Source organism: Gordonia sp. N1V (assembly GCF_029269935.1).
Classification (GTDB): domain Bacteria; phylum Actinomycetota; class Actinomycetes; order Mycobacteriales; family Mycobacteriaceae; genus Gordonia; species Gordonia polyisoprenivorans.
In genome coordinates this window covers 1-57,671 of the sequence record NZ_JARJDD010000013.1, presented here as the reverse complement: position 1 = coordinate 57,671, position 57,671 = coordinate 1, and the positions used below count along the sequence as shown (strand labels likewise).

The window sequence follows — 57,671 nt, the reverse complement described above, 5'->3', positions numbered from 1 at the left end:
GGCGCTCGCAGGTCTGGAGGGTCTCGGCCTGACCGACGTGGTGCGCACCCGGTGGCCGTCCGAACGCGTCTTCAGTTATTGGGACTACCGTGCCGGAATGTTCCACAAGGATCTCGGCATGCGGATCGATCTGATCCTCGCCGGCGCCGACACCGCACCCCGGGTGGCCGCGGCGTGGGTGGACCGCGCCGCGCGCAAGGGGTCCAAGCCGAGCGATCACGCACCGGTCATCGTCGACCTCGACGACGCCCCCGACGGCGACATCGGACCGATGGTTCCGCCGCCGTCCAATCCGGCGCGCCGCGGATCGTCGAAGGTGTCGTTGCCGCAGGCCAAGGACGTCGGCCCGGGCCGGGCCTCCTCGTGAACGACGCCGGGACGGGCGCCGCCGCCAACGATGCCCGTCGGCACCCACAGTGGTACGGCGTCCTCACCGCGCGCCGCGGCGGACCGCTGCCGCCCGCTCGGGCGGCCTCACGGCTCTCTGCGTACGTCTACGGCAACCTGCTGGTGTTGGCGGCGATCGTCCTCGCCTCGGCCGGCGACATCTACGAGGGACATGCGGTGCTGATCGTGCTCGGCACCGGGCTGACCACCTACATCGCGCACATCTTCGCGGATCTGCTCGCGTGGGCCAACATCCCGGAGGCGCACGAGAGCACGAGCGGTAATCGCGCCGCCGACGGGGTGGATGAGGGCGCCGAGGTGAACGACGGCGAAGTCGAACGCCCCGACCTGCGCCGCGAAATCCTCGACGAGCTGCGCGACGCCGTGCCCGTCATGTCGTCGGCGATCTGGCCCGCCATCATCCTGGCCCTCGGGTACCACGACCTCATCCCGACGCAGGTCGCCCAGCTGGTGTCCGGCTGCGTCATCGTGATCCGGATCGCCTCGGTCCCTATCGTCACCGAGCGCGTCCGCGGCAATCGACTCGACATGCGCATGCTGATCGCCGGACTGATCGCCGCCGGGCTCGCCGCGGTCATCGTGATGCTCAAGACCTTTCTGGGACATTGAGCACCTCCGGAGCTGGGGCCCGACCGCCATCGGTGCACCCGCCGGCGTGCCCGATTTCCTCGCGCGGGAATGTTCGGGCAGGTCAGGTGGTTGACCAACCACGTCCGGTCATCTGCCGATCACCCCGGGTTGCGGTCGCGTTGGCCGTCTGGATCCGATTTTTGACCTGTGTGAACCCCATCGGTAGAGTGGACCGTCGGTGCCTGGCAACAGCCGGGCCAGTCCGCGTGCCCTGCCCACGCCGCCCGAGGTTTACGCCGACGGCGACGGAGGTAGACAGCTCGCATGGGAACTCCCGCCCGTGCGAGGGGTGGCCGGACTGACAAGCGATTCCGCTGTCGGGTGTTTGACACGCCCGACCTCGGGGTAGCAATAACTGTACTGACCAGGGTCTACGCCCTGGTGGGGCGAGTTGTGGAGGTCGCCGGAAGTCCGGTCCCGACCGATTCCGACGACCTGCCCGGAGCACAAACCACGACGACAACACCATCGAGCGCTCCACCTCGCGTGCGGGCGAACGTGCCGACAAAGGAAGAAATACTCAGTGCCAACGATCAATCAGCTGGTCCGCAAGGGCCGTCATGACAAGGCTGCGAAGAAGAAGACCGCAGCGCTCAAGGGAAGCCCGCAGCGTCGCGGCGTGTGCACCCGCGTCTACACCACCACCCCCAAGAAGCCGAACTCCGCGCTGCGCAAGGTCGCCCGTGTGCGCCTGACCAGTGCCGTCGAGGTCACCGCTTACATCCCGGGTGAGGGCCACAACCTGCAGGAGCACTCGATGGTGCTCGTGCGTGGTGGTCGTGTGAAGGACCTCCCCGGTGTGCGTTACCGGATCATCCGCGGCTCGCTCGACACCCAGGGTGTCAAGGACCGCAAGCAGGCCCGCAGCCGTTACGGCGCGAAGAAGGGGAGCTGATAAGCGATGCCACGTAAAGGACCCGCACCCAAGCGCCCGCTGATCAACGATCCCGTCTACGGTTCGCCGCTGGTCACCCAGCTGGTCAACAAGATCCTGCTGGACGGCAAGAAGTCGACCGCCGAGCGCATCGTTTACGGCGCACTCGAGCAGGCCCGCGAGAAGACCGGCACCGACCCGGTCGTCACCCTCAAGCGCGCCCTCGACAACGTCAAGCCGACCCTCGAGGTCAAGAGCCGCCGCGTCGGCGGTGCCACCTACCAGGTGCCGATCGAGGTCAAGCCGAACCGTGCCAACACCCTCGCCCTGCGTTGGCTGGTGACCTTCAGCCGGCAGCGTCGCGAGAAGACCATGGTCGAGCGTCTGGCCAACGAACTGCTCGACGCCTCCAACGGTCTGGGCGCGTCGGTGAAGCGTCGCGAGGACACCCACAAGATGGCCGAGGCCAACCGGGCGTTCGCGCACTACCGCTGGTAGAAGAACTCAACACCGGGCACTGGCCGCTCGGAGCGCAGCGACGACCGGCCAGTCCACCCGAGCCTGCGAGGGTGGGGGCGAGCGCAGCGAGCCCGGGCTGACAAATGAAGACAGCCTTTAGTCCGAAATCTTCCCGAAGGGAACTTGATGGCACAGGAAGTGCTCAGCGACCTCAACAAGGTTCGCAACATCGGCATCATGGCCCACATCGATGCCGGCAAGACCACCGCGACCGAGCGAATCCTTTTCTACACCGGTGTGAACTACAAGATCGGCGAGACCCACGACGGCGCCTCGACGACGGACTGGATGGAGCAGGAGAAGGAGCGGGGGATCACCATCACCTCCGCTGCGGTGACCTGTTTCTGGAACAAGAACCAGATCAACATCATCGACACCCCCGGCCACGTCGACTTCACCGTCGAGGTGGAGCGCAGCCTGCGCGTGCTCGACGGCGCGGTCGCGGTGTTCGACGGCAAGGAAGGCGTCGAGCCGCAGTCCGAGCAGGTCTGGCGACAGGCCGAGAAGTACGACGTGCCGCGTATCTGCTTCGTCAACAAGATGGACAAGCTCGGTGCGGACTTCTTCTTCACCGTGCGCACCATCGAGGAGCGTCTCGGTGCCAAGCCGCTCGTCCTGCAGCTGCCGATCGGTGCCGAGGACAACTTCGACGGCGTCGTCGACCTGATCACCCAGAAGGCGATCACCTGGCGCGGCACCGTCGAGATCGGTGCAGAGCCGACCTTCGAGGAGATCCCCGCCGATCTCGTCGATCAGGCCGCCGAGTACCGCGAGAAGCTGCTCGAGACCGTCGCCGAGAGCGACGAGGCGTTGCTGGAGAAGTACTTCGGTGGCGAGGAGCTCTCCGAGGACGAGATCAAGGGCGCGATCCGCAAGCTCACGATCGCCCGCGAGTACTACCCGGTGATCTGTGGTTCGGCGTTCAAGAACAAGGGCATCCAGCCGATGCTCGACGCCGTCATCGCGTACCTGCCGTCCCCGCTGGACGTGCCGAGCGTCGAGGGCCACGCGGTGGGCAACGAGGAGGAGATCCTCTCTCGCAAGCCCAGTGCCGACGAGCCGTTCTCGGCTCTGGCGTTCAAGATCGCCGCGCACCCGTTCTTCGGCAAGCTGACCTTCGTGCGGGTGTACTCCGGTCACATCAGTGCGGGTACCCAGGTGCTCAACGCCACCAAGGGCAAGAAAGAGCGCATCGGCAAGCTCTTCCAGATGCACGCCAACAAGGAGAACCCGGTCGACGAGGCCTGGGCCGGACACATCTACGCGATGATCGGGCTCAAGGACACCACCACCGGTGACACCCTGTGCGACCCGAGCGCGCCCATCGTGCTTGAGTCGATGAGCTTCCCGGACCCGGTCATCAACGTCTCCATCGAGCCGAAGACCAAGTCCGACCAGGAGAAGCTCGGCACCGCGATCCAGAAGCTCGCCGAAGAGGATCCGACGTTCTCGGTCCACCTCGACGAGGAGACCGGCCAGACCGTCATCGGCGGCATGGGCGAGCTCCACCTCGACATCCTCGTCGACCGCATGCGTCGCGAGTTCAAGGTCGAGGCGAACGTCGGTAAGCCGCAGGTGGCCTACCGCGAGACGATTCGCAAGACCGTCGAGAAGCACGAGTACACGCACAAGAAGCAGACCGGTGGTTCCGGCCAGTTCGCGAAGGTCATCATCAAGCTCGAGCCCCTGGTGGACGCCGAGGATGGTGCGACCTACGAATTCGAGAACGCCGTGACCGGTGGTCGTGTGCCGCGCGAGTACATCCCGTCGGTGGATGCCGGTGCGCAGGACGCGATGCAGTACGGCGTGCTCGCCGGTTATCCGTTGGTCAACTTGAAGGTCACCCTGCTCGACGGTCAGTACCACGACGTCGACTCCTCGGAAATGGCCTTCAAGATCGCCGGTGCACAGGCTCTCAAGGAGTCTGCGCGGATGGCGAGCCCGGTCATCCTGGAGCCGATCATGGCCGTCGAGGTCACGACTCCGGAGGACTACATGGGTGACGTGATCGGCGACCTGAACTCCCGCCGTGGCCAGATCCAGGCCATGGAGGAGCGCAGCGGCGCCCGTGTCGTCAAGGCACAGGTTCCGCTGTCGGAGATGTTCGGCTACATCGGCGACCTGCGGTCGCGGACCCAGGGCCGGGCTAACTACTCCATGGTGTTCGACTCGTACGCCGAGGTTCCGGCGAACGTGTCGAAGGAAATCATCGCGAAGGCCACCGGCGAGTAATTCACTCGCTGCGCGGTCTGTCGCGAAGCGCTCACGGCGACCGACGTCGTGGTGACACGGCGCGAACAACGTAAGAGAAAACCCCTGCTGGGATCCGCCCAGTAGAGCAACAAGTCCAGGAGGACAATCAAGTGGCGAAGGCGAAGTTCGAGCGGACCAAGCCGCACGTGAACATCGGCACCATCGGTCACGTCGACCACGGCAAGACCACCCTGACCGCGGCCATCACCAAGGTCCTGCACGACAAGTACCCGACCCTCAACAAGAGCTTCGCGTTCGATCAGATCGACAAGGCTCCTGAAGAGAAGGCTCGTGGTATCACGATCAACATCTCGCATGTCGAGTACGAGACCGAGAAGCGTCACTACGCCCACGTGGACGCCCCCGGTCACGCCGACTACATCAAGAACATGATCACCGGTGCGGCTCAGATGGACGGCGCGATCCTCGTGGTTGCCGCCACCGACGGTCCGATGCCGCAGACCCGTGAGCACGTGCTGCTGGCCCGCCAGGTCGGTGTGCCCTACATCCTGGTCGCCCTGAACAAGGCCGACATGGTCGACGACGAAGAGATCATCGAACTCGTCGAGATGGAGGTCCGCGAACTGCTGGCCGCCCAGGAGTTCGACGAGGAAGCCCCCGTCGTCAAGGTGTCGGCGCTCAAGGCCCTCGAGGGTGACCCGGAGTGGGTCAAGTCCGTCGAGGAGCTCATGGACGCGGTCGACGAGTCGATCCCGGATCCGGTTCGCGAGACCGACAAGCCGTTCCTGATGCCCGTCGAGGACGTCTTCACCATCACCGGCCGCGGCACCGTGGTCACCGGTCGTGTGGAGCGCGGCGAGGTCAACGTGAACGAGGAAGTCGAGATCGTCGGCATCCGCGAGAAGTCCACCAAGACCACCGTCACCGGTATCGAGATGTTCCACAAGCTCCTCGATTCGGCGCAGGCGGGCGACAACGCCGGTCTGCTGCTCCGCGGCCTCAAGCGTGAGGACGTCGAGCGTGGCCAGGTCATCGTGAAGCCGGGCACCACGACCCCGCACACCGAGTTCGAGGGCCAGGCCTACATCCTGTCCAAGGACGAGGGCGGCCGTCACACCCCGTTCTTCAACAACTACCGTCCGCAGTTCTACTTCCGTACCACCGACGTGACCGGCGTCGTGACCCTCCCCGAGGGCACCGAAATGGTCATGCCGGGCGACAACACCGAGATGAGCGTCAAGCTCATCCAGCCGGTCGCCATGGACGAGGGCCTGCGCTTCGCCATCCGCGAGGGTGGCCGCACCGTTGGTGCGGGTCGAGTCACGAAGATCGTCAAGTGACACTCTGACTCACTGAGTCACCGGCGCCCCAACCGCTTTCGCGGTTGGGGCGCCTTTCTCGTTATGTAGGCGATGCTGCGTCCAGATGGGCGGCGAATGACGCGGCATCGGCACACGATCCGCCCCGTTCCCGCCCGCGTGCCCACGCGCAGAACAACTCGGTGAACCTGCGCTCCCCGAGTTCTGCACTCAGCAGCGGCAGATGTCGGGCCGCCTCACCGGATCGCTTGCGCAACAAGGTATCTTCGACGGCGCGCAGCCGCGTCGGGTCGAAGCCCGCAGGCGTCGGCGCACCGGTGACGAGCGCGCGCACGAGGTCTTCTTGCCGTTGCGCTAGGCCGGTCACGACGCCGCCCACCAGCGGCTGCCGACGGTGATCCGGTCCATCCGCGCGGCGTCGGCGATCGCGTCGAGTTCACCGAGGAGCTCGGTCACCGGCGGATACCGGCCGTCGCGCTCGAGCATGAATGCCGGCGCGCGCCCGGTGGCGGCGAGCCGGGTGACGAGGTCGAGCACCGCGTCGGGAACGGGCGCGGTGTGGGTGTCGTGATAGAGCACCCCGTCGGATTCGCCGCCGGCGACGTGACAGTAGGCGATCGCCTCGAGCGGCATCCGGGAGAGTTCGACGGCCGGATCGACACCCGAGTTGCGGGCACACGCATACACATTCGCGACGTCCAGCAACAGCCGGACCCCGGTGCGCTCGACGATCTCGGCGAGGAACTCGCCCTCGGTGTACTCGTCGTCGGGCCAGGAGAACAATGCTGCGATGTTCTCCACCGCCAGCGGCACCGACAACCGGTCCTGGGTGCGAGTGATGTTGTCGCACAACACTGCCAGCGCTTCACGCGTCCGGGGAACGGGCAACAGATGCCCGGCCTCGACGCCGCCCGCCCGGACGAACGCGATGTGCTCACTGACCAGCGGCGACCGCAGGCGGCGAGCCGCACGTGCCAGAACGTCGATCCGGTCGTCGGTCACCGGCTCGGCACCACCCAGAGACAGGCCGACGCCATGCGGGATGACCGGCACCCCCAGCGCCGTAAGCGGTTCGACGTCGATGTGCGGCACCGACTCGGCGATGACCTCACAGAATCCGAGGCCGGGAAGGTCGTCGACGACGGCCGCGATCTCCGGGCGCCAGCCGATCCCGATACCGGCGATCTCCGGTGTGCTATGTGACCTGCTCATGAGGAACCCTTTCTCCGATGTGACCGCTTCGTGGGGATCTCGTTGTCCCGGGATGGTAGAACGCGGTGGTCGTACGCGGCGGTCGAGTACAGTGATCACCCGCCGCATCCGCCGCCACCGCCTCCACAGCTGGATCCGCCACTGCTGCAGCCACTCCAGCCCCCACCACAACTGTGTGACGAACCCCCGTGATGCGAGCCGCCGTCGCTGCCGCCGTAGAAGGCGGACCCGAACCACGATGCTCCGCCGCTGCCCGTGGCACGTCGTGAACGGGCCTTTCTCACGACAGGTGTTGTGGGGGTGGCGATCCCCGGATCGGGGGCCGTGGTCGTCGGGCGGAGCAGCGGGTCGGCGGCCAGGCGCGGATCGAGGAGTGCAAGTGCTTCGATGCCGTGCAGGGCTGCGGCGACGGCGGCGTGGTGTGCTCCGAGGGCGGCGAGCGCGGGCCGGTACTGCGGCGCGAGCAACCTGTGCCGCCGGCGCAGTTCGGCGAGTACCGCCTCGCCGCGCGCGGTCCGCTCACGAGGATGGACTGCGCACCAGATACACACCGCGGCAAGGCATATCACGATGACGACGAGATAGCCGACCGGCTTGCGGTGCGCGAGACCGGCCACGATCCGTGCGAGCCCGAGCACGAGTACCGGGATCAGGACGGCCACCCCGACCGCGCGTCGGCGTGCGTGGCGCAGGCCCACGTCAATGAGCTCCGAGTGCACCTGCCGCAACGGCACCGACACGTCACGCAAGGAACTCGTGCCGCGTCGCGCATAACGGTCACCGACCGCCCGGACAAACCGATCATTCTGTGCGGGTGCAGCTTTCAGTCGATTGGTCACACGTCCGCTCGAGTTGATATAGCCGGCTGCCCGGAGTTGGGCGACCGCTGCGAGGACCGCATTCTCCTCGGAGACCAGTGCCCCGATCTGTGTGGGAGTGAGGTCGGGGAGATCATCGACCCGCTGGTGGGCGGGACGTCGCCGCACGATGACGACGGCGAGAGCCGCCACCGAGATGACGGCATAGAGGGCGAGGAAGGTCGTGCTGGGGATACCCCAGGTGTCGGGTCCGTTCATGGTGTCACCGGCTTTCTCCCAGTGCGCACGTCTCGCCACGAGGCATGCGCGGAGGTGAACCCGCCCGATTGCGAGAGGCGGGGAAAGGCATCGTCGGCCGGCGCGACGTTGCGCAGGCCCGACATTCGTTGCGGCGGCGGCCGTTCGGTTACTGCTTCTCGGCCCGAGAGTCACTGCGTGTCAGGTGATCTCAGTATCTACGCTGCTTGCGAATGTGCCAGTGGTGAAGGCCTGCCGTGGCCGATTCGTGACCGATTCCATCGGATGCTCACAGATATCGATCCGGTGAGCTGGGGCGATGTGTCAGGGTTTGTTGGCCGGCCAGTTGTAGATGAAGTCCAGCAGACCCGTCCCCGGCCCCTTGGGTGTCTTCAGTGCCGTGCTGTTGATCAGGTAGTAGGTGCTCCCGATGCCGGTCCACACGACTCCGACGACCTGGTGTTCCATGCTCTCGGTCGCCGGGAGGACCTTCGCGAGTTCGGCGAACAGATTCGGCAGCGCCCCGGTGTACTTCACCACCCGGAACCAGGCGGTCTTGCGCAGCGGGGTCTTGTGGCGATCGTTGATGCGTAGCTCGACGTTGGCCTGCGGCGACATCCAGTCGCTGATCTTGGTGACCGGTTGGATCTGCCGGAGATCACTGAACGTCGGATAGAAGACCTGGGACAGGTGGATGTGGAGTTGGTCCTGGCCTCGTCGGTCCTTGGAGTTGACGCCCAGCGCGAGTGGGGAGGACGGCTTGGCCGGGATGTTCGCGACGGCCTCGCGCCACGCACCGGCCCACCAGTTGGGCGGATCGTGGCGCAGGTAGCTGCATTCGATACCCGAGATGCGATTGGTCGGCATGAGCAGTATGTCGTTGTTGCCGTGCGGGTTGTCGCCGCCTCGTCGGATCGCGTAGTAGCGGTTGGGACTCGCCGAGATCTGCTTGACGTAGAGGTTGGACCCGGGCTGGGCGGGGGTGCACCCTTTGACCTGATCCCACAGCCAGAAACGGGCGTTCGTCTTGCCCGAGTCCGACGGGCTGCCGCAGTCGGGTGGGGGAGCACCCCACGCGATGCCGGCGACGCCCGTTCCGGCGACCGCGCCGACGCCGAGGGCGGCCGTCGTGGTGAGGAAGGTGCGCCGACTCAACCCGCGGCTCGGAGTGGATGCGCCCGGCAAGGGGGTGGAGTCGCTGTCCATGGCCGGCCCTCTCACCGATGAGCCCGGCTGGTCGGCCGGTTGCTCCGTCTGAGCCATGAGTGTGCCAGTCGGCGAAGGCCCCGGTTACTCGAACGCCGAAATCGATTCAGGTTTTCCACATGTTACGCTCAGCGAATTCCGAGCTACTTAGACCTCACAAGTCACACTAGTAACATTGCGTCACAATTGCCACTTGGGTAACCGACTGGTCTCAATGTCGGTGCCCTGTGGTCACGAGCCTGGTGACAGCGGTCCGCACCGCCCTAATGTCCTGGGCGTGCGTTCAAGTCTGAGACGGTCGGTCCACAAGCGCCTGGGCCGGCGAATCGTCGCCGCGACCATCGTGGCGTCGGCGTTGGTGATCTCCCTGTCCAGTGGTGTCGGTGACGCCGATGCGGCATCGCTGAACCGGATCTCGGTCGGGGGGTGCGGGATGCCCGCGAGCCCGGTCGACATCTGGGCCCGGCCGGGCAACTACAAGACGGTGATCGCCCTCGATGGGCTACGAGCCACCAGCGACATGAGCGGCTGGCGTCATGAGACCAACATCGCCCGCCTGGCCGACTCGGGCGTCAACGTCGTCGAACCCGTCGGTGGACTCGCGAGTTTCTACACCAACTGGGACACCGCCAGCCCGGGCAACAAGATCAAGTACCGCTACATGTGGACCTGCCGGTTGGACCGGATCGTCGCCGCCCTGGACGCGCGCGGGCTCGCCGTCGGGCCGTGGGGCAAGTACGCCATCATGGGCATCTCGATGGGCGGCGGCTCGGCGATGATCTACGGCGCTTATCACCGCAACCGGATCTCGCATGTGTTCTCGATGTCGGGTTACGTGAACCTGTCGGCCCCGACGATGCGCGAGGCCGTGCGCCTTGCGCTGATCGACGCGGGCGTCGAGGCCGGAGTGGGGCCGTTCAGCGCGGATGCGATGTGGGGCCCGCCGTGGAGCGATCGCTGGCAGCGCAACGACGCGCTCGTCCAGTTGCCGCGGATGCGCGGGATGAAGATCCGGGTCGCCGCAGGATCAGCCGCCTGGGGCCGCTACAACACCGACGCCGTCAACTCCGTGAAAGGCACCCCGCTCGAGGCGGTCGCACTCGCGCAGACCCGGTCATTCGAGGTGGCCGCCGCACTGCAGGGCATCCCGATCACCACCGACTTCCCCACCGTGGGGACACACACCTGGGGTTACTGGCAGGACATGGTCTGGCGCGCCAAGAACTCCGGTTGGTTCCGGGACCGCTGATCACCGGACAGGCGCCGACAGGGGATGCGGCGCCTTGCCTGGGGTGATCGGCGGGTGCGTGGCGGAACCGTCGACGACGTGGCATCGGACCCTCCCCGGGGTCGGGTACCGCGTCGTCGACGGTGCCGTCAGGAGTTCGAACTCACCACTCGTCGAGTGAGACGTAACCGTCCTGGATCGCGCGGGCGAACAACGCCGACTTGGTGTTCGCCGCCCGGCCCACCGCCTCGTACTTGGCCCGGATGCGTGCCACATGGGTGCTCACCGTCGACACGCTGATGAACAGCGCCTTGGCGGCCTCCTGTTTGGACTCGGCGCGCAACCAGGCGACGAGCACCTCGACCTCGCGGCGTGAGAGGTCGGGACGTCGGCTCGCGGGACGGTTCACCGCATAGAGGTGGCGATGGCGGGGATCGAGATGGGGGTGGGGTCGGGAATCGTGCTGGGGTCGCCGATGCAACGGCGGCTCCTCGGTACCGGGGATGATGGTGACCTCCTGATGGATTCGCGCCGCAGCCCGACTCGCCGACGCGCAATGGATCGCGGTGTAGTCCGCGCGGACCAATCTTGGTGCGGAGGGGATGACGAAGCGCGCCGCAGTGGCTGAGAATCGGAAGTCGATACATTTCTCGATACGCTGACCAGCGCGAATCTGGTCCGACGACAGGACTCCTCTCGCCATGGGACCCGATGCCGTGCACACCCGCGACGAGCTCGGCCGCGCCCTCACCGGACTCCGCGAGCGGTCCGGGATGAGTGTGCGCGACGTCGCGTCCGACGCCGACGCGCTCCTGGGCACGGTCGCCGGATGGTTCGCCGGACAGCACGCCCCGACACGGGCGAGCCGGGAGATGTTCGAGCGTGTCCTCGCCGCGTGTGGCGTCGTCGAGGACGCCGACGTCCAGCAGTGGTGGGCCGCGGCCGAGCGGTCGTCGCGGCGCACCCGCAAGTCGGCGTCGTCGGTGTCACCGTACCGGGGCTTTGCTCCGTTCTCGGCCGACGACGGGGCCTGGTTCTTCGGTCGCGACGAGCTGATCGACCGGCTCGCCGAGATGGTTCGCTCCCGGCTTCCCGAGACGGTGCCCGGGCCCGGCCCGGAGCCGGACCAGTCGGTCGGAGAGGGTGGGCCCGACTGGCTGCACGGCGTCGCGGTGGTCGGGGCGTCGGGGGTGGGTAAGTCCTCGCTCGTCCGGGCCGGCCTGTTGCCGCGCATCGGTACCGAGGAGCCGTTCCTCGATTGGCGCGCGGCGGTCATGGTGCCCGGCGACGACCCTGTCACCGCGCTCGAGCAGGCCGCGGCAACTCTCGACGAGACGCCCGGCGACGGTCCGGCGCTGCTCGTGATCGATCAGCTCGAGGAACTGTGGACCCAGGGTGATTCCGCCGGGCGGGCACGGCTGACCACCCGGCTGGCCGAGTACGCCGCGCGCCGGCGCACCGTGGTGATCGGGGTGTTGCGCGCCGACTTCTACGAACGTGCCGCCGCCGGTCCGATCATCGCCTCGGTGCTGGCCAATTCGCAGCTACTCGTCACCCCGATGTTGCCCGCACAACTGCGGGAGGTGATCGTGCGGCCCGCCGAGGTCGCCGGGCTCACCGTCGACGACGATCTGGTGACCATGCTGCTCGACGACGTGGCGCCGTCGACGAGCGTGCGGCCGGTCGGCGCGGGTGTACTCCCATTGCTGTCCCATGCCCTGCGCGCCACGTGGGAGAAGTCTGATCGCCGACGACTCACGGTGCGTGACTACGTCTCGACCGGCCGCATCTCGGGAGCCGTCGAACAGACCGCGGAGTCGGTGTATGACTCACTCGACGACGCGCAGCGGGCCGTGGCGCGCCGAATCCTGTTGGAAATGGTCAACGTCGACGAGGAGACCATCACCCGGCGCACCGTCCGGCTCGCCGATCTCGACGCCGACGATCCGGCCGGGGACAACCGTCATGTGCTCGAGACGTTCGCCGCGGCACGTCTGGTCACGGTGACGACCTCGCACGCCCAGGTCGCGCACGAGGCGCTGCTGACGGCCTGGCCGCGGCTGGGCGAATGGATCGACGCCGACCGCGAACGGTTGTTGCTGCGGCGCCGATTACAGACCCTGCGGGACACGTGGGAGGCCAACGGTCGGCCCGACGACCTGCTGCCGCTGCGGGCCCGGCTGGAGATGTTCCGGCCGCTCACTGACGACGGCTCCTCGCTGGATCAGGCCAGCCGTGGCTTTCTGGAGGCCGGTGAGGCGCGGGTACGCGCCCAGGACGCCCAGGAACGACGCCGCAGTCGTCAGCTGCGCCGAATCGCTTTGACCGCAGGGGTCTTCGGCATCGTGGCGGTCACCGCGGCGGTCATCGCGGTGATCACCGGCGTGCATGCGGTGGGTCAGCGCGAGCAGGCCGAGGCCGCCCGGAATCAGGCGCTGAGCCGACAGCTGGCCATCCAGTCGAGCGAGTTGGAGGATCGTGACCCGTTTCTCGCCGCGCAGCTGGCCATGGTCGCCTATCAGACCTCGCCGACCCTCGAGGCGCGGTCGCGATTGATCGACGCGACCGGTCACGGTGTCCCGAATCGCTTTGTCGGTGAGGGCGGATCGGTGCTGCTGGCCCGCTCGGGGTCACTGCTCGTCGCCGCCGGAGGCGGCGGGCAGGTGCGGCTGTTCGACGTGTCCGACCGCGGGATCAACCGGCAGGTCACCACATTCCGCGCGCCCGGCGGCGGCGGTCGATTGGGTGGGGTCGCGATCCTGCCGAGGACGTCGACGGTGCTTCTCGGCGGTCGCGGCACCCTCACCGCCTGGAATGTCGCCGACCCCGCACACCCGGTGCGCGCCTTTGATTTCCCGGCCGTCGGCGGCGACGTCAACGCGCTCTCGGTGAGTCCCGACGGCCGGTTCGTCGTCGCCAGCGTGCCCGAGGTCGGGGTGCAGGTGTGGGTGAACTCGGCCGGGACGTGGCGTCCGGTGCCGTTGCCGGGCAAGGTCGCCGGCGTCGCCGGCGCGGCCGCATTCAGTCCCGACGGCCGTTCGCTGGCCACCAGCAGCGCCAACCGTCGCATCGATCTGTGGCGCATCGACGGCGACGACATCGTCGCGACGGGCGAGATCCCGCTCGATGCGTGGCGCGACAACGAACTCGCGCAGGGCCTGACCTACACGCAGGACGGTACGCGGCTGGTGGCGGCACTGCGCAGCCGCGTGATCGACGTCGTCGACGTCTCCGATCCGGCCGCTCCGCGTAAGGTCGCGGGGTTCGGCGGTTTCGACAGCTACGTGACGGCGGTGGCCGTCAACGCCGCCGGCACCGAGATCGCGGGCGCGGGCGCCGACAACACACTGCGGATCTTCGACCTGACCAACCCCTCGGCCGCTCCCCGGATCCTCACGGCTGCATCGAACGCGGTCTCGGTGGTGTTCGCCGGAGACCATGTGATCGCATCCAGTGATGATGGGCGGGTACAGGATTGGCCGCCGACGTCGAATCGGACGGTGATCGGGACCAACAGCGTCTACCAGATCCCGGCGAACGGCTCGACGACCCGGCTGCTCGCCGCCGACAGCGGCACCGATGGGCGGATCACCCAGTGGGACATCGAGTCCGACGGGCTGAGTCGCGCCGGACCGGATCTCGTTCCGCCGCCGGGCATGGTGTATTCGGGAGCGGTGACGCTGTCGCCGTCGGGCCGGATCGCGACCATGGGGACGGTCACCGGAGCGGTGCAGTTCGCCGACATGTCCGATCCCGCCGACCCGCACCTGGTGGGCTCGGTCGATGCGCAGCACACCCTCAACGAGACCGTGGACTACAGCGAACGGTCGCATCTGGCCGTGACCGGGGCCACCGACAGCAACATCGTCACCGTCATCGATGTCTCGGATCTTGCTGCGCCCAGGGTGGTTTCGACCTTCGACGCCGGCGGCGGCGTGTGGTGGACGACGCTGAGCCCCGACGGTCGCCGGGTCGCGGTGGCGACCTCCACCGGCGTCGTGCAACTGGTGGATCTCACCGATCCGGCGGCACCACGGGCCTATCCGCGTCCGATCGACTTCGAGGGCGCGGCGCTCGCGGTGCGCTTCTCCGCCCGCGGCGACCGGATCGTGGCGACCTCGGAGGAGCGTGCGGTCGTCGTCGCCGATATCTCGAATCCGCAAGCGCCGCATACCGTCGCGACGTTGACCGGCCCGGCGGGCCAGCTCTACAGCGCCGGTTTCTCCGCCGACGGTTCCCATGTGATCGCCGGTGGCGGGAATTCCGAGGTGTGGGTGTGGAATCTGGCCGACGGAGGGTCGGCGGAGGTCGTGTTGCGCTCGTTCCCCGGACGGGTCTATGACGTGCGATTCGCGCCCGGCGATCGGATCCTCGCCGCCGGTGAGGCAGGGGTGATCGAGTCGTGGGAGCTCGATACCGGTGCGATCATCGACGCCCAGTGCGCCCAGACCGGCGATCAGATCACCGAGGAGGAATGGGCCACCTACGTCCACGGCATGGGCTATCAGCCTCCGTGCCGCCGGTGATCGCGGCCGTGGGGGCCCGTCCCGGGTAGGTATCGACGCTGGTAACTTGGGCCCAATGCGGTTGTTGCAGCGCCCCATCGGGCACGGCGAGCTCACCCTCGCGGTTGCCGTCGACGGCGATCTCGCCGACAGCCGCACTCCGCCTGTCCTGCTGGTCCACGGGATGGGCAGCGACCACAGCACCTGGCGGCCCTTCGCGTCGATCCTGCGCCGCGCCGGCCGCGCGGTCATCGCGGTCGACCTGCGTGGACACGGCCGCAGCGGCCGTCCGGGGGACTACGCGCTGGAAGCCTTCGCCGCCGACCTGGGATTCGTGCTCAACGAGCTCGATGTGGAGCGGGCCGACGTGGTCGGTCACTCGCTCGGTGCGCACGCGGCACTGCGCGTGGCGATGAACGATCCCGGCCGGGTCCGGTCGCTGGTGCTCGAGGAAGTGCCACCGATGCCACGCGACCAGGCCGATCTCGACGAGGAGATCGTCATGTCGTCGGGCTTCGGTGAACGCGTACGCGGTATCGGCGCCCTGATGCGCAACCCGATGCCGGTGGTCCGATTCGATCGCGCCGTGGGAACGCAGGTCGGCGCCGAGTTCGAGCGCGCCGACCCGCAGTGGTGGGGGCGTCTGGCCGAGGTGTCGGCGCGGACCCTGGTCATCTCCGGTGGTCCGCGTAGCTTTCTGCCCCCGCAGCATCTGCAGTCCATGGCGCAGGCCTTGCCCGACGGCCGCTTCGACGTCATCGACGCAGGCCACTCGGTCCATCGGGACCGTCGTCGCGAATTCACCGCGAAGGCAGGCGCTTTCCTGGCGCAGTGACGCCGGCAGCCCCCTACGCGGCCGGCTTGTTGTGCAGCGGCCGCGGGTCGACGCCGACCTTCTCCCACGCCTCGGCGGCCCACGGCACGTACAGCCACCGCACCGGCAGCCGGTTGAACACCGGGTTGAGTGCCCGCATGAACGTGGCAAACCTCTGGAAGTTCTTTTCGCGCTTGGCATCCCAATCCAAGTCGCAGACATCACGCATCTGCTGCGGAAGGGTGCCGACCACCACGGTGCGGATGAACGCGTTGAGCGGGGCGGAGACGACGCGCCACACGGGCGCCGGGATGCGGCGCGGCCGCGGCAGACCCTTGCGGATGTATCCGGTCGCGTACACGACCGTCTTGTGCGGCACGAAACGCTCGAGCATGGAGTCCCAGTACTCGCGGAACTCGGCGTAGGTCTGCGGCTGACTGCGCGCGCTGACGCCGTAGAGCTCGTACCAGATCTTGCTCTCGGCGAAGATCTGCTCCTTCTCCGCCTCGGACAACCTACGGATGAAGGTGTCGGTGATGTAGAGCACCTGATCGACGAAAGTGGCGTGCGCCCAGTAGAACAGCTCGGGATTGAGCGCGTGATAGCGCGAACCGTCACTGATGGTGCCCTTGATGTCGCGATGGAAATCGCGCACGGTGCGTCCCCACTTGGCTGGCTCGGCGCTGTAGACGGTGCGCATCACGGGCGGGCCGGTGCGGCGGGCGCGGCCGAGGAAGTCGTCGAAGATCACCGAGTGATCGAGCACGCCCTGACCGAGTTGTTCGATGCAGTTCTCGGTGCCGGCGAGGCGCTGGAATCCGAGGATTCCGCGGACGTCGCCATAGAACTTCCAGATGAGCGAGTCGGCGCCGAGCCGCGGAGTTGGCAGTGCGTCGTTCTCCGGAGTGGGATGCTCGGGACTGGCCTCGACCAGGACAGGCTGCGCCTCACGGATCGCCGAGTCGAAATCCTGATTCACTGTCATGGCGAGACCTTATCGCACGAAGGAACGAGTTTCCAGATTTGTTTCATCGGTCTGGCCAGGGAGGAGGATCGTGACCGGTCAGAGGTTGCCGACGCCGGAGGAGTTGCTCGAGCATGCGGTGGTGCTCAGCCTGCCCATGCGCACCCGTTTCCGGGGTATCACCACGCGCGAGGTGATGATCGTCGAGGGGCCGGCGGGCTGGGGTGAATTCGGGCCGTTCGTCGAGTACGACGACGAGGAGTCCGCGGCGTGGCTCGCGGCGGGCATCGAGGCGGCGTATCTCGGACCACCCCCCGAACGTCGTGATCGGATCGCCGTCAATGCGACCGTGCCGGCGGTCCCCGCATCGGAGGTCGCGGGGATCCTCGCCCGTTTCCCCGGCGCGCGCACCGCCAAGGTGAAGGTCGCCGAACCGGGGCAGACCCTCGACGACGACGTCGCGCGGGTTGCTGCCACGCGCGAGCTCATCGGCCGCGTCCGCGTCGATGCGAACGGGAAGTGGGATGTGGCGCAGGCGATCACGGCATTGCGCGCGATCGGTGACCTCGAGTACGCCGAGCAGCCGTGCGCCACCGTCGAGGAGTTGGCTGCGGTGCGTCGGGCGGTCGACGTGCCGATCGCCGCCGACGAGTCGATCCGCAAGGCCGCCGACCCGATGCGGGTGGTCGCCGCCGAGGCCGCCGACATCGCGGTGCTCAAGGTGGCGCCGCTGGGCGGCATGCGGGCCGTGCTCACCCTGGCCGAGGAAATCGGTCTGCCCGTGGTGATCTCGAGTGCGCTGGACTCCGCGGTCGGCATCGCCGCCGGCGTGGCGGCGGCTGCGGCGCTGCCCGAGCTACCGTTCGCCTGTGGTCTCGGCACCGGCTCGTTGTTCACCGGAGACGTCGCTGACGGTGGCACCCCGGACGGTGGCACCCCGGACGACGGTCATCTGCGGCCACAGTGGTTCGGGCCCGGTGACCTCGACGTTCCGTCGACGCTGTGCGCCGCCGAGGACCGCCGGCGGTGGTGGCACGAGCGGTTGCGGCGCGCTCACGCGGTCCTGACCGCACGCGGGCACCGACTCGGCTGAGGGAGTTTCCCGGCCGGAGGGTGACAGTCGATAGAGACATATCGTAGAGTTTGTTCCATGGTGTTGTGCGGCTCACAGGAGCGGGGTGGACTCGCGCAGGCTCAGGGTGCTGCCCTGACGGCGTCCTCGTCGGTGTCTCGGGTGCGCTCGGCCGGGAAGTCACCGATCCTCGCGCCACCGCCACCCGGCAGCGATCTGCAGGCGATTCCGTGCGCACATCGCAACGGCATCCTCGAGATCATGTCGATGCGTCGCGATCCCTTCGGATTCGCCGAACGTCGTCGCGCCGAGTTGGGTCTCATCTCCGGCATGAGCGCGCTGGGGATTCGGATGGTCACCGCCGCAGGCCCCGATGCGGCCGCGGAGATCCTGATGAACTCCGATCGGGCGTTCGCCAACGGTCCCGCCTGGAGCTACTTCATCGGCCCCTTCTTCAACCGCGGGGTGATGCTCCTCGACTTCGAGGAGCACCGCCACCACCGGCGCATCATGCAGCAGGCCTTCGCGCCGACGATGCTCAAGGGCTACCTGCAGGAGATGTCGCCGATGATCGCCGAGGCGATGACCCGCTTCCCGACGGGGCGTGTCCACCTGTTCGATCGGTTCAAGTCGTTGACCCTCGACGTCGCGCTCGAGGTCTTCCTCGGCGTCGACCTGTCCGCCGACGAGGCCGCCACGCTCAACAAGGCCTTCGTCGAGACCGTGCGTGCCGGAGTTGCCTACGTGCGCAAGCCGGTTCCCGGCGGCCGGTGGTGGAAGGGATTGCGCAGCCGCAAGGTGCTCGAGGAGTTCTTCTACGCCACCCTGCCCGCCAAGCGGGCGCGTGAGACCCCCGATCTGTTCTCGGTGCTCTGTCATGCGCGCAGCGACGAGGGACACCGATTCTCCGACGAGGACGTCGTGAATCACATGATCTTCGTCCTGATGGCCGCGCACGACACCTCGACGATCACGATGACCCAGATGGCCTACCGGATGGCCGCCGACCCACACTGGCAGGAGCGGGCGCGCGCCGAGTCCAACGCACTCGGCCCCGACATGGGCTATGACGACCTCGGCCGTCTCGACGTGCTCGACCGGGTGATGAAGGAGTCGTTGCGGATGTGCCCGCCGGTACCCGCCCAACCGCGAATCGCGGTCAAGGACACCTCGATTCAGGGGTTCTTCGTACCGGAGGGGACGATGGTCAGTGTTCCGCAGCTGACCAATCATCGTGACCCCGAGCTCTACACGGAGCCCGGGGTGTTCGACCCTGATCGTTTCGGCCCCGAACGCGCCGAGGACAAGTCGCATCGGATGGCCTGGATTCCGTTCGGTGCGGGGGTCCACAAATGCATCGGTCTGTATTTTGGACAAATGGAAATCAAGACGATCATGCATCACCTGCTGCGCGGGTACGAGTGGTCGGTCCCCGCGGGATACACGCTCCCGATGGACTACAGCGCACTACCGGTACCCAAGGACGGGCTGCCGGTCACCGTTCGGGGGTTGCGATGACCCCGGGCGCGCCGGGCACCCACGCCGAGCAGGGCCGTCGCCGCAAGGTCCGCAACACCGACAGCCCCGCCGATCAGAACAGCGCGATCATCGCCGCCGCCGAGGCGGAGTTCACCGAGGTCGGGGTGCGCCGCGCGAACGTCGACGAGGTCGCCAAACGCGCCGGGGTCTCCCGGTCCACGCTGTATCGGCGGTTCCCCAACAAGGAGGCGCTGCTGCTCGGCGTCGCCGAGGAACTCTACGAACGCGGCATGGCCCGGCTGGTCGACGCGGTCCGCGGCCTCGGCCCGCGTGAGGCGGTCATCGAGGCCTTCGCCGCGGGCGCGGCGATGATCTCCGACGAACCCCTGATGCGCCGGCTCGTGCTGACCGACCACGACATGGCGCCGATCACCGCCTCGGTGACCGCCCTGTTCATCGACGTCGCCACCGGACGCGTCGCCGCGACTCTGCGCACCGCCGGTGCGCAGATGCCCGACGAGGATCTGCTCGAGGCCGTCGAAATCCATGTGCGCCTGGTCATCTCGTTCCTGGAGACACCGGCCTCCGACGAGGCGCGGCAGGAGCCGGACCGGGTGCGAGCGTTCGCGGAGAAGTTCCTCGCACCGATGATCTGGTGACCGCCCCGGGCGGCACAACCGAAGTCAGTACGTGATCTCACCAAGGGGGAGTAGTCGATGAGTATGCGCAGCAACCGATTCGGTCGCATCGGGCATGACGAGGTGCGGGCCCGGCTGGCCGACAAGGTCGTGGTGATCACCGGCGGCGCACGCGGTATCGGCCTGGAGACCGCCCGTCAACTCCTCGACGCCGGGGCGCGGGTGGCGATCGGCGACGTCGACAACGAGGTCCTGGCCAAGGCCGCCGCCGACCTCGGGGTGGAGGGGGTCGAGGTCGACGTCACCGACCGGGCGAGCTTTGCCGCCTTCCTCGACGAGGTCGAGCAGCGTCTGGGGCCGGTGGATGTGCTGATCAACAACGCCGGGATCATGCCCGTCGGGTCCTTCCTCGAGTTCGACGACGCGTTGATCCGCCGGACCTTCGACATCGACCTGATCGGTGTCATCACCGGCAGTCAGCTTGCCGCGCAACGAATGACGGCCCGACGGTCCGGGCAGATCGTCAACATCGCCTCGGTTGCCGGCCGGCTTCCGATGCCGGGTTTGGCCGTCTACAACGCCGCGAAATCGGGGGTCATCGAGTTCTCCGAGGCCCTCGACGCCGAACTGTCCGACCACGGCGTGCGGGTGAGCACCGTGATGCCGACCTTCACCCGCACCGGCCTGATCTCGGGCCTGGCGACCAATCGCTACATCCAGACCGTCGAACCCGAGGTCGTGGCCGCCGCCGTCGTCGGGGTCATCGCCGAGCCACGCACCCGTGTGGCCGCCCCGCGGGCGATGCGGTGGGTGGACGCCAATCCCGTCTTCCCGCAGGCGTTCAAACGTCTGACGCGCCGACGCACCGGACTCGACCGGATCTTCCTCGACTACGACTCGGCCGGCCGCGCCGACTACGACGCCCGCATGCGGGGGCGCGCGACATCCTGAGCGTCACGGCCCCGCGTTATGATCGTGCGGTGCTGGCAAGGAGGCGTTGACGATGCCGTGGCCGACACCGCCGACATCGGCATCCCCGTCGATCCGGGCGGACCGGGCGGCCCGCCGCGAGTTGCGGCGCGCGGTCGACGATCTCGACGAGGTGCGCCGGGCGAACGGTCGGATCGTTCCGCTGTCGCGATGGTGGTGGACGGCCTCCGCGCTGGTCGTGACCGCTGCACTGGTGGTCGCGGGATTCGGTGTGGCGGCGTGGGTGCGCGCCGCGAATTCCTGGACCGATGCCGATTTCACCGACGTCGCCACCGACGTCGTCGCGGAGCTGTTGAGCCCTGATCCGACTGCACCGCAACGGGTTCGGTCGGTACTCAATGATGCGACCGGTGCCTTCTACGACGAATTCGCACAATCGGCGGACTCCTACACCGCATTCGTCCGGCGCAGTGGAACCGCGGCGAGTGCCACCATCGACGGCACCGGAATCGTCACGCGCACCACCGATTCCGCCGTGGTGCTCGTCGCGGCGACGGTGGGCTATCAGCAGACCGGGCAGGCCGTGGCCGACCGCACCTTCCGGTTGCGGCTGGCCGTCACCGACGATTCCGGACGGCTCAAGGTCGCGGCGGTGCAATACCTCCCATGAGAATTCCGCTGCGCACCCCTGCCACCCGTGACCGCATCGTCGCACCCGGCGCTGCGCTGATCGCCGCGGCGGTGGCGGTCGTGGTGATCGCCGCACTGGTGGCCGTGGTGATCGCCACCGCGACGTCGTTGTCCGATCAGCGACGGACCGCCGACAATCGGGACTCGCTGCGTGCTCATGCCGGTGCGATCGTCGCGCAGGTGTTCTCCGTCGATAGCGCCACCTGGCAGACCGATCGGGCTCGCGCCCGCACCCTGGTGGCCGGGGACTTCGCCGGATCGTTCGCCGCGCAACTGCATCGCGCCCCGCCCGCGGGCACGGCGTCGGTCCGGTGGCATCCCGACACGGTCGCGATCATCGACACCGGTCGCGAGGACGGTGACGCCCTGATCCGCGCGACCGTGCTGACCCGCACCGGAACGGGACAACAGAGTACCGAAAAACTCACGCTCCGCGCGGGATTCGTGCTCCGCGACGGACGGTGGCTGTTGCGCGACGCGGAGGTGGTGTCGTGACTCCGCCGACCGACCCCACCGCTCGGGAACGACTCGCGCAGGAGCGGGTGACACACGCCCTGCGCGCCGCCCGCCTCGCGCGGATCGCCGCCGCCGACGACCTGCGGGCACGCGCGGTGGCACGCTCGCGCCGGGTGCGTCGCGCGCTTGTGGTGGCCGCGCTCGTGGCGGTGGTGCTGATCATCGTCGCGAGCACGCTCGCGGTGCTCGATCACCGGGCGACCGAGCGCACCGACCTCGACGACGAGGTCCTCGCGGCGGCCCGATCGGCCACCACGAGCATGCTGACGTCGGACCCGGCACACGCCGAGGCCTACGTCGAGCGGGTCCTCGCCCTGAGCACCGGCGCGCAGAAAACGCGTCTCGAACAGGCCGGTGCGGCCCTGTCCGCCGCCGTCGCCGCCCAGACCGCGCCCAGTGCCGGACGGGTGCTCTCGGCCGGGCTCGTCACCGATCCCGGGTCCGACGATCCCGGTTCCCGCGCCGAGGTACTGGTGGTCGTGCAGGCGTCCAATCCCGTTCTGCTCGGCGGGGATCCGCAGGCCGACCGCCTCACCCTCACCGTCGGGATGACCCGCACCGACGCCGGCTGGCTCGTCGACTCGGCGGTGCCGGCATGAGCACGTCCCGAGTTCCCCGAGTCCGATCCTCCCGGAGCCGCCGGCTCACCTGGACCCAGCACCACCGCATCCGTCCGCTCGCCGCGCCGCCGCGGATGTCGCGTCGCGCACGCCGACTGCTGGTGGCGATCGCGACGCTGACCCTGACCGCGCTGGTGGTCGCCGCCGTCGCCTGGACCCAGGCGTATCGGCAGACCCCGCGTCCCACCGACGCCGACCGTGCAGACGTCGAACGGGCCGCGACGAGCGCGGTCACCGCACTGATGACCTTCGGCGGGGAGCACCCCCCGGCCCCCGACGCGGTGCGCGCCCATCTGAGCGAGCCGCTGCTCACGCGATACGACGCCGAGCGTGCCGATGTCGTCCTTCCGGATGCGGTCGCCGCGTCGGCGCAGATGACGGTGAATGTGGTCGGCATGGCGGTCGGGGAATTCCACGCCGACGACGCACGTCTGCTCGCCTTTCTCAACCAGACGGTGACGGTGCCCGACGCGAGTGCGCCGGGAGCCGGAGCCGGTGTGGGCGGCGAACATACATCTACCGAAAAGTGGTTGGTCATGCGTAAGGTGAACGGAACCTGGCTGCTCGCCGACGTCCGACCGGTGGGGGACGTCACCCGCTGACGCGGGCAGCGACATTCGATCCGCTGACGCGGGCAGCACCGTCGACGAGAGGGCGAGAACCGAGGATGAGTGCAGCAGGTGTCGTGGTGGTCGGTGCGGGACTCGGGGCCATCCGCCTCGCAGAGAACCTGCGCACCAACGGATACGAGGAGCCGATCACACTGATCGGCGCCGAGCCCTACGCCCCCTATGATCGGCCGCCGCTGTCGAAGACGGTGCTGCTCGGCAAGGACGACCGCGTCGAGCTCAAGCCGGCCGAGTTCTACACCGAGTCGTCGATCACCCTGCGACTCGGTCAACGGGTCACCGCCGTCGACCCGCAGGCCGCAACCGTCACCGTGCATGGCCCCGATACCGACGCCACCCAGAGCGTCCCCTACGACGTCCTGGTGCTCGCCACCGGACTCGCCCCGCGGGCCTTCCCCGGTGCCGAACACCTTGCGGGCGTGCACACCCTGCGCACCTTCGACGACGCGGTCGCCCTGCGCTCGGAGATCGACGGTGCGCAGACCGCCGTCGTCATCGGTGCCGGCTTCATCGGCTGCGAAGTCGCGTCGAGCCTGACCGAGCGCGGCGTGCGGGTCTCGCTCGTCGAGCCGGCGCCGACCCCGCTGGCGCAGGCGCTCGGTGAACCGATCGGGACACTGGTGGCCCGGATGCACACCGCCAATGGGGTCGATGTTCGTGCGGGTATTGGGGTTTCGGAGATCGTCGGCGACGACTCGGGTGCCGTGCGGGCGGTGCGTCTGGCCGATGGCACCGAACTGCCCGCCGACATCGTCGTCGTCGGCATCGGCTCGATCCCGGTCACCGACTACCTCGAGGGCTCGGGTATCGGGTTCGCCCCGCGTGAGACCGGTGGTGGGATCGCCTGCGATGCCGTCGGAAAGACCAGCGCACCGCACGTATACGCGATCGGGGACGTCGCCAACTGGGCCGACGGGACGCCCACCGCGCGTCGTGTCGAGCACTGGAATCACACCGTCGAACAGGCTGCGGTCGTCGCCCATCAGATCGCCGGCAGTGCGGGCGCGCCGATCACCGCCGCGGTGCCCTACTTCTGGAGCGACCAGTTCGCGGTGAAGATCCAGGCACTCGGGCATCCGCGCGCCGACGACGACGTACACATCGTCACCGACGACGGCACGAAGTTCCTGGCCTACTACAGCCGCGACGGAATCCTCACCGGGGTGGTCGGCGCGGGCAAGGCGGGTCCGGTGATGAAGACGCGCCCCAAGTTGCAGACCCCGACACCGGTCGCTGACCTTCTCTGACCGCGCGGTCGCCGTGGATTCCGTTGCCGCGCAGGTGATCGCCGCGGTCCGCGAGCTCGGCGACCCAGAGCGGGCGGCGGGTATCGCGCGTTATCTGCAGGCTCGGCCCGGTGGTTACGGTGAGGGCGACGAGTTCGTCGGGGTAGCGGTGCCGCAGTTGCGCGCGCTCGCCCGTCGCCGGCGCGGCATCGACCGCGGTGCGGTGGGCGAGCTGCTGAGCTCACCGGTCCACGAGATCCGGTTTCTCGCACTACTTCTCATGGCGCAGGAGACCGCGTATGCCGACGACGCCGACGCTCGCGCGTGGGTCGGCGACTACCGCCGGGCCGTCGACGACGGGTATGTGAACAACTGGGATCTCGTCGACACCTCGGCCGCACCGGTTCTCGGACGCTGGTGTGTACGGATCGGTGACTACTCCGCGCTCGTCGACCTCGCCGCCGACGAACGGCTGTGGCACCGGCGGGTCGGTATCGTCGGCACCCACGCCCACCTGCGCGAGGGCGATGCCCGCCCCACGCTGGCGGTGGCGCCGCTCGTCGTCGACGACCGGCGTGACCTCATCCAGAAAGCGCTGGGTTGGATGTTGCGCGAGATGGGCAAGCGCGTCGAGAGGTCAACGCTCACCGACTATCTCGACGAGCATGCGGCGTCGATGGGACGCACCGCACTGCGGTATGCGATCGAGCATCTCGATCCCGCGATGCGCGCCCGCTACCGCGCGTTGCGGTGAGTCGCGCGGGCCGTCCGGCACCGATCCCTCAGACGCCCTCGGCTTCGTGGCCCTTCCACTGCCGCAACATCCGTTCGCGCAGATCGTCGTAAATCGGCGGCGAACGCAATAATTCGGCGACGATCATCGTCGCGGCCCCCGCGGCGAGCACCGACACCGCGACCGAGGTCGTCGAGGTCATCTCCATCACCAGCACCGCACCGGTGAACGGCGCCCGGACCACGGCGGTGAAAAACGACGACATGCCCACGATCATCAGTGGCAACAACAACTCGTGCCCGTAGCCCGGCGAGACCAGATCGATCAGCCGCGAGGAGATGAGACCGGTCATCGCGCCGAGCGCCAGCATGGGGGCGAAGATGCCACCCGGCGTGCCCGCCGAATACGACACCGGACCGGCGACGAAGCGGATCGCCAGCAGCATCACGATCGCCCAGAAGGCCAGATGCTGACCGGACAGGATGTTCTGCGTCAGATCGTCACCGCCGCCACCGAGATCGGGGTCGATGGTCAGCACCGCCCCGATGACCGCTCCGATGATCGCGGCCTTCACCGGGCCGGGCACCCGCCCAATGGCCGCGAAGCCACTCAGACACGCACGGATCAGCCAGTTGTAGACGACGCCGAGCAGCCCGACCACGACGCCGAAGACGACGAACACCGGAAGTGAGGACAACGCAACGGAATTGACCTGCGGGACGACGAAGTCGGGATGGTTGCCGACGATCAGGCGGCTGCACACGGTGCCTGCGGCGACCGCGGCCATCGTCCAGAGGACGTAGCGCACCTTGACGGTCTTGGCGATCTCCTCGATGCAGAACAGGGTGCCGCTGATCGGTGCGTTGAATGCGACGGCGAGCCCGGCGCCTGACAACGTGGTCTGCAGAACCCGGATCTCGCGCAGGGTGGCGCGGCACACGCGTCCGGTGAGCGCGCCGATGGCGGCGCCCATGTGCACCGTGGGGCCCTCTCGACCGAGGACCATCCCGCCGACGCCGATCGCCAGCAAACCGCCGACGAAGCGGGCCGGGATGACCGCGGGCGGCGGTGGTGCGGCCTCGCCGCGTTCGACGGCCTCCACATGTTGGATGCCGCTGCCGGACGCGCGCGGTTCCCATCGGGTGATCAGCGCTGCGATGAGCGCCGCGGCGGCCGAGATCACCACGGGTATCAGCCAGGCGGCCGGGCCGTGATGGTGGGTCCAGTCGATCAGGTCGGCCCGCAGGTGATCGGCGCGGATCAGCAGCCACCGGAATGCCCCGCCGACCAGGCCGGTGATCGCACCGGCGATCGCGGCGACGATGGTCAACCAGACGAGAACCCGTGCACCGGTGTCCTCTTCGGGCGTTTCCGGTGTGAGATCAGGTGAGTCCGGCGCCGTCACGCGTCGTCACCGGGCCGTTGGTGATCACCGGGCTGGGTATTTCGGGTCGCGGACACCGATCCACGGTAGATCTCGGTCGGGTGCACGGTCGCGTCCAGGGGTGGCCGACGGCGTTCTCGATCGTCAGGACGCGCGGAACACCTTGATTGCCGCGGCGATCATCGGGAACTGCAGTGGCAGCCGGCCGAGGGCGATCGCCTTGTAGATCGCCGGCTTGTGCCACCACAGCCGGACCATGTTGATGTTGGCCGGGTACACCGCGACGAACAGTGCCGCGGCCGCAGCCGCGGACGGCTTGCGGGTGGCCGGGACGAGAAGTCCCACGCCGAGGGCGACCTCGGCGACACCGGACGCATAGGTCAGCATCCGCGGGTCGGCGGGGATCTCCTCGGGGATGATCTCGTCGAACGGCTTCGGCGCCACGAAGTGCAGGGTGCCGATGGTCAGCAGCATCCCGGCAAGGGTGCGGGCGAGCTGGATGGGGGACAGGCGTGAGAGCACGTCAGAACTCGATTCGCAGTCGGTCGGAAGTCGGATGGGCCTGACACCCGAGGATATAGCCGTCGGCGATGTCCTCGGGATCGAGCGCACCCGCGTTGTCCATCTCGACGGTTCCGTCGGTGAGAGTGCATGCGCACGAACCGCATTCACCCTCCTGGCACGAGTACGGCGCATCGAGTCCGGCCTCGAGCATGATGTCGATCAGGGTGCGTTTGCGGGGCCAGGTCAGCTCGTGGGTTTCGCCGTCGAGTTCGACCTCCACCGTGGCGGCGTCGGCCTGCTCCTCGGCGCTCACCTCGTCGAGGACGACGTCGGCGAAGGGATCACCGGAGAGTGAGTTGTAGACCTCGGCGTGCACGTCGTGGTGGGCGAAGCCCGCGGTGTGCAGCGCCTGGTGCACGGCGTCCATGAAGGGGCCGGGGCCGCACATGTAGGCGGCGTGACCGCGGAAGGCGCCGAAGATCGTCGCCAGGGACTGCGCGCGGGGCAGGCCCTGCAGCGTCTCGAGCCAGTGGATCAGGACCAGCCGGTCGGCGTGCGCGGTCTGCAGCTCGCGCAGTTCGTCGGCGAAGATGACGTCCTCGGCGCTGCGGTTGGCGTAGAAGAACACGATGGTGCCGCTCCCCGACGCCAGCGCGGTCTTGAGGATCGACATCACCGGGGTCACTCCGCTGCCCGCGGCGATCAGCAGGAGCGGTTCGTCGACCGACCGCGGGGTGAACACCCCCGACGGCGGCAGCACCTCGATCTGCGAGCCCGCGGAGAGGTTGTCGCACACCCAGTTCGACCCGTAGCCGTCGACGGTGCGCTTGACCGTCACCTTGGGCAACTCGTCGCGGGCGGGGGAGGAGGCCAGCGAATAGCAGCGGGCCACCGACCCGGTCTGCTCACTCGGGATGCGCAGGGTGAGGAACTGGCCCGACTTGTACTGGGTGAACGCCTCTTTGGCCGTGTCGGGGAGTTCGAAGACGATCGACCGTGCGTCGTGGGTCTCGTCGATGACCTCGGCCACGGTGAGGATCACGCTGCGCGAGCCGTGGGGCGTCAGTTCGGTCGTGTCCGATCCGGTCATGGCTCAGGTCTCCTGGCGTCGTCGAAGGTGTAAGAGTCGAAGGTGCGAAAACTAGAACACGTTCTACTTTGAGCCTAGCCTAGATGTCGGGCTGTCGACACCGGCAAGGCGATCGGTTCCAGGGTAGAGGGCGGTCTGTGGCGGCGGTGTCGCCGGTATTTCCTCGACGGCGCCCGGTATCTCGCCGACAGCGATCGAGTCGCGGGGCTGGCTCGGCGAACCCGTCGATCGCGAACCTCGGCATCGAGGACCACACGAGCGCCGCCGAGTCGGTGGCGGGATCTATCGCGTGCGATGAGCACTCACAACCCCTGCAGCCCAGCGGCCAGCGTCGCGCACCCCGCGCGGATGAGCGCGTCGAGGTCGGCGTCGGGATGGGCGAGCCATTGTTCGTAGGCGGCCAGGGCGGTGCCCAGGCACAGCCAGCCGATCGTCTGCGGGAGGTGATCGCCCTCGTCCAGGCCGAGCCGGTGGGCGCAGAACTCGGCGATGACGTGGCGCCAGTCGGCGTACATCAACATCGAATGTGCTTGCAGGCTCGGCACTCCCAGGAGTAGCTGCATGCGTCGGCGGTGGCCGTCGAGGAACTCCGCGGGCACCTCGTTGAAGGCGATCAGCGCCCGGGTGACGGCCTCGGCGATGGGGAGGTCGTCGGGGATCTCGGCGAGCAGTGCGCGCAGGTCGTCGAGGTGGACGTCGAACTCGCCCCACGGGATCGCGTTCTTCGACGGGAAGTACCGGAACAGTGTGCGCCGCGCGATGCCGACGGCCTCGGCGATGTCGTCGACGCTGGTTTCCTCGAAGCCGACGGTGGTGAACAGGTCGATGGCGGTCGCGCTGATCTGTGCGCGGCTGGTGCGCGGACGCCGGCCCGGCGCCGTCGCGTTCTCGGTCGTCATCAGACCTCTCTCACCAGGTCGGTACCTGTCCGTTTGGTCAATTTTCGGCTGGGGGGTGCAATTCTGCACCCGGTGCCATTATAGTGATCGGTGATCCACATCACTACCCGAATATTAGGAGGTCTGGATCATGGCCGATCACACAGCCAAGGCAGCTCAGGACGTGTCGGTTCCCGCCGACGTCGAGACCGAGCTCGTGGGTGAGTCCCTCGTCGAAGAGGTCTCGATCGACGGGATGTGCGGGGTTTACTGATGTCCACCCCGACATCTGCTCCGGTTGCCGGCGACCGCGACTCCGCGGTCGCCGGTGACCGGCGCGACACCCCCGCCACCCTGTCCGCATTCGATCTCGACGCCGCCTGGGAGCTCAACCCCAAGGTCGCACTACGCCCGGAACCCTTCGGGGCGTTGCTGTATCACTTCGGTACCCGCAAGCTCTCATTCCTCAAGAACCTGACCGTCGTCGGGATCGTGCGCTCCCTCGCCGAGCATGACGACGCCGAGACCGCCCTGGCTGCTGCCGGGATCGGAGCCGCCGAGCGTGCGCTGTATGTGCACGCGCTGACCGCCCTGGCCGACTCCGGGATGATCGTCCGCCGCTGACGGACGCATTCCTCCACCGTCCACCACCGCTCCTCGAGCCCAAGGAGACCCGAAGATGACCACACTCGAGTTGCCGCCCACCGCAACCGAACTCGCCGCCATGCCGACGCTGCAGCCCAGTGCGCCCCCCAAGGTCGGGCGTCTGGTCGATCAGTTCGAGAAAGGGCTCGACGCCCCGATCTGCCTGACGTGGGAGCTGACCTACGCCTGCAACCTGGCATGTGTGCACTGCCTGTCGTCCTCGGGTAAGCGCGACCCGCGTGAGCTGTCGACCGAACAGTGCAAGGCGATCATCGACGAACTGCAGCGCATGCAGGTCTTCTACGTCAACATCGGTGGCGGGGAGCCGACGGTGCGCCCGGACTTCTGGGAACTCGTCGACTACGCCACCAGCCACCAGGTGGGAGTCAAGTTCTCCACCAACGGTTTACGCATCGACAAGAAGGTCGCCGCGCGGCTGGCCGCGTCGGATTACGTCGATGTGCAGATCTCGCTGGACGGTGCGACCGCGGAGGTCAACGACGCCGTGCGTGGCCCCGGCTCGTTCGACATGGCCGTGCGCGCGCTGGAGAACCTCCACGAGGCGGGATTCGCCGACGCGAAGATCTCGGTGGTGATGACACGGCAGAACGTCGCGCAGCTCGACGAGTTCAAGGCTCTCGCCGACCGCTACAACGCCACTCTGCGCATCACCCGGCTGCGCCCGTCGGGCCGCGGCGCCGACGTCTGGGACGACCTGCACCCGCTGCCCGAACAGCAGCGCGAACTCTACGACTGGCTCGTCGCCCACGGCGAGAACGTCCTCACCGGCGACTCGTTCTTCCACCTGTCGGCGTTCGGCGGGACCGGCGGGTCCGGCCTGCCCGGGCTGAATCTGTGCGGCGCGGGTCGCGTGGTGTGCCTCATCGATCCGGTCGGCGACGTCTACGCCTGCCCGTTCGCGATCCACGAGAACTTCCTCGCAGGCAACATCACCACCGACGGTGGCTTCCAACAGATCTGGCAGAAATCGGACCTCTTCACCGAGCTCCGTGAGCCACAGAACGCCGGAGCCTGCACGCGCTGTGCCCATTTCGACGCCTGCCGCGGCGGCTGCATGGCGGCCAAGTTCTTCACCGGACTGCCGCTGGCCGGACCCGACCCCGAGTGCGTGCAGGGATACGGCGAAGAGCTGCTGGCTGGTGAGCGCGCCAAACCGACTGCGAACAAAGACCATTCACGCGGTACCCCGTTGACATTGATGACCCGGCAACCCGACGGGGAGATCACCCCGATCGGTGGCCCGCCGTCGAAGAACTGTGATGAGAACCCGTTGGCGGGATTCGCCCTGTAATACCCCGCGTGGCGGATCGTCGAGCACCCGGGCCGGGCGCCCGGGTGACTCGATGCTGCGACGAACAAGTAAAGAAAATAGGTAGGAACACACAATGGTCACCAATCCCTGGGCCCGCAATCCCTGGTTCGAAACCGTTCACGAAGCGCAGCGCCGCGCCAAGAAGCGACTGCCGAAATCGGTGTACTCCTCGCTGATCGCCGGCACCCAGGCCGGCGTGACGGTGCGCGACAACGTCGACGCGTACTCCGAGATCGGGTTCGCCCCGCACGTGATCGGCGCGCAGCCCGATCGCGAACTCTCCACCACCGTGATGGGCCAGGACCTGTCGTTCCCGGTGATGATCAGCCCCACCGGCGTACAGGCCGTCGACCCCGACGGCGAGGTCGCGGTGGCGCGTGCCGCGGCAGCTCGCGGTACCGCAATGGGCCTGTCCAGCTTCGCGTCTCATCCGATCGAAGAGGTCACCGCGGTCAACGACAAGATCTTCTTCCAGATCTACTGGCTCGGTAGTCGCGACGAGATCCTGGCGCGTGCCATGCGCGCCAAGGAAGCCGGCGCGAAGGGTCTGATCGTCACGACCGACTGGGTGTTCAACATCGGTCGCGACTGGGGCAGCCCGGAGATCCCGGAGAAGGTCGACTTCAAGGCTCTCCTGCGCTTGGCGCCGGAGATCGCGGTCAAGCCGCGCTATGCGATGGACTGGATTCGCGACGGCAAGATCATCATTCCCGACCTGACCGCGCCCAACGTCTCCAAGGGCAAGGGACAGCCCGGACCGACCTTCTTCGGTGCCTACGGCGAGTGGATGAGCACCGCCCCGCCCACCTGGGACGACTTGCAGTGGCTGCGCGAACAGTGGGGCGGACCGTTCATGGTCAAGGGCGTCACCCGCCTCGACGACGCGAAGCGAGCCGTCGACATCGGCGCGACCGCGCTGTCGGTGTCCAACCACGGTGGCAACAACCTCGACGGCACCCCCGCCACCATCCGTCTCCTGCCGGGCATCGCCGAGGCGGTCGGCGATCAGATCGAGGTCCTGCTCGACGGCGGCATCCGCCGCGGCAGCGACGTCGCCAAGGCACTCGCGCTCGGGGCGCGCGCGGTGATGATCGGTCGCGCCTACCTGTGGGGCCTGGCGGCCAACGGTCAGGCGGGCGTCGAGAACGTCCTCGACCTGCTCCGCATGGGCCTCGACGGTGTGGTGATGGGCTTGGGCCACAAGAGCGTTCATGAACTCTCGCGCGATGACCTGATCATCGGTGAGGACTTCGATCGCTCCTTCGGCAGCATCTGAGCGAATCCGAGTCGGAAGAACGCCGCAGAAACAGGGCTCGGAAGAACGCCGCAGAAACAGGGCTACGAAAGACAGAGCGCCGCCGGTTCCCGCCGGCAGCGCTCTGTTGTTCGCCGACGGCGCCCTGCATCCCGCCGACGGCGCTCAGACCTTGGAGTTTCCCATGTCGATCTGGAACTGCGAGCCGGTGACCGCGCGCGCCTGCGGTGAGGTCAGATAGAGCACGGCGTCGGAGATGTCGTCGAGCGAGGCGACCGGGAAGTGATCCATCATCGAGATGAAATACCGTGTGTACTCGCCCATCTCGAAGATCTTCATGGCCGAGGTGTCGGCGATGCCCATCGGCGTGTTGACGGCGTAGGGGTGGATCGAGTTGACGCGGATGCGGCGCGGGGCGAGTTCTTTGGCGGTTGTCTGTGCCAGTCCGGTGAGTGCGTACTTCGACGCCGAGTACGCCGCCTGGACGGGCATCGCCTTGAGCCCGGCGACCGAGGAGATGATGACGATCGAGCGGTTCTCTGCGTCGGTCTCCAGGAGTGTGGGAATGGTGGCGCGCAACGTCTTCCAGGTGCCGACCACATTGACGTCCAGGACGTCGGTGAATTCGTGTTCGGAGAGCTCCCAGGTGAGTCCCCACGAGAGGATGCCCGCGTTGGCGATCACATGATCGAGGCGGCCGAATTGCCGCACGCCGTCGGCGACGAGCTCCTCCTGGAACGCCAGATCTCGTGTATCCCCCTGACGTGCAAGGATTTTGCCGCCGGCTTCCTCGACGAGGCGAATCGTCTCGTCGAGATCGTCCGGCGTCGACGCCGGGTAGGTGATGTGGTCGGCGACCTCGCCGGCGATGTCGAGTCCGATGATCGACGCACCCTCACGGGCGAAGCGGAGCGCGTGATTACGCCCCTGGCCACGGGCGATGCCGGTGATGTAGACGACCTTGCCGTCGAACTGTCCCATGAGGAAAAACTGTAACACGTTCTATTTCGGCGAGGTGGGCTACCGGGAGAAAGCGCTGTCGGCGTTGGGACGGGCGCCGTCGGCACGACCGAAGGCGCTGTCGGTGAACTGGAGGGCGCTGTCGGCGTTGAGATGGGCGCTGTCGCGACGACGCGGGGCGCCGACGACATCGTCGGCGCCCCACGTCGGACGGAGGAGGTGCGACCCGGTCAGTCGGTCCAGATGGTCGACGGATCGGTGGCCTGGCGGGCCGGTCCGCTCGGCGTCTCCGGCGAGGTGCGCGAGAAGCGCGGTGCCACTTGTGCCTGCATGACGCCGTCGATCTCGAGGAGGTTGGCGCGGGCCGACATGTGCGGGTCGGTGGGGGCCTCGGCGAAGCTCAGTACCGGTGAGGTGCAGGCGTCGGTGCCGTCGAAGACCTTGGCCCACTCGTCGCGGGTGCGCGAGGCGAAGGTCTCGGTGAAGACCTTCTTGAGCTCCGGCCATTTCGCGATGTCGTTTTGCTCCGGCAGGTCGGCATCGGCGAGTCCGAGCCCGTTGAGGAGTGCGGCGTAGAACTGCGGCTCGATCGCTCCGACGGCCATGTACTTGCCGTCGGAGGTCTCGTACACCTCGTAGTACGGGGCGCCGGTGTCGAGCATGTTCACCCCGCGCTCGTCCGACCACAGCCCGGTGCCGCGGAAGGCCCACATCATCTGTCCCAGAACGGAAGCGCCGTCGACCATCGCGGCGTCGATCACCTGGCCGCGACCGGAGAACTGTCGTTCGAAGAGTGCCGAGAGCACGCCCATGACAAGGAACATCGAGCCGCCGCCGAAGTCGCCGGCGAGATTGAGCGGGGGCACCGGACGCTCGCCGTGACGGCCGATGGCATGGAGCAGGCCGGTCAGCGAGATGTAGTTGATGTCGTGGCCGGCGAGCTCGGCGCGCGGCCCTTCCTGGCCCCAGCCGGTCATGCGGCCGTAGACCAGGCCGGGGTTGACCTCGGCGAGATCATCGGGCCCGAAGCCGAGTCGTTCCATCACGCCGGGCCGGAATCCCTCGAGAATCACGTCGGCCTTCGCGATCAACCCGAGGATGGTGTCGCGGTCGGCCGGGTCCTTGAGATTGGCCTCGACGACGCGACGCCCGCGCAGCAGCGCGTCAGCATTGCGGCCCTCGGCCGGAAGTGTGCCGGGACGCTGCACCCGGATCACGTCGGCGCCGAGGTCGGCGAGCATCATCGCTGCGTGCGGGCCCGGACCGATACCCGCGAACTCGATCACGCGCAATCGATTCAGCGGTCCGCTCTTACCGCTGGTGGGTGTCGAATCTGCTGTCATGGACGTCCTCCCTCGAATGGCGTCGACCTTGTTGTGCCGACTGGTGCCGACCGTGTTCTGCGACACATGCTGCGATCCAGGATTCCACAACCGATCGAGCGCTCGTCCAAGCGGGTCCGAACAGGGGATCTCGGTCCTGCAATTGCTGACGACCGGTTACCCCGAGGCGCTGCGCCCATTAGACTTGGCCGAATGGTGCGAACGGCGAGGTTGGGGCAATATGCATGGCCGCAAGTGACGCCCGCCGAACTGACCCTTCTCGTTCCGATCGGTTCCGTCGAACAGCACGGGCCGCATCTCCCGCTCGACACCGACACCCGCATCGCCGTCGCGGTGGCCACCGCCGCACGCTCGGAATTGACCGCGGATGCCCCGGTTGCGGTCGCACCGGAAATCGCTTACGGAGCCAGCGGTGAGCACGAGGGTTTCGCCGGGACGATCTCGCTCGGGCAGCAGGCGCTGACGGACCTCCTCGTCGAATTCGGTCGCAGTGCGTGTCGCTGGGCGCGGCGGATCGTCTTCGTCAACGGACACGGCGGCAACGTCCCCACGCTCGCCGCGGCGGTCGCCAGATTGCGCTATGAGGCGCGCGACGTGGCCTGGTATCCGTGCGCGTTCGCCGACGCCGACGCTCACGCCGGACACACCGAAACCTCAGTGCTGCTTCATCTTTCGCCGGAGTTGGTGCGGAACGACCGGATCGAGGCGGGTAACCGTGAGCCGATCGGCGCGTTGATGGGGCCGATGCGTGCCGGTGGTGTCGCCGCGGTCAGCGAGAACGGGATACTGGGCGATCCGCGAACGGCGAGCGCCGAGCACGGTGCGCAGCTCCTCACGCGTGTCGTCGACGATCTGACGCGGGCGCTCGGCGAGTGGGCCGTCGACGACGGGGGGAGACTGCGGTGACGACGACCGAATGGGTCGCGCAGAAGATGCCCGCCCCGAGCGATTCCGGATTGCCCGACGGTTTCCAGATCCAGATCGATCTGCGGTGCGCACGTCGCGGCGATCTGCGCTACCTCGTCGGCGGGTCACCGACGCGCATGCTCCGACTCAGCGACACCGCGCTCGGTCTCACCTCCGCCGACGGCCGCATCGAGGTGTGCAACACCGCGACGCGCACGCTCTCGCGGACGCTGCTCGAGACTGGCATCGCTCATCCGCGGCCCATGTCGGGGCCCAAGCCCGACGACGTCACCGTGGTGATCCCGGTGCGCGACAACCAATCCGGCGTCGACCGGCTCCTCGACGCGGTGGCCGGTACCCGGGTCATCGTGGTCGACGACGGCTCGGCCGTCCCCCTCGTCGCGCAGGCGCCGCTGGTGCAGGTCATCCGATTCGAGTCCAACCGCGGCCCGGCAGCAGCCCGCAACGCCGGCGCTGCGGCGGCCACGACGGACTTCGTGGCCTTCCTCGACTCTGACGTCGTTCCCGAGCCGGACTGGCTGGTGATGCTGCTGGCGCACTTTTCCGATCCGCTGGTGGCGCTGGCCGCTCCCCGGATCGTCGGCTTGTCGGCCCGACGCGGTGAACGCCAGTCGATGGCCGAACGCTACGAGAACGGTCACTCCTCACTCGACATGGGGCCCACCGAAGCCGCCGTTGTCCCCGGTACGCCCGTACCATATGTGCCCAGTGCGGCAATGATCGTGCGGCGCAGTGCTTTTTGCGGATTCGACGAGAATCTCCGGGTGGCCGAGGACGTCGACCTGTGCTGGCGACTGCACGAGGCGGGCTGGCGGATGCGCTACGACCCGGTGGCCCGGGTGGCCCACGACCACCGCACCAACCTGCGGCAGGTGTTGTCCCGTCGCCGCTACTACGGCACCGGGGCGGCGTTCCTGGCTCAACGGCACGGCACGCTCGCCGCGCCGATGGTGATGACGGCGTCGATGGCGCTGGCGGTGGCGGCCTTGTTGTCACGAACCAAGTTCGGACTCGTCCTGGCCTTCCTCGTGCTGGCCCGCGTGGCCCATCGATTGCGGGCGCGACTCGGCGACCTGCCGGACGCGCCGGTGGCCGCCGCGCAGATGACCGGCCGCGCGGCCGGATACGGACTATTGCAGGCGGCCGGTGCGATCTGTCGACATTATTGGCCGGTCGCAGTCCTGTTGGCGTTGATCTCCAAGCGATTTCGGATACTCGTCATCGAGGTGGCCATCGCCGAGGGCCTCATCGAATGGGTGCGCGCCGTCCTCGCCGACACCACGCGCGGGCCCGCGATCGGCCCCGTCGCCTATCTGATCTGCCGTCGTCTCGACGACCTCGCCTACGGCGCGGGACTGTGGGAAGGTGTTGTGCGTCAACGCGATCTCGGCGCGCTTCGGCCCGTCGTCACGCGCTGACCGCCGAACCAAGGTGATGGGGACGCCGGTGGACGAGACGTCGGTGGCGGGTGAGCTTCCCCGACGCGCAGACGTCGTCATCGTCGGCGCCGGCAGCGCCGGGTCGGTGCTGGCCGACACATTGAGCCGCGACGGCACCCGATCGGTACTCCTGCTCGAGCAGGGGAGCGGCTGGCCCGACGCCGCGGTTCGCGATCTCCGAACACTGCCGATCAGCGCGTCGTCGGGGTTCGTGACCGTCCACGACGCGCCGCCCGGCCAGACCGTGGTCCGCGGGCGCGGGCTCGGCGGGTCCTCGGCGATCAACGGTGGATACTTCTTGCGGTGGCATCGCGACGATTTCGCCGGGTGGCCCACCGGCTGGGGCGTCGACGACGTCGAAAGGGCCTACCGCGAACTCGACGAGACCGACGGCCCGATGTCGGTGCATCCGTTCGGCGAGGACGATCTCGGGCCGGCCGCCCGCGCCTTCGAGCGATTCTGGTCGACGCGGGTACCGGTCCGCGACGTCACCGACCGGTGGCCCATCATCGGTCTCAACCGAGTGCTGGGCAACAACGAACTGCTGGACAACAACGCAGTGCTGGGCAACAGCGCCCACCGACTGCGCACGACCTCGGCGGAGGCATTTCTCCGCCCGGCTCTCGCACGTCCGAATCTCGTTGTGAGAACCGGCATTCGGGTACACGAGATCCTGATGGCGGGACGCCGGGCAACGGGCCTGCGGGTCACGGGTTCGTTGGGCACGGGGTCGGTGGGCACCGACATCGCCTGCGACGAGGTGATCCTGTGCGCCGGAACACTCGGTACCGCAGGAATCCTGCTGCGCTCGATCCCGGAGGTGATCGGGCCCTCCGGCGTACTCGTCGCCGGCGAACACCGTGAGGTGCTCGTCGGATACCGTAGGCGTTCGCCCGACGACCTGCGGCCGCTACTGCCGACCGTGGTGCACACCGACGATGGTATCGAGATCCGTTGCTACTCCGATGATTTCGAGCGGTATGTGACCGGGTCGGCCGGCGGCTCGCAGGCCGTGGGGGTCTGCGGGATGCTCCAGGCGGGCCCGGCGCGGCTCACGTCGGCGTCGGGAGGCTCGGTACGCGTACGGTTCGGCAACCTCGACGAGTCGGTGGCGGCCCCGTTGTGGGCCACGGCGTCGGACGTGGTGGACATGTTGGCGTCCGCCGAGTTCGACGACGTGGTGGTGCCCGATTCGATCTCGGTCGATCCGGTGATCCGCAGTTCGCAGCACGCCTTCGGCAGCCTGCCGATGGGCGTCCGCACCGACTGGCTGGGTGGGGTGGTCGGCGTCCGGGGCCTACGGGTGGTGGACGGCTCGATCCTGCCGAGTCCGGGCCGCAGCGGACCGCACGCCACGATCATGATGACCGCGCGCCGGATCGGTGCGGCGCTCGCGGCGGGGTACTGACCGCACCGACCACGCCCTGCGCCCCGAACACACTCTGCGCACCCGAACACATTCCGGGAAAGTAGCTCGTCGATCCCGGGAACCTTTGTGCACCGGCATCCGACCACTCTTGCGGCTCGACTACATCTGACGGACGAGAGGCGGGTGGCGAACTGGCCGCTACCGTGGCGATCACCGGCGTGTTCACGCTGTGCGCGGTGATCTACCTCATGCGTGCGTGGCACTCGCCGACCCCACTGACCCGATTTGCCGGAATTCTGCACGTCCTGATGGCCGTCGCGATGATCGCCATGGTCTGGCCGTGGAGCGCGCAGGCGGCACCGATCGTGTCGGTACTCGTGTTAAGCGGTGGCGCCCTGTTCTTTGCCCATCGCGTGGTCGTCGACGCCGATGCGACGCGACGTCACCTGCTGGTGGGTTCCTACGACGCGGCCATGATGGCGTCGATGGTGGTGATGTCGGTGCTGATGTCGGTACCGGCGACGGTGAGTTCCGGCTCGGCGGAGGCGAACTCGGCCCAGGGTTCGATGCCCGGTATGGGCTCGATGAGCGGTATGGGCGTGCCGGGTACCGCGGGCTGGGCGCAGCCGACCGGTGTGACGGTGATCGCCGCGGTCTGTGCGGCCGCCTATTTCGCCGCCGCACTGTGGTGGTTTTACGCGTTGATCCGTGGACCCGCGCGCCCGTGGGGTGAGGTGCTGATGGCAACCGGGATGGGCGTGGCATTCGCCGTCCTGATGTGAGACCCCGGTGCAATCGTCACCGGAATAGTGAAATCACGAGGGAACGAGGATATCGATGGTGAGAAGACGAGCGGCGTTGGTGCTCGCCGTGGCGGGAACCGTGGTGGCGCTGATGATCGGCCTCTCCGCGACGGCGTCGGCGCACGTGAAGGTGTCGGGAATCGACGCCACCGAGGGCGGATACGGCGTGTTGACCTTCCGGGTGCCCACCGAATCCGACACCGCATCGACCACCGAACTGGCGGTGACCTTCCCGGACGACACCCCGATCATCTCGGTGTCGACGCAACCCAAGCCGGGATGGACGGTGCAGGTGGTCAAGAGGAGCCTGCCCACGCCGCAGAAGGACGACGACGGCAACGAGATCACTCAGTATGTCTCCCAGGTGATCTGGAAGGCGCAGACCCCGCAGGCCGCCATCGCGCCGGGGAGCTTCGACACATTCAGCGTGTCGGCGGGACCGCTACCCGACAAGGCGACGCTCTCGTTGCCCGCCCAGCAGACCTACAGTGACGGCACCGTCGTGGACTGGAACGAGAAGGCGGTCTCCGGTCAGGCCGAGCCCGAGCATCCGGCGCCCGTGCTCTCCCTCGCCGCCGCATCCGGTGGACACACGAGCGATCAGTCGATGTCGGACGACTCGAGTTCGTCACCGTCGTGGCCGGGTATCGCCGGATTGGTCATCGCGATCACCGCCCTGCTGGTCGGGGTGGCCAACCTCGCGCTGATTCGCAAGGGGCGTTCATCGAATTGAGGTGGCGCAGCGCACTCCTGGTGTTCGCCGGGGTGGTGTGTGCGTTGGTGATGGCCACTCCCGGGCTGGCCGGCGCACATGCCACCTTGGTCTCCAGCGTGCCCGCCGACGACTCGCGAGTCGCCAATTCGCCGTCACAGGTGGCGCTGACCTTCGACGAGAACATCAGCGTGGGAGCCGATCCCGCGCGTGTCATCTCGGCACAGGGTGATCGCGTCGACACCGGCACGCCGCACCTGACCGCGGCCGGCAACACCCTGGTCATCCCGGTGCGCCCCGATCTGCCGGCCGGAAGCTATTCGGCCACCTGGCGAGTCATCTCCGCCGACACCCACGTGGTCACCGGGTCCATCGTGTTCGGCGTGCGGGCCGATCCCGGGGCGCCCGCACCGGCGGCACCGCCGGTCGCCGCCTCGGTCACCGCACTCGATCGCGCATCGCAGGCGCTGCTCTACGCGGGCCTGGTGGGCAGTGTGGGTCTCGCGGTGGTGTCGCTGATGCTGTATCCGGGAACGTTGGCGCTGAAACGATTCCGGTGGACGGTGGCGCCGAGTTGGGTTCTGGCGGTGCTGGCCTGTGCGGGTACGGTACTCGTCCGGGCTGCAGAAAAGGCAGATGTCGGTGTGGGCCAGGCGCTCTCGGGATCCGTACTCTCCTCCGGTCTCGACGGTGGCGATACGAGGGCGGTGCTCATCAGATCCGCCCTGGTCGTGGTGCTCGGGCTGGTGCTGTTCGCGACCCCACGCCGGCGAGTCCCAGAAGCGTTGAGCGCAGCGCTGATCGGGGCCTGCGGGCTGGGTGTCGCCGTCACCGTCGCCGCAGACGGCCATGCGTCGGTGGGGGATCTGGTATGGCTGGCCATGCCGGTCACCATCCTGCACGTGGTGGCGATGACGCTCTGGCTCGGCGGACTGCTCTCGATGGTGCTGATCCTGTTGTCCGGCAACCGCTCCCGCTTTCCGGCCACAGTGGCATCCAAATCAGTGGCATCCGAACCGGCGGCACCTGAACCGTCGGCACCTGAGCTGCTGACACCTGCCGTGTTGCACCGCTGGTCGAGGTGGGCGTTCACCATGGTGGTCGTCCTGGTGCTCTCCGGGGAATTCCAGGCGTGGCGGCAGATCTGGCCGGTGCAAGCGCTGTGGGACACCACCTACGGTGTCGTGCTGCTCGTCAAGTCGGCTCTCGTACTGGCGATGCTCGGCCTGGCGGCATACGCGCGTCGTCGCCTCGGCCTCAGCCGTCTTCGGCGTTCGATGCCGCTCGAGATGGCATGCGGCATCGCCGTCCTCGTCGTCACCTCCGTCTTGGTCACCGAACCGCCCGCGCGCACTACCTACGGTCCGCCGGTGCAGGTGGCGGCCCCTCTCGACGACGGCTCGGCACAGGTGTCGGTATCGACCACGCGCCGCGGCCCCACCGTGGTGGACGTGACCCTCGATGACGGTCACGGGACGCCGATCCGGGCCCGGTCGCTGCGCGCCACGTTGTCCTCGGAGTCGGCGGGGATTCCGTCGTTGGCGCTGAGATTCGTTCCGGCCCAATCGGACACAACGGACACCGGCTCGCCCGGGTCGGCCCGCTGGCACAGCGTTGCGGCGTCGGTTCCCGTCGCCGGTGCGTGGACGTTGACGCTGACCGTGCAGTTCAGCGACACCGATGCGCGGGTCACCACCGTCGGGTTTGTGGTCTGGTGATCGCCCGGTCTGTTGGTGCCCTTGCGATGGGCCCCGCATGGTGAGGTCACCGCGCGGGGGTGCGCGTTCCGGCAGTGGAACCCGACCTCGCCGAGCACGGGGGAAGTGGGAAGTCAGATCAGCGTCGACCAGTAATCCCAGAAGTGCACACCGATCGCGACGATGATGATCGCGTACCACAGCGGCAACAGCACCCACAGCCAGCCGCGAAGGTCGCGGGCGCGTGGTGAGTCACCGAAAAGCCTTCCGGCGCTGAGGATCAGCAGGATCGGCGTCAGCGTCCACACCACCATGCAGTAAGGGCACAGCGCGTTGATCCGGTAGATGCTCTGGAAGGCGAGCCAGTTGACGAAGACGAAACCCAGGGCGAGCCCGAGTGTTTGACCCGCCCAATACCACCGCGGCAGCCAGACGCGGGCGGTGGTGAGCACGCCGGTCACGATGATCACCGAGAAGGCGGCGATACCGATCAGCGGATTGGGGAACCCGAAGACACGAGCCTGCTCGGTCACCATCACCGAGCCACAGGACAGCACCGGATTGATGCTGCAACTCGGCACGTACTCCGGGTTGATGAGCAGTTCGATGCGCTCGATCGTCAGCGTCGCCGCCGAGATGAACCCGAGGACACCGAGAATCAGGATCACGATGCCGGTCGCGGTGGACACGTCGGGGCGCTGAAGCCACCACGGCCGGTCATCGGTGATCACGTCATCGGTGATCACGTCGGCGGCGATCAGCTCGTCGTCGGGCGGTTCGACCGCCGGTGCCTCAGGGTCCGGGGTGGTGCCGGAAGGAGAGGTGGTGCTGCTCATTGCTGGTCGCTTCGTCTCGGGGTGGATTTACTGTGCGGTGCCGGCGGCCTGATTGATCTGGGCGAGGAAGGCATCGGGCCCCAGCTGGATGTTGAAATCCTGACCGTTGATCTTCACCGTTGGCGTTCCTTGGACCTGGGAGGCCGTGGTCTCCTGACCGACCCAGTTCTTGAACTGGCCGTCGGAGATGCACTCCTTGACGTTGGGTGCGCCCGCTTGGTTGGCGAAATCAGCGAGCTGATCGTCGGTCAGACCGGACCCGTTCTCCTCGGGCTGATTCGCGTACAGGATGTTGTGGAACTTGAGCCAGATGGCGAAGTTGTCGGCGCCCTTGGTCGCCTCGGCCACACACGCCGACGCATTGGCTGCGCGGGTGGAGTAATTGGTGCTCGACATCCGGTCGAGGATGGCCACCGGCTGATAATCGATGGCGACCTTGGGATTGCTGCGCACCTGCGTCAGCGCGTCGCTGTAGACCTGCTCGAACTGCTTGCAGACCGGGCACTGGAAGTCCTCGTAGATCTGCACGGTCACCGGCGGGGTGGTGCCCTTGGGCGCGGTGGTGACGCGGAACGAGCTGTTGGTCGCGACCGACGGCGCGGTCGCGTCACCCGTGGAGGACTTGTTGGTGAGGATCACCGCGACGGCGACGATGACGGCGATGACGACGATCGCAACACCCGCCCCGATCTTCATGAAGAGCGAACGGCGCCGTTCGGCGGCTCGCGGATCGACGATCGGCTTCCGGCGTTTGTCTGCCACTTTTTGTCTCCCTGGTCCACGGGTTCTCCGGCGTCGGTGTCGGGCTCCGGTCGGTCTGCGCAGGACCGGAGGACCGCCATGCCGGTGTTCAGGGTACTGGCAGGAATCTGAGGAGCATCTGAGCGGTAGGGGCTGGTGGGACGTTGGTCCCGGGTGGTTCTCGTCACGTGACGCCGATGTGGGCCTCGGCGGCGTGGTCGGTTCGCCTACGCCCCGTCGTAGACTGACGACGATGCCGTCTCGCAGCGGCGTTGCTAGGAGACATTGTTGTGACCGCCCCTGACGATGCCCACGCCGATCCCGGCGTGCCGCCAACCTCGACCGACGCTGCCGCGACCGTCGACACGGCGTCTGCCGGAACCCCGCCCGCCGGGACCGCTGTTCCCACCGACAATCCGGTGGCCGCCGGTGCTGCGTCTGTGGGGACGGCACGACGATCGAACGTCGCCGCGGTGCGCTGGGTGGGCGCGGTACTCGCCGCCGGATTGCTGGTCGTGGTCCTCTACGCGCTGGTGTCGGGTCCGACCCGCCACATCGAGCGCGGCGACCCGTACCCGGGTCTGACCACCGCGGTACTCGATGTGGCCGGATACTTCGTCGGCGCCACCCTTGCCGCGCTGTGTTTGGGAGCATTGGCGTTCGTGGTCGCCGGGTCGCGACCGGATTCCGACGGCATCATCGACGCCACCGTCTATCGCGCGCACCTTTTCGTCTCGCGCGCAACGGCGGTGTGGGCGATGGTGGCCTGGCTGATGGTCGGCGTCGCAGCATCCGACGGGTACGGTCTCCCGCTCGGCAAGCTCGTGTCGTCGGGAACCCTGTTCGAGGCGATCGGTATCAGCGAGGAGGCGGTGGCCTGGCTGGTGGTCGCGATCTTCGCCACCGTCGTTGCGATCGCCGTCCGATTCTTCCTGTCCTGGATTGCGTACGCGGTTCTGCTGATCCCCACCGGAATCGCCGTCGCCGCGTTGCCGATGGCCGGCAACGGTGCGCAGGGACCCAACCACGATTACGGCACCAGCCTGGTGATCGTCCTGGTGCTGGCCATGGCCGTCTCCATCGGATACCGCGTCGCGTACGTGGCCGCCCCGACCGTGATGCCCGAGGCCGACCGCGTGATCCTCGAACGCCGGCACACCTGGATCGTCGGCGTTGCCGATGTGCTGGCGCTGATCTCCGGGGTGATCCTGATCGCGTTCCTGGTGCCGGTGCGCTACCTGTTCACCACGACCTTCGGGGTGACCTCGGTGGTGATGGTGGTGGGGTTGATCGCGGCCACCGCGTCGAGCGTCGTCGCGCTGCGGTCGGCGCCGGGCGCGACACGGCTGTGGCGGATCGAGATGGCGGCCGTCGCGGTGATGGCGGCGGTGTACGTGTGCTGGGCGATCATGGACACCCGGGTGGCGCCCGGACTGCTCGCGCACCCGTTCACCGCGTGGGACGTGTTCCTCGGCTACGAGTTGCCGGGACCGCCGACCACGTGGCGGCTGGCCACCTTCTGGCGATTCGACTTCCTCGTCGGCACCGCGGCCATTGCCGCGGCCGTGCTGTACGGGATCGGGGTGTTGCGGCTGCGTCGCCGGGGTGACGAGTGGCCGTGGGGTCGCACCCTCTCGTGGATGCTGGGCTGTCTGGTCCTCGTCGTCGTGACCGGGTCGGGGGTGCGCGCCTACGGTTCGGCGATGTTCAGCGTGCACATGGCAGAACACATGGCGCTCAACATGTTCGCGCCGGTGCTGCTGGTGCTCGGTGCGCCGGCGACCCTGGCCCTGCGCGCTCTGCCGACGGCCGGTTCGCGCCCACCCGGGCCGCGCGAATGGCTGCTCTGGGTGCTGCACTCCAAGGTGACCAGAGTGCTGTCGAATCCGGCGGTCGCGTTGCTGTTGTTCGTGTTGTCGCTGTACGTGGTGTACTTCACCGCCATCTTCGGCACGTTTGTCCGCTACCACTGGGGTCACGTGCTGCTGACGATCCACTTCATCATCGTCGGCTACCTCTTCTACTGGGTCATCATCGGCATCGACCCCGGACCCCGGCGCATCCCGTACCTGGCGCGCATCGGATTGCTGTTCGCGGTCATGCCTTTTCACGCGTTCTTCGGTATCGCGCTGATGACGATGTCGTCGGTGACCGGTGGCGAGTTCTACAGCCAGCTCGGTCTGCCCTGGGTCACCGATCTGCTGCACGACCAGTGGCTCGGCGGGGCGATCGCGTGGGGCGCCAGCGAGGTCCCGGTGGTGCTCGTCGTCATCGCGATCGTGACGCAGTGGGCCAAGTCGGATCGACGGGAGGCACGCCGGGCCGATCGGCATGCCGAAACCTACGAGGACTCCGAGCTCGACGATTACAACAAGATGCTCGAGGAGCTGGCCCGGACACGTCGCTGAGGCGGAGCCGGTGCTGTGGCTGAGGCGGAGCCGGTGAATGTGTCGGGCCGGAGCCTGACTTGACCGTGACGGGACAATGGATTCATGCGGTGCGAGGTCGCGCGGGAGGCGCTGTCGGCGCGTGTCGACGGAGAACGGGAGACCGTTCCGTCGGCGCGTGTGGACGAACACGTGGCCGGATGCGCCGACTGCGCGCAGTGGTATCAGGCGTTGCAGCGTTTCACGATTCCCGAGATCGGTGAGCCGCTGCGGGTGGTGCGTGGTAACGAGGGCCCCGATCTCGTCGAGATGATGATCGCGGCGCGCGCAGACACCGCTGCGCCGCCGGTGCGGGGGAGCGAGAGTTCTTTGCGCACATGGTGGTTGATGGCCGGTGGTGCGGCCTTCGCGTCCGGTGCGTTGGCCGTGTCGATGGTGGTGACCCACGGGTCGGTGGTGACGATCTGCTTGTTCGTCGCCGCGATGCTGGTGACCGTCGGGTTGACGGTGCGCGCCCGGCGGTGACGTGGGCTGGCCCCCATCGGCGCGCCGTGTTCTTCCCGAAGTAATCCGTTCGTCCGCGGGAGATTTCCCGGGGAAGAACGAAACGCTGACGGAAGAACAGCGGGTGCCGCCCGTCAGCGTCCGTGGGAGCTGAAGCCGCTCAGCGTCGGGATTCGCCGAAGTGTTGCAGCCGCAGGCTGTTGGTGACGACGAACAGCGACGACAGTGCCATCGCGGCACCGGCGATCAGCGGGTTGAGGACGCCGAGCGCCGCGATCGGGATCGCGGCGACGTTGTAGCCGAACGCCCACACCAGGTTGGTGCGGATGGTGCGTTGGGTGGCCCCGGCGAGGCTGAGCGCGGCCGGTACGGCCCGGAGGTCGTCACGGACCAGGATGACGTCGGCGGCGCCGATCGCGACGTCGGTGCCGCGGCCGATCGCGAGCCCGAGGTCGGCGGTCGCGAGTGCCGGGCCGTCGTTGATGCCGTCGCCGACCATCGCGACCGAATGCCCCTCGTCCTGCAGCGCGCGCAGGGTCTCGACCTTCTCATCGGGCAGTACCTCGGCGATGACGTCGTCGACGCCCACCGCCTCGGCGACCGCACGGGCGGCGCCCTCGTTGTCACCGGTCAGCAGGATCGTGCGCAAGCCGGCGGCCTTGAGCGCGGCGATCGCCGTGGTCGCCGACGTCTTGATGGTGTCGCCGACAGCGATGGCCGCGGCGGGCACATCGTCGACGACGACGTAGACCACGGTCTTGCCCTGTGCTTCGGCGTCGCGTCGGGCGCGGGCCAGCTCGGCGGGCACCACCAGCGCATGCGAGGCCCATCGGGGCGAGCCGACGCGGACCCGGTGGCCGTCGACGACGCCGCTGACGCCACGTCCGGGTTCGGTGGTGAAGTCGGTGACCTCGGCGCGGTGTTCTTCGGTCACCGCGGCGGCGATCGCGGCGCCGACGGCGTGTTCGGAGGCCGCCTCGACCGCCGCGGCTCGTGCGAGGACCTCCTCGGCGTCGAATCCCGGTGCAGGATGGATCGATTCGACCGACAGTGTGCCCTCGGTGACGGTGCCGGTCTTGTCGAAGACGACGGTGTCGATCAGACGCGAGGTGTCGAGGGTCTGGTGGCCCTTGAGGAAGATGCCGAGCTGTGCACCGCGTCCGGTGGCCACCATCACCGCGATCGGTGTGGCCAATCCCAGTGCGCACGGGCAGGCGATGATCAGCACGGCCAGGGCCGCCGACACCGCGCGGTCGGCAGGCTGACCGAGACCGAGCCAGACGGCCAGGGTCACCAGGGACAGGGCCACGACGATCGGGACGAACACCCCGGCGATCCGGTCGGCGAGGCGCTGGGCCCGGGCCTTGCCGGACTGGGCCTCCTCGACCAGCCGCATCATCCCGGCGAAGGCGGTGTCGGCGCCCACCGCGGCGGCCTCGACGATGAGCCGACCGTTGAGGACGGTCGTGCCGCCTATGACGGCCTCGCCGGGGGTGACCTCGACCGGCCGGGATTCACCGGTCATCGCACTCATGTCGATGGCCGCGCTGCCCTCGATCACCAGGCCGTCGGTGCCGACGGTCTCGCCGGGCCGCACGACGAAGCGTTGCTCTTCGGAGAGTTCTTCGGCGGGGATGCGCATCTCGCGGCCGTCGGACAGGAGTACCGCGACGTCCTTCGCGCCGATCGCCGCGAGCGCCCGCAGTGCGCCACCGGCTCGTGAGCGGGCACGCGCCTCGAAGTACCGGCCGGCCAGGACGAGGACGGTCACACCGGTGGCGACCTCGAGGTAGATCGAGTCGCTGCTCCAGATGGCATCCCACACACCGTGGGTGGTGGCGTTGGGGTCGGTGGTGAACATGGAGTACAACGACCAGCCGGTCGCGGCCAGCACACCCAGGGTGACCAGCGTTTCCATGGTCGCCGCCCCGGTGCGCAGATTCTTCGCCGCGATCCGGTAGAAGGGCCAGGCACACCAGGTGACGATCGGTGCGGCCATCGCGATGAGCAGCCACTGCCAGCCGGTGAACCGCGTCGAGGGCACCACTGCGAACACGATGGACAGGTCGGCGAGCGGCACGAACAGCACCACCGCGACGGCCAGTCGCCGGAACAGGCGCTTCGCGTCGGCGGCGTCGGTGTCGGGAATCGTGGTGGGCACCTGCGGGCGGGGGGTCGCGCCGTAGCCGGCCTTGTCGACGACGGCGCAGAGGTCCTCGGTGCTCACCTGTGCCGGCGCCTCGATGGTCGCCACCCGCGTCGCGTAGTTGACCGACGCCTTCACGCCGTCGACCTTGTTGAGTTTGCGCTCCACGCGAGCCGCGCATGCCCCGCAGGTCATGCCGGTGACGTCGAGCTGACGCCGCTGGTCGATCGCCGGATCGTCGACCCCAGTGGCCCCGGAGTTCGCAGTGGCACCGGGGTTCGCAGCGGCACCGGAGTTCGCATCGTGGTGGGGATTCACGTCGTGCAGGGTGGTCACATCATCCTCGATCTCTCGCCTCCGGCGTCCCGGGTCACCTCGCCTCTCGGGACCGTCGGAGCCTCACGCACACTCGTCCTCAGGATAGGTCGGTGACGTACGCCGTCTGGTTCCCGACGAGTCGAGTGTTCTGCGTCACAGTGCGAGATGGAGGCGCGACGTCAGGACTCAGACCGATCGACGGTGCGGTGTAGACGCGGCGATCAAGTATTCGCGGGCCCGGGCGACGCGGGAGCGGATGGTGCCGATCGGGGTGCCGGTGACCTCGGCGGCCTCCTGATAGGACAGGCCGAGGATCTGGGTCAGGACGAGCGCTTCACGACGTTCGGCGGGCAGATCCTCGAGGAGGAGGTTCACCTCCACCATGTCCTCCCAGCGGGGACGAGAGGTGCGGGCCTCGGCGGCCGAGACCCAGTCGACGCCTGGGCTGACCCGCGGGCGCGACCGGTCGTGCCGGACCTCGTCGGCGCAGACCCGTCGCGCGATTGACAACAGCCACGTCTTGGCGCTGGCCTCGGCCCGGAAGCGGGAGATGCTCTTCATCGCCCGCAGATAGGTCTCCTGAGTGAGGTCGTCGGCGGTTCTCGCGTGCCCGAGGTGCGCGATGAACCGCCAGACGTCCTTCTGCGTGGCGCGGATGAATGCCGTCAGCGCCGCCCGGTCGCCGGTTGCCGCGCGCAACGCGGCTCGCGTCAACTCGTCGTCGGGGCAGACATCCATGGCGCACACCCTATCGGGTCGGCGAACCGTGTCCGGCGTCCCACCCGTGCATCGGTCATCGGTGCACGGCCGCCGCCCGGCATGCCCGCTGCGGGATGTCTCACCCCGGAGCACCCCAGTGGTGCAGCACCCCGGTGTAGCGCTTGGGTGGTGGCGAGGCGAATTCTCCGGACGCGGTACCGGTCCGCAGCCCCATTGCCGCCATCGCCGAGAGCATGCCGACCCCCGCGGCGACCCCGTCGACGACGGGCGCACCGATCTGCGAGGACATCCGCGCCGCCAGATCGGCCATGCCGGCACAGCCCAAAACGATGGCGTCGGAGCCGTCGTCGGCGAGTGCCTGCGCGCAGGCCTTGGCGAGGATGGCCTCGGTGTCGGGGTTGGATTCGAGGTCGAGCACCGGGATCTCGCATGCGTGGATACCGAGACAGCGATCGCTGAAACCGTAGTGCGAGACCAGATCTCGTGCCCTGCCGATGGTGCGCGACAAGGTGGTGACGATGGAGAACCCGCGGCCGAGGGGGGCCGCGAGATGCACTGCGGCCTCGGCGATTCCGAGTACCGGTGCGACGGCGACCTCGCGGGCCGCATCGAGTCCCGGGTCGCCGAAGCAGGCCAGCAGGTAACCGTCGGCGTCGGGGTGGGCGGCGATCGCATCGAGGACGCCGGGCACCGCGAGCGCCTCGTCGTAATGACTTTCGATGGATTCGGGGCCGGTTGCGGAGGTGACCGCGACGATCTCGGCGTCGGCCCGTGCGACGGAGCGGGCGGCGGCAGAGATCACCGCGGTCATCTCTGCGGTGGTGTTGGGATTGATGACGACGAGCCTCATGGCAGCGAGTTCACCATGTCGATCGGTCCCGCTGCCACCGGCGTCGTCATGTTGTTGTCAGGGACGCGGTGCCCCCGTCGTCCTCGCCGTCGCCGACCGAGACGGTGGTCGGCTGGTCGTCGAGGCTCATCGTGCCGTCGGCTGCCACCGAGATGTCACTGGTCGAGTGCGCGGTGACGCCACCCGGAGCCGCCGCACGCCCGTACACGAATTCGTTGGGCGCCAACCGCATTCCGAGGTAGTAGATGACCAGCCCGGCGCCCGCGCCCATGAACCAGGTGAAGCTGGCCTCGTAGGCGGTGCCCCAGATGACGAAGGAGATAGGCAGGATCGAGGCGAGGATCACCGAGATCACCGCGACCGGATTCCAGCCGTTGCGGTAGAAGTAGGCGCCTTCGGGCTTGCGGGTGAACAGGTCGTCGACCACGATCTGTTGCTTTCTGACGAGATAGAAGTCGGCGATCAGGATGCCGAACAGCGGTCCGATCACCGCGCCGAGCGTATCCATCGTGTAGTGGATCGCGCTGGCGTTGTTGAACAGATTCCACGGGGTGATGAGCACCGAACCGACCGCGGCGATCATTCCGCCCATCCGCCAGGTGATCTTGGTCGGTGCGACGTTGGAGAAGTCGAAGGCGGGGGAGACGAAGTTCGCGACGATGTTGATGCCGATGGTGGCGATGGCGAAGGTCAGCACGCCCAACACGGCGGCGGTGGTGTTGTCGATCTGGTCGACGATGTGGACCGGGTCGGTGACGATCTTGCCGTCGCTGTCCCGGCCGATCACGGTGGCGCCGGCCGAGACCGTGCAGACCACGAGGAGGGAGAAGAACAAGAAGTTGACCGGCAGACCCCAGAAGTTGCCCTTCTTGACCTCACCGAAGGTCTTGCCGTAGCGGGAGAAATCGCCGAAGTTGAGCATCGGGCCCGAGAAGTACGACACCACAAGGGCGAACGCACTGATCATCGCCGTCACCGACGCCCAGCCGGTGGTTCCCGACCCTTCCGACAGATCGAAGTGGACATTGCTCCATCCGGCCTTGACGATGAGGTACGCCGCCAGCGCGATCATCACGACATACACTGCAGGACCGCAGAAGTCGATGAACTTGCGGATGGTGTCCATGCCGTTCCAGAAGACGATCGCCTGCAGCACCCACATCAGGACGAAGCCGGCCCAGCCCAACGGCGACAGACCCAGGAACGAGTGCGTTCCGGTGTCGCCGTACTGCTCCAGGGACGGCCAGAACTTCAACGCCAGCAGGCCGAAGGCGACTGAGGCGAGATAGGTCTGGATGCCATACCAGACCACCGCGATGACACCGCGGATGATCGCCGGGATGTTGGCGCCCTTGACGCCGAAGCAGATTCGCGTCGTCACCGGATAGGGCACGCCTGCTTTCTGCGAGGGCTTGGCGACGAGATTGCACAGCAGATTGACCGCCACGATGCCGACGAGCAGTGCCACGAGGACCTGCCAGGCGGCGATGCCGAGCGCGAAGAGGCTACCCGCGAACACGTATCCGCCGACGCTGTGTACATCGGACATCCAGAACGCGAAGATGTTGTACCAGGTCCACTTCTGCTCTTTGAGCGGAGCGAGGTCCTCGTTGGTCAGAGATGGGTCATAGCCGGGCTTGATGACACTGTCGCCCGCGGCGCTGTGATGCGTCTGCGCCGCAGCGGAGTCGGTGGTTGCGGACATGGGATTGGCTCCTCACACGAATGGTTGAGGAACAACCTACGAACGCATTGTTACCCGACGATTACTCGACGGATATATTCTCCCCGGCCGTCAGGTGATTCGGCGGCGGCGCTCCTCGGCATTCGGTGGCGCCAGCGACACCTCGGGTTCGATGCCGCGGAATTGTTCGAGACCCTCGATTCGGGGGCCGTCCTTGGTGGCGTGCTCCCAGAGCTGATTCTGCAGCGCCGTGGCCTTCGCCGCGACCGCGCGTGCGGCTTTCTGTGTGGCCTCGGTGACCGAGGCGGCCAGCTCGTCGGGGGTGACGGTGTGCAGATCGTCGAGGTCGATGTGGGTGTCGATGACCACGCCGCGGGCATTGACCCAGATACGGACGTGCTCGTCGGATGACCACGCGTCGGCGGTGAGCGCGCGCAGACGCTCGGTGATCGCGGCGGTCTCGTTGCGGAATCGATGAACGCTGCCGGCGATCTCGTCGATGATCGATTCGAAGTCGAGAGGCGAACCCATGGCCGCCATTGTGCCCGGTGCGGCCGAACCGGGCGACCTGCCGCCGCCACGTCGGTGTGTTAGCTTCGATAACCAGTTGTGAGACGTGAATTCGACTGTGGGGGAAGAATGTCCGATTTCTGGATGCGGCCGGAGTTCGCCGGCGCCGCCGATCGGTTCGCCGAGGCCGCGAGCAGTATGTCCGAGCAGTCCGCCAAGCTCGACGAGGGCGGCGCCCCCTGGGGTGAGGACAAACTGGGCAGTGCGTTCTCGTCGAAGTTCGTGCCCGACCTGCATCAAGTACTGACCAACCTGTCGAACATGGCGACCAAGCTGAACAACGAGGGCGAGGCGGTGACGCGGGTCGCCGAGTCGGTCACGCGGGCTGATCAGGGTTTTGGTGGGTGATCGCGCGCGCCGTGGGGCGCGGCGGTGACCATCGGGTTGCCGGGCTGGCTGACGTGGCTCGGCGACAAGATGGGCGAGAAGTTCCCCGACGGTGACGAGGACGCGCTGCGCCGGCTCGCGCAGCAGTTCCGTGAGGTGGCCGACGGCCTGGAGTCGGAGTCGCTCTCGTCGACGCGCACGGCGATCTCGACGGCGCTCGACAACATCGAAGGTCGTACACGTGAGGCGATGGAGACCGAATACTCGTCGCTCACCTCGGGGGACGCGTCGATCCAGACGCTGGTCTCGCAGGTGCGGTCGTTGGCCGACGGCTTGGAGAACATGGGCACCGAGGTCCAGTTCACCAAGGAGATGTACATCGCGAACCTGATCGTGCTGGCGGCCACGATCGTCACGTTGATGGCAACCGCATGGCTCAACTGGTCGGCGCCGGCCGAGGTGGCGGTGGCCATCACCGCCACGCGCGCGGTGATCACGCGACTGGTGCTCGAGACGCTCGGGCGCATCGTCAGTGAGCAGGTGGCGCGCGTGATCGCCGACATGGCGTTCAACATGGTGGTCGGCGCGGCCCTGAACACCGCGATCTCGTCTGGCATGGATCTGGCCGTGCAGGGAATCCAGAACCTGCAGGGCACACGGCACGGGATCGATTGGGGCCGTGTGGGTGCCGACGCCGAATCCGCGGCCATCACCGGTGTGCTCGCCGGCGGTGTGGGGGCAGGTCTGGGACGGATCGCCCCGAACGTCGATGGGGTGATCCGCAACTATGCGCAGGGTGTGGTGGCCAATACCGCCGGAATGGTTGGGGCGCAAGAGATCACGACCGGACATGTCGACCTCGGGTCGGCGGTACAGGCCGGGATGGTGTTCGGTGGTGTCGATGCGCTCGGCCGAAAACTTCATGCCAACGCGCCCGACACCGTCGGTGAGCAGCCGAATTCAGGTCTCGCAGAAGGCGAGTTGTCGCCCGATCTGATGGCCGAACTCCACCGGGACGGGGCTTCGGTGGACACCGCAGGCGACACCGCTGGGGCACAACCGGAGTCGGGTACGACGGCAACTGGTTTCGAGAATCACGAGGCCGGTGACAGCACGGCTTGTGGTGTGCAGGAGTCAACGGGGGGAACCGATTCGGGCGGGCGCGCCATCGAGTCGGCCCCTCACCCGCCATCCGATGCCGGCGCGGGTGATCGGGGCGCCGCGTCCGGTGCATCGGCGGCGGGCCCGGCAGTGGCGTCGACGGCGTCGTCGGCATCCGGAAGTGGTACGGCGACGGCGGGTGACGCCCGGTCGGCGGGGGTGGCACCGAGAACGGATGCTTCGCCGCGTCCGAGTGCTTCGTTGACGTCGGGCGCGGACGGCGCCCGGTCGGGCGGGGGTGCGGGCACCCCGGTGGCCCGCATCGCCGATTCTCCGGTCACGCCCGTGACCCGATCGGAACCGGCTGTCGGAGCGGTGCCACCGGAGGGGGAGCGGGGCACGCCCGTCACCGATGTCGGTGGTGCGCAACCGACGCCGACGCCCACGCACGTGGGCGGCGATGAACCGGCACCCGGCCCCAGTGACCCACGGGCCGCGAACACGCCGACCGCTGATGAGTTGGGTGGCCCGAGTGGCACGAGCGCCGAACCGGACGACCGCGCCGGATCGGCCGGCACACCGCCTCCCGCGACACCCGCGCCCGACGCGCCGCCGGGTCGTGCCCATTCGACGGAGACGGCCGCAGACTCGGAGAGGTCCGGCGGTACGAGCCGGGACACCGCTCAGGTATCGAAGGACCCTGCCCGCCAACCGGAATCGGGAAAGAAGGCGCCGGAGCCGCGGACACAGGAGCCGCGGCCGTCGGGGGTGCCCGAGGAGCTCGGACGGCCACAGGCGTCGGACATCGACGGAGGGCGGCCGTCGCGTTCTGCGGGTGAGCCGGTAGCCACGGCGAAGGGCGACGGCGGCAACCCGCAGGCGGGCTCCGACGTCACAGACCGGGGGCTCGTGGGAGGTGGCGTGGCGCCCGATGGCCACACCGCGGCCCACGACGCCTACGAACCGGAGTCGGGAGCGGAGACGTGTGCCGCCGACGTGCTCGACTACCTGTCGGAGACGACCGGGCATGAGTTCGTGCTGCCCAACGAACCCACCGCGGAGGGGATCGCTGCGCGCGATCTGTTCGAGGCGATCGGCTCGGAGGCTCTGCCGGACTCGTACGCGCGTATCCACGACACTCTGCTCGACCTCGGTGACGGTGCGCAGGCGCTCATCGCGTCACGGTGGGCCGGCGATGCGGAGGGGCTGGGCGGACACGCATACGTTGCGGTCAACGATGGCGGGGCCGTCCACCTCGTCGACCCGGTGACCGGGGCGCGGTCGGGGTGGCCACCGCATTGGGGTGAAGAGAACGTCGGCATCGTCGTGGCGGGCTACTTCCACCCGGACGGTACTGCGGTTCACCCGTTGTTCGGGGAGGCAGGCCTGCATGCCGCGCTCGAGGTCGGTGAGGTCGGTGCCGGCCCGCGGTCACGGTGGATCGACCCGGGGCGTGGCGAGCCGGTCAGCGTGATCGAGCGGCGCGATCTCGGCGTTGGCGTTGACGGGACGCCGGTGCGCGAGAGGATATTCGATGAGTGGACCGCTCGTATTGAACCCAAACTGGATCCGGACGGGTTGGGAACGGAGCATGCCGATTACCGGGAGGTGGCCCGTCACGAGCGTGAACTGGAGTATCCAGTGGGTGCGCATCCGGTGTATCCGGAGAATCGGGTGATCGAGACGGTGACGGGTGTGGGTGGCAATGAGCTGACGTTGACCACCGCGTTCGGGGAGAACGGTTTGGAGGTGCCGGTGGGTGGCAAGGTGGTGATTGGTGAGGTGTTTGATCGGGTGGATCGGCCGGGTGCGGAGGTGGCGGCGCAGAGGGAGGCTGCGCGGGGGCAGGGTGTGCAGGAGGTGTTCGACACCGATCAGGGTGGGCATGTGTTCGGTTTCCGGTTTGTTTTGGCGCAGGGGTTGCGCAACATGTTCGCTCAGGATGGGCATTTCAATATGACGCCGTATCGGGTGATGGAGAATGAGTGGTCTGATTTCGCCCGGTACGGGGCGCGGGTGGAGGTGACGATCGACCTGGATGCGCCGGTGGTGGGGGAGAGGCCGGAGGAGGTAACGGTCGCCGGTAGAGCCTATTCGGCTGCGTCCGGTCGGCCATTACTAGGAGTTAAGCTCGGTGATACCTTCGACAATAAAAGTCGGCAAACCTATACTCGTCAGTACTATAAGCGCGAGATCTTGTCCAGGATCGAAAGGGCGGATGCGATATGACTGGAAGCGACTCGCTAACAATGTTGCTCGAACGTCTTGGTGCTCAAATAGGTCAAATTGTCGTGGACAGTTCGGGTGAACTCTCTGATGGTCCTTGGGACAGGTTCGTCTGGGTCGGACACTTCGATCCTGGCCATTCTCGTTGGACTGATATTGCCCTCTTTGAGGGACGGGTAATTGATGATCGGTTCGCGGATTTGTCGATGGTTGATACAAAGCGCGTGTTAAGGCTTGTTAAAGAGCTTCGCCAGGATTACCCGGTTCCCTTCTGGTTGTTTGATGCGTTGGTGTTGGTGGTGGATCGGGAGTCGGGTCGGGGTGTGGTGCATGTGTTGTGTGGTGATGTGGCCGCGGATTTTGAGGCGTCGATGGGGACGGCGGATGTGGTGCAGGATCGGGCGGTGGCGATGTTTGGGGATTTGGTGGAGCCGTCGGTGGTGTGTGGTCGGCCGATTGTGGTGGCTGATGGTGCGTCGGCGGTGGATCGGGTGGCGGCGTTTGTGGCGGTGAGTCCGGTGTTGGGGTTTGTGGTGGAGGATGCGGTGGTGTCTCGGGTGGATGGTGGGTGGCGGGTGTTTGTGCGGGATCGTCCGGGTGAGGTTCGTGTGGATCGGACGTATTTTTTGGTTGGTGATGATGGTGGGGTGTTTCCGGTGTCGTCGGGTGAGCTGCCGGCGGATGCGGTGGCCAGGTTGTTGGGCCGGCGGTAGCTCGGCTTCGTTGGCAGGTGTTTCTCCGAGTTCGTTCTCGAATGCGGTGCACTATCTTCCCCCAGGGTGTGAACGTCACTATCGCTCCGATTCGTGTGATCGAGAACGATTGGTCTGTTATCGCTCGGTATGGGGCGCGGGTGGGGGTAAAGATCGGGTTGGATGCGCCGGTGGTAGGGGGAGAGGCCGGACGGAGTTGCCGTTGATGGGGTGGCTTACTCGGCGAGATCGAATGTTCTGTTAGAAGAGGTTGATCTTAAGCATGAATTCGATAATGATTCGTCGCAGCGGTACAAGCGGCGTTATTACAAGAAGGAGATCGTGGCAGTTGTTGCGGAAGCGGAAGCGGGTGAGCGTTGATGTCTGAACCGGAGGATGGTTTGCGGCGGTTGGGTTCTCAGCTGGCGGATATTGTGGTCCATTCGACCGGGTACTTGGCGGAGGGGCCGTGGGACCGGTATATGTCCATTGACCATTTTGAGCCGGGGCACACCGTAAGCACGAGGGCGGCGTGGGCGGGTGGTGAGCGAATCAGGCATCGGCCAGTCCAGATTTCGATGCCAGATTTTGAGCATTTCAATACGGTTGTGGAGGATTTTCGCCGCGATTTTCCGGTGCCTTTGTGGTTGTTTGATGCGATGGTGGTGGTGGATCGGGAGCCGGTGCGGGGTGTGGTGGGGTTGACCCCGTTTCCCGGACATCTTGATGGCCAGTGTGAGGCTGGCGGG

52 protein-coding genes and 2 pseudogenes (1 of these 54 running past the window's edge) are annotated in these 57,671 nt (G+C 67.6%); 35 read left to right on the top strand and 19 right to left on the bottom strand.

Going from position 1 to position 57,671, the window contains the following annotated elements:
• The 6 genes from P3L18_RS17325 to tuf all read left to right on the top strand — a co-directional run.
• Positions 1-367: the 3' portion of an exodeoxyribonuclease III gene (locus P3L18_RS17325; protein ID WP_276114774.1), read on the top strand. The gene continues 539 nt to the left of window position 1, outside the view; the window shows 367 of its 906 coding nt (coding positions 540-906); the start codon falls outside the window, past its left edge; it ends in the stop codon at positions 365-367.
• Positions 364-1,017 (top strand): hypothetical protein, encoded by a 654-nt coding sequence (locus P3L18_RS17320; RefSeq protein WP_276114773.1) that lies wholly within the window; start codon positions 364-366, stop codon positions 1,015-1,017. Before P3L18_RS17325 ends, P3L18_RS17320 begins: the two co-directional genes overlap by 4 nt.
• 544 nt (positions 1,018-1,561) lie before the next feature.
• A complete protein-coding gene (gene rpsL, locus P3L18_RS17315; protein WP_006367844.1) occupies positions 1,562-1,933 on the top strand; it encodes a 30S ribosomal protein S12 in 372 nt (123 codons plus the stop codon).
• Positions 1,934-1,939: 6 nt separating this feature from the next.
• The gene (gene rpsG / locus P3L18_RS17310; RefSeq protein WP_005199940.1) at positions 1,940-2,410 is read left to right on the top strand and encodes a 30S ribosomal protein S7; all 471 of its coding nucleotides are present in this window, start codon (positions 1,940-1,942) and stop codon (positions 2,408-2,410) included.
• 147 nt (positions 2,411-2,557) lie between these two features.
• A complete protein-coding gene (fusA, locus tag P3L18_RS17305; protein ID WP_014361044.1) occupies positions 2,558-4,663 on the top strand; it encodes an elongation factor G in 2,106 nt (701 codons plus the stop codon).
• Positions 4,664-4,794: 131 nt separating this feature from the next.
• Positions 4,795-5,985: an elongation factor Tu gene (gene tuf / locus P3L18_RS17300; protein WP_006367846.1), complete on the top strand. Its 1,191-nt coding sequence runs from the start codon at positions 4,795-4,797 to the stop codon at positions 5,983-5,985.
• A 61-nt stretch (positions 5,986-6,046) separates the two neighbouring features.
• Here tuf and P3L18_RS17295 read toward each other — a convergent pair whose 3' ends face one another.
• The 4 genes from P3L18_RS17295 to P3L18_RS17280 all read right to left on the bottom strand — a co-directional run bounded on the left by P3L18_RS17295 (position 6,047) and on the right by P3L18_RS17280 (position 9,437).
• Positions 6,047-6,331, bottom strand: a complete 285-nt coding sequence (locus tag P3L18_RS17295; protein WP_172398882.1) for a hypothetical protein — start codon at positions 6,329-6,331, stop codon at positions 6,047-6,049.
• Positions 6,328-7,176: a DUF692 domain-containing protein gene (locus P3L18_RS17290; protein ID WP_276114772.1), complete on the bottom strand. Its 849-nt coding sequence runs from the start codon at positions 7,174-7,176 to the stop codon at positions 6,328-6,330. Before P3L18_RS17290 ends, P3L18_RS17295 begins: the two co-directional genes overlap by 4 nt.
• Before the next feature lie 95 nt (positions 7,177-7,271).
• Positions 7,272-8,252, bottom strand: a complete 981-nt coding sequence (locus tag P3L18_RS17285; protein ID WP_276114771.1) for a TIGR04222 domain-containing membrane protein — start codon at positions 8,250-8,252, stop codon at positions 7,272-7,274.
• Between the two features lie 303 nt (positions 8,253-8,555).
• Complete coding sequence (locus P3L18_RS17280) at positions 8,556-9,437, bottom strand: CDP-diacylglycerol diphosphatase (protein WP_276114770.1); 882 nt, start codon at positions 9,435-9,437, stop codon at positions 8,556-8,558.
• Positions 9,438-9,714: 277 nt separating this feature from the next.
• Between P3L18_RS17280 and P3L18_RS17275 the strand changes: the two genes are divergently transcribed.
• Complete coding sequence (locus P3L18_RS17275) at positions 9,715-10,686, top strand: alpha/beta hydrolase family protein (RefSeq protein ID WP_014361039.1); 972 nt, start codon at positions 9,715-9,717, stop codon at positions 10,684-10,686.
• A 142-nt stretch (positions 10,687-10,828) separates the two neighbouring features.
• Here the strand turns inward: P3L18_RS17275 and P3L18_RS17270 are convergent, their stop codons facing one another.
• The gene (locus P3L18_RS17270) at positions 10,829-11,074 is read right to left on the bottom strand and encodes a LuxR C-terminal-related transcriptional regulator (protein ID WP_026919927.1); all 246 of its coding nucleotides are present in this window, start codon (positions 11,072-11,074) and stop codon (positions 10,829-10,831) included.
• A gap of 292 nt (positions 11,075-11,366) precedes the next feature.
• Here P3L18_RS17270 and P3L18_RS17265 point away from each other — a divergent pair, with 292 nt between their 5' ends.
• The gene (locus P3L18_RS17265) at positions 11,367-15,191 is read left to right on the top strand and encodes a hypothetical protein (protein WP_276114769.1); all 3,825 of its coding nucleotides are present in this window, start codon (positions 11,367-11,369) and stop codon (positions 15,189-15,191) included.
• A gap of 55 nt (positions 15,192-15,246) precedes the next feature.
• The gene (locus tag P3L18_RS17260) at positions 15,247-16,005 is read left to right on the top strand and encodes an alpha/beta fold hydrolase (RefSeq protein WP_276114768.1); all 759 of its coding nucleotides are present in this window, start codon (positions 15,247-15,249) and stop codon (positions 16,003-16,005) included.
• Positions 16,006-16,018: 13 nt separating this feature from the next.
• Here the strand turns inward: P3L18_RS17260 and P3L18_RS17255 are convergent, their stop codons facing one another.
• Positions 16,019-16,969 carry an oxygenase MpaB family protein gene (locus tag P3L18_RS17255; RefSeq protein ID WP_276114767.1) on the bottom strand — a complete coding sequence of 317 codons (951 nt, stop codon included), beginning with the start codon at positions 16,967-16,969 and terminating at the stop codon, positions 16,019-16,021.
• Positions 16,970-17,039: 70 nt separating this feature from the next.
• Here P3L18_RS17255 and P3L18_RS17250 point away from each other — a divergent pair, with 70 nt between their 5' ends.
• The 10 genes from P3L18_RS17250 (at position 17,040) to P3L18_RS17205 (ending at position 25,502) form a co-directional block, all read left to right on the top strand.
• Positions 17,040-18,041, top strand: coding sequence for an o-succinylbenzoate synthase (locus tag P3L18_RS17250; protein ID WP_276114766.1), 1,002 nt, complete (start codon positions 17,040-17,042; stop codon positions 18,039-18,041).
• Between the two features lie 57 nt (positions 18,042-18,098).
• Positions 18,099-19,538, top strand: a complete 1,440-nt coding sequence (locus P3L18_RS17245; RefSeq protein WP_276114765.1) for a cytochrome P450 — start codon at positions 18,099-18,101, stop codon at positions 19,536-19,538.
• Positions 19,535-20,158, top strand: coding sequence for a TetR/AcrR family transcriptional regulator (locus tag P3L18_RS17240; RefSeq protein ID WP_006367858.1), 624 nt, complete (start codon positions 19,535-19,537; stop codon positions 20,156-20,158). Before P3L18_RS17245 ends, P3L18_RS17240 begins: the two co-directional genes overlap by 4 nt.
• Before the next feature lie 63 nt (positions 20,159-20,221).
• A complete protein-coding gene (locus P3L18_RS17235; RefSeq protein ID WP_020170405.1) occupies positions 20,222-21,088 on the top strand; it encodes an SDR family oxidoreductase in 867 nt (288 codons plus the stop codon).
• A gap of 52 nt (positions 21,089-21,140) precedes the next feature.
• Positions 21,141-21,737, top strand: coding sequence for a hypothetical protein (locus P3L18_RS17230; protein WP_276114764.1), 597 nt, complete (start codon positions 21,141-21,143; stop codon positions 21,735-21,737).
• Complete coding sequence (locus tag P3L18_RS17225; RefSeq protein WP_276114763.1) at positions 21,734-22,252, top strand: hypothetical protein; 519 nt, start codon at positions 21,734-21,736, stop codon at positions 22,250-22,252. Before P3L18_RS17230 ends, P3L18_RS17225 begins: the two co-directional genes overlap by 4 nt.
• Positions 22,249-22,872 carry a hypothetical protein gene (locus P3L18_RS17220; RefSeq protein ID WP_276114762.1) on the top strand — a complete coding sequence of 208 codons (624 nt, stop codon included), beginning with the start codon at positions 22,249-22,251 and terminating at the stop codon, positions 22,870-22,872. Before P3L18_RS17225 ends, P3L18_RS17220 begins: the two co-directional genes overlap by 4 nt.
• Positions 22,869-23,495 carry a hypothetical protein gene (locus P3L18_RS17215; protein WP_276114761.1) on the top strand — a complete coding sequence of 209 codons (627 nt, stop codon included), beginning with the start codon at positions 22,869-22,871 and terminating at the stop codon, positions 23,493-23,495. The genes P3L18_RS17220 and P3L18_RS17215 overlap by 4 nt, the downstream gene beginning before the upstream one ends.
• 65 nt (positions 23,496-23,560) lie before the next feature.
• Positions 23,561-24,769, top strand: coding sequence for an FAD-dependent oxidoreductase (locus P3L18_RS17210; RefSeq protein WP_276114760.1), 1,209 nt, complete (start codon positions 23,561-23,563; stop codon positions 24,767-24,769).
• Positions 24,770-24,806: 37 nt separating this feature from the next.
• Complete coding sequence (locus P3L18_RS17205) at positions 24,807-25,502, top strand: DNA alkylation repair protein (RefSeq protein ID WP_276114824.1); 696 nt, start codon at positions 24,807-24,809, stop codon at positions 25,500-25,502.
• Between the two features lie 28 nt (positions 25,503-25,530).
• On the opposite strand, the gene P3L18_RS17200 is transcribed toward P3L18_RS17205, so the two are convergent.
• The 4 genes from P3L18_RS17200 to mftR all read right to left on the bottom strand — a co-directional run bounded on the left by P3L18_RS17200 (position 25,531) and on the right by mftR (position 29,358).
• Positions 25,531-26,886, bottom strand: a complete 1,356-nt coding sequence (locus P3L18_RS17200) for a ClC family H(+)/Cl(-) exchange transporter (RefSeq protein WP_276114759.1) — start codon at positions 26,884-26,886, stop codon at positions 25,531-25,533.
• Positions 26,887-27,009: 123 nt separating this feature from the next.
• Positions 27,010-27,387: a DoxX-like family protein gene (locus P3L18_RS17195; RefSeq protein ID WP_006367868.1), complete on the bottom strand. Its 378-nt coding sequence runs from the start codon at positions 27,385-27,387 to the stop codon at positions 27,010-27,012.
• Position 27,388: 1 nt separating this feature from the next.
• Positions 27,389-28,459 carry a ferredoxin--NADP reductase gene (locus P3L18_RS17190; RefSeq protein ID WP_014361022.1) on the bottom strand — a complete coding sequence of 357 codons (1,071 nt, stop codon included), beginning with the start codon at positions 28,457-28,459 and terminating at the stop codon, positions 27,389-27,391.
• 302 nt (positions 28,460-28,761) lie between these two features.
• On the bottom strand, positions 28,762-29,358 hold the full coding sequence (gene mftR, locus P3L18_RS17185; RefSeq protein WP_006367870.1) for a mycofactocin system transcriptional regulator: 597 nt from the start codon (positions 29,356-29,358) through the stop codon (positions 28,762-28,764).
• A gap of 130 nt (positions 29,359-29,488) precedes the next feature.
• Here mftR and mftA point away from each other — a divergent pair, with 130 nt between their 5' ends.
• The 4 genes from mftA to mftD all read left to right on the top strand — a co-directional run bounded on the left by mftA (position 29,489) and on the right by mftD (position 32,591).
• Positions 29,489-29,611, top strand: a complete 123-nt coding sequence (gene mftA, locus P3L18_RS17180) for a mycofactocin precursor MftA (RefSeq protein ID WP_006367871.1) — start codon at positions 29,489-29,491, stop codon at positions 29,609-29,611.
• Entirely contained in the window at positions 29,611-29,961 is a 351-nt protein-coding gene (gene mftB, locus P3L18_RS17175; protein WP_079930696.1) for a mycofactocin biosynthesis chaperone MftB, read from the top strand. Before mftA ends, mftB begins: the two co-directional genes overlap by 1 nt.
• Before the next feature lie 55 nt (positions 29,962-30,016).
• Positions 30,017-31,294 carry a mycofactocin radical SAM maturase gene (mftC, locus tag P3L18_RS17170; protein WP_006367873.1) on the top strand — a complete coding sequence of 426 codons (1,278 nt, stop codon included), beginning with the start codon at positions 30,017-30,019 and terminating at the stop codon, positions 31,292-31,294.
• A gap of 94 nt (positions 31,295-31,388) precedes the next feature.
• Positions 31,389-32,591: a pre-mycofactocin synthase MftD gene (gene mftD, locus P3L18_RS17165; protein ID WP_006367874.1), complete on the top strand. Its 1,203-nt coding sequence runs from the start codon at positions 31,389-31,391 to the stop codon at positions 32,589-32,591.
• Positions 32,592-32,735: 144 nt separating this feature from the next.
• Here the strand turns inward: mftD and P3L18_RS17160 are convergent, their stop codons facing one another.
• Entirely contained in the window at positions 32,736-33,551 is an 816-nt protein-coding gene (locus tag P3L18_RS17160; RefSeq protein ID WP_079930695.1) for a mycofactocin-coupled SDR family oxidoreductase, read from the bottom strand.
• 209 nt (positions 33,552-33,760) lie between these two features.
• Entirely contained in the window at positions 33,761-34,873 is a 1,113-nt protein-coding gene (locus P3L18_RS17155) for a CaiB/BaiF CoA-transferase family protein (protein ID WP_276114758.1), read from the bottom strand.
• Positions 34,874-35,065: 192 nt separating this feature from the next.
• Between P3L18_RS17155 and mftE the strand changes: the two genes are divergently transcribed.
• From mftE to P3L18_RS17125, 6 genes are all read left to right on the top strand, one after another.
• Entirely contained in the window at positions 35,066-35,779 is a 714-nt protein-coding gene (gene mftE, locus P3L18_RS17150) for a mycofactocin biosynthesis peptidyl-dipeptidase MftE (protein ID WP_276114757.1), read from the top strand.
• Positions 35,780-35,805: 26 nt separating this feature from the next.
• On the top strand, positions 35,806-37,218 hold the full coding sequence (mftF, locus tag P3L18_RS17145) for a mycofactocin biosynthesis glycosyltransferase MftF (protein WP_253194052.1): 1,413 nt from the start codon (positions 35,806-35,808) through the stop codon (positions 37,216-37,218).
• A gap of 16 nt (positions 37,219-37,234) precedes the next feature.
• A complete protein-coding gene (gene mftG, locus P3L18_RS17140; RefSeq protein WP_276114756.1) occupies positions 37,235-38,647 on the top strand; it encodes a mycofactocin system GMC family oxidoreductase MftG in 1,413 nt (470 codons plus the stop codon).
• Between the two features lie 164 nt (positions 38,648-38,811).
• Complete coding sequence (locus P3L18_RS17135) at positions 38,812-39,390, top strand: DUF5134 domain-containing protein (RefSeq protein ID WP_276114755.1); 579 nt, start codon at positions 38,812-38,814, stop codon at positions 39,388-39,390.
• 55 nt (positions 39,391-39,445) lie between these two features.
• The gene (locus tag P3L18_RS17130) at positions 39,446-40,144 is read left to right on the top strand and encodes a YcnI family protein (protein ID WP_014361013.1); all 699 of its coding nucleotides are present in this window, start codon (positions 39,446-39,448) and stop codon (positions 40,142-40,144) included.
• On the top strand, positions 40,141-41,841 hold the full coding sequence (locus P3L18_RS17125; RefSeq protein ID WP_276114754.1) for a copper resistance protein CopC: 1,701 nt from the start codon (positions 40,141-40,143) through the stop codon (positions 41,839-41,841). Before P3L18_RS17130 ends, P3L18_RS17125 begins: the two co-directional genes overlap by 4 nt.
• A 113-nt stretch (positions 41,842-41,954) precedes the next feature.
• Here the strand turns inward: P3L18_RS17125 and P3L18_RS17120 are convergent, their stop codons facing one another.
• Both P3L18_RS17120 and P3L18_RS17115 read right to left on the bottom strand, forming a co-directional pair.
• A complete protein-coding gene (locus P3L18_RS17120) occupies positions 41,955-42,656 on the bottom strand; it encodes a vitamin K epoxide reductase family protein (protein WP_276114753.1) in 702 nt (233 codons plus the stop codon).
• Between the two features lie 27 nt (positions 42,657-42,683).
• On the bottom strand, positions 42,684-43,418 hold the full coding sequence (locus P3L18_RS17115; protein ID WP_014361010.1) for a thioredoxin domain-containing protein: 735 nt from the start codon (positions 43,416-43,418) through the stop codon (positions 42,684-42,686).
• Positions 43,419-43,687: 269 nt separating this feature from the next.
• On the opposite strand from P3L18_RS17115, the gene P3L18_RS17110 reads away from it, so the two are divergent.
• Both P3L18_RS17110 and P3L18_RS28450 read left to right on the top strand, forming a co-directional pair.
• Entirely contained in the window at positions 43,688-45,805 is a 2,118-nt protein-coding gene (locus P3L18_RS17110; protein WP_276114752.1) for a cytochrome c oxidase assembly protein, read from the top strand.
• Between the two features lie 84 nt (positions 45,806-45,889).
• Positions 45,890-45,997 (top strand): annotated as a pseudogene (locus P3L18_RS28450) (zf-HC2 domain-containing protein); the annotation flags it as partial.
• A 451-nt stretch (positions 45,998-46,448) separates the two neighbouring features.
• On the opposite strand, the gene P3L18_RS17100 reads toward P3L18_RS28450, so the two are convergent.
• The 5 genes from P3L18_RS17100 to P3L18_RS17080 form a co-directional block, all read right to left on the bottom strand.
• Positions 46,449-48,770 (bottom strand): heavy metal translocating P-type ATPase, encoded by a 2,322-nt coding sequence (locus P3L18_RS17100; protein ID WP_276114750.1) that lies wholly within the window; start codon positions 48,768-48,770, stop codon positions 46,449-46,451.
• A gap of 168 nt (positions 48,771-48,938) precedes the next feature.
• Entirely contained in the window at positions 48,939-49,490 is a 552-nt protein-coding gene (locus tag P3L18_RS17095; protein ID WP_276114749.1) for a sigma-70 family RNA polymerase sigma factor, read from the bottom strand.
• Between the two features lie 100 nt (positions 49,491-49,590).
• Positions 49,591-50,322 (bottom strand): aspartate/glutamate racemase family protein, encoded by a 732-nt coding sequence (locus tag P3L18_RS17090; protein ID WP_276114748.1) that lies wholly within the window; start codon positions 50,320-50,322, stop codon positions 49,591-49,593.
• Positions 50,323-50,368: 46 nt separating this feature from the next.
• Positions 50,369-52,027, bottom strand: a complete 1,659-nt coding sequence (locus tag P3L18_RS17085; protein WP_276114747.1) for an NCS1 family nucleobase:cation symporter-1 — start codon at positions 52,025-52,027, stop codon at positions 50,369-50,371.
• A gap of 90 nt (positions 52,028-52,117) precedes the next feature.
• A complete protein-coding gene (locus P3L18_RS17080) occupies positions 52,118-52,537 on the bottom strand; it encodes a YbaB/EbfC family nucleoid-associated protein (protein ID WP_253194050.1) in 420 nt (139 codons plus the stop codon).
• A gap of 108 nt (positions 52,538-52,645) precedes the next feature.
• Between P3L18_RS17080 and P3L18_RS17075 the strand changes: the two genes are divergently transcribed.
• The 4 genes and pseudogenes from P3L18_RS17075 to P3L18_RS17060 all read left to right on the top strand — a co-directional run.
• Entirely contained in the window at positions 52,646-52,924 is a 279-nt protein-coding gene (locus tag P3L18_RS17075) for a hypothetical protein (RefSeq protein ID WP_079930683.1), read from the top strand.
• Between the two features lie 24 nt (positions 52,925-52,948).
• Positions 52,949-56,233, top strand: coding sequence for a toxin glutamine deamidase domain-containing protein (locus P3L18_RS17070; RefSeq protein ID WP_276114746.1), 3,285 nt, complete (start codon positions 52,949-52,951; stop codon positions 56,231-56,233).
• Positions 56,230-56,943: a hypothetical protein gene (locus P3L18_RS17065; RefSeq protein WP_276114745.1), complete on the top strand. Its 714-nt coding sequence runs from the start codon at positions 56,230-56,232 to the stop codon at positions 56,941-56,943. The genes P3L18_RS17070 and P3L18_RS17065 overlap by 4 nt, the downstream gene beginning before the upstream one ends.
• 359 nt (positions 56,944-57,302) lie before the next feature.
• A pseudogene (locus P3L18_RS17060) lies at positions 57,303-57,671 on the top strand (hypothetical protein); the annotation flags it as partial.

Coding starts and splice junctions, on each gene's coding strand:
- rpsG (WP_005199940.1), top strand. CDS start 1,940: ATGCCACGTAAAGGACCCGCACCCAAGCGCCCGCTGATCAACGATCCC.
- fusA (WP_014361044.1), top strand. CDS start 2,558: ATGGCACAGGAAGTGCTCAGCGACCTCAACAAGGTTCGCAACATCGGC.
- P3L18_RS17290 (WP_276114772.1), bottom strand. CDS start 7,176: ATGAGCAGGTCACATAGCACACCGGAGATCGCCGGTATCGGGATCGGC.
- P3L18_RS17285 (WP_276114771.1), bottom strand. CDS start 8,252: ATGAACGGACCCGACACCTGGGGTATCCCCAGCACGACCTTCCTCGCC.
- P3L18_RS17280 (WP_276114770.1), bottom strand. CDS start 9,437: ATGGACAGCGACTCCACCCCCTTGCCGGGCGCATCCACTCCGAGCCGC.
- P3L18_RS17265 (WP_276114769.1), top strand. CDS start 11,367: ATGGGACCCGATGCCGTGCACACCCGCGACGAGCTCGGCCGCGCCCTC.
- P3L18_RS17260 (WP_276114768.1), top strand. CDS start 15,247: ATGCGGTTGTTGCAGCGCCCCATCGGGCACGGCGAGCTCACCCTCGCG.
- P3L18_RS17255 (WP_276114767.1), bottom strand. CDS start 16,969: ATGACAGTGAATCAGGATTTCGACTCGGCGATCCGTGAGGCGCAGCCT.
- P3L18_RS17245 (WP_276114765.1), top strand. CDS start 18,099: ATGGTGTTGTGCGGCTCACAGGAGCGGGGTGGACTCGCGCAGGCTCAG.
- P3L18_RS17240 (WP_006367858.1), top strand. CDS start 19,535: ATGACCCCGGGCGCGCCGGGCACCCACGCCGAGCAGGGCCGTCGCCGC.
- P3L18_RS17235 (WP_020170405.1), top strand. CDS start 20,222: ATGCGCAGCAACCGATTCGGTCGCATCGGGCATGACGAGGTGCGGGCC.
- P3L18_RS17230 (WP_276114764.1), top strand. CDS start 21,141: ATGCCGTGGCCGACACCGCCGACATCGGCATCCCCGTCGATCCGGGCG.
- P3L18_RS17225 (WP_276114763.1), top strand. CDS start 21,734: ATGAGAATTCCGCTGCGCACCCCTGCCACCCGTGACCGCATCGTCGCA.
- P3L18_RS17215 (WP_276114761.1), top strand. CDS start 22,869: ATGAGCACGTCCCGAGTTCCCCGAGTCCGATCCTCCCGGAGCCGCCGG.
- P3L18_RS17210 (WP_276114760.1), top strand. CDS start 23,561: ATGAGTGCAGCAGGTGTCGTGGTGGTCGGTGCGGGACTCGGGGCCATC.
- P3L18_RS17190 (WP_014361022.1), bottom strand. CDS start 28,459: ATGACCGGATCGGACACGACCGAACTGACGCCCCACGGCTCGCGCAGC.
- mftR (WP_006367870.1), bottom strand. CDS start 29,358: ATGACGACCGAGAACGCGACGGCGCCGGGCCGGCGTCCGCGCACCAGC.
- mftA (WP_006367871.1), top strand. CDS start 29,489: ATGGCCGATCACACAGCCAAGGCAGCTCAGGACGTGTCGGTTCCCGCC.
- mftB (WP_079930696.1), top strand. CDS start 29,611: ATGTCCACCCCGACATCTGCTCCGGTTGCCGGCGACCGCGACTCCGCG.
- mftC (WP_006367873.1), top strand. CDS start 30,017: ATGACCACACTCGAGTTGCCGCCCACCGCAACCGAACTCGCCGCCATG.
- mftD (WP_006367874.1), top strand. CDS start 31,389: ATGGTCACCAATCCCTGGGCCCGCAATCCCTGGTTCGAAACCGTTCAC.
- P3L18_RS17160 (WP_079930695.1), bottom strand. CDS start 33,551: ATGGGACAGTTCGACGGCAAGGTCGTCTACATCACCGGCATCGCCCGT.
- P3L18_RS17155 (WP_276114758.1), bottom strand. CDS start 34,873: ATGACAGCAGATTCGACACCCACCAGCGGTAAGAGCGGACCGCTGAAT.
- mftE (WP_276114757.1), top strand. CDS start 35,066: ATGGTGCGAACGGCGAGGTTGGGGCAATATGCATGGCCGCAAGTGACG.
- mftF (WP_253194052.1), top strand. CDS start 35,806: ATGCCCGCCCCGAGCGATTCCGGATTGCCCGACGGTTTCCAGATCCAG.
- mftG (WP_276114756.1), top strand. CDS start 37,235: ATGGGGACGCCGGTGGACGAGACGTCGGTGGCGGGTGAGCTTCCCCGA.
- P3L18_RS17130 (WP_014361013.1), top strand. CDS start 39,446: ATGGTGAGAAGACGAGCGGCGTTGGTGCTCGCCGTGGCGGGAACCGTG.
- P3L18_RS17120 (WP_276114753.1), bottom strand. CDS start 42,656: ATGAGCAGCACCACCTCTCCTTCCGGCACCACCCCGGACCCTGAGGCA.
- P3L18_RS17095 (WP_276114749.1), bottom strand. CDS start 49,490: ATGGATGTCTGCCCCGACGACGAGTTGACGCGAGCCGCGTTGCGCGCG.
- P3L18_RS17090 (WP_276114748.1), bottom strand. CDS start 50,322: ATGAGGCTCGTCGTCATCAATCCCAACACCACCGCAGAGATGACCGCG.
- P3L18_RS17085 (WP_276114747.1), bottom strand. CDS start 52,027: ATGTCCGCAACCACCGACTCCGCTGCGGCGCAGACGCATCACAGCGCC.
- P3L18_RS17080 (WP_253194050.1), bottom strand. CDS start 52,537: ATGGGTTCGCCTCTCGACTTCGAATCGATCATCGACGAGATCGCCGGC.
- P3L18_RS17075 (WP_079930683.1), top strand. CDS start 52,646: ATGTCCGATTTCTGGATGCGGCCGGAGTTCGCCGGCGCCGCCGATCGG.
- P3L18_RS17065 (WP_276114745.1), top strand. CDS start 56,230: ATGACTGGAAGCGACTCGCTAACAATGTTGCTCGAACGTCTTGGTGCT.